Source organism: Streptococcus suis, assembly GCA_024583055.1.
Classification (GTDB): Bacteria; Bacillota; Bacilli; order Lactobacillales; family Streptococcaceae; genus Streptococcus; species Streptococcus suis_V.
Genome location: CP102145.1, coordinates 288358 through 345770 on the forward strand (window position 1 = coordinate 288358; position 57413 = coordinate 345770).

General features: G+C 41.5%; 64 protein-coding genes and 2 pseudogenes (1 of these 66 running past the window's edge). 25 read left to right on the forward strand and 41 right to left on the reverse strand.

Annotated elements, in window-relative coordinates:
* Positions 1–259 carry the start of a glycosyltransferase family 2 protein gene (locus tag NQZ91_01380; protein UUM58054.1) on the reverse strand. 641 nt of this gene lie to the left of the window's left edge, so only the first 259 of its 900 coding nucleotides appear in the window; the start codon lies at positions 257–259; its stop codon lies off the left edge, out of view.
* Positions 260–344: 85 nt separating this feature from the next.
* On the opposite strand from NQZ91_01380, the gene NQZ91_01385 reads away from it, so the two are divergent.
* The 5 genes from NQZ91_01385 (at position 345) to NQZ91_01405 (ending at position 5237) form a co-directional block, all read left to right on the forward strand.
* Positions 345–1115, forward strand: coding sequence for a glycosyltransferase family 2 protein (locus tag NQZ91_01385; protein UUM58055.1), 771 nt, complete (start codon positions 345–347; stop codon positions 1113–1115).
* A gap of 2 nt (positions 1116–1117) precedes the next feature.
* Entirely contained in the window at positions 1118–1912 is a 795-nt protein-coding gene (locus NQZ91_01390) for a hypothetical protein (GenBank protein ID UUM58056.1), read from the forward strand.
* 8 nt (positions 1913–1920) lie between these two features.
* Entirely contained in the window at positions 1921–2544 is a 624-nt protein-coding gene (nth, locus tag NQZ91_01395; GenBank protein ID UUM58057.1) for an endonuclease III, read from the forward strand.
* Between the two features lie 282 nt (positions 2545–2826).
* Entirely contained in the window at positions 2827–3810 is a 984-nt protein-coding gene (gene guaC / locus NQZ91_01400) for a GMP reductase (protein UUM58058.1), read from the forward strand.
* 83 nt (positions 3811–3893) lie between these two features.
* Positions 3894–5237 carry an MATE family efflux transporter gene (locus NQZ91_01405; GenBank protein UUM58797.1) on the forward strand — a complete coding sequence of 448 codons (1344 nt, stop codon included), beginning with the start codon at positions 3894–3896 and terminating at the stop codon, positions 5235–5237.
* Positions 5238–5277: 40 nt separating this feature from the next.
* On the opposite strand, the gene NQZ91_01410 is transcribed toward NQZ91_01405, so the two are convergent.
* Positions 5278–5460, reverse strand: coding sequence for a 4-oxalocrotonate tautomerase (locus NQZ91_01410; GenBank protein UUM58059.1), 183 nt, complete (start codon positions 5458–5460; stop codon positions 5278–5280).
* Positions 5461–5581: 121 nt separating this feature from the next.
* On the opposite strand from NQZ91_01410, the gene NQZ91_01415 reads away from it, so the two are divergent.
* The 10 genes from NQZ91_01415 (at position 5582) to NQZ91_01460 (ending at position 14725) form a co-directional block, all read left to right on the forward strand.
* Positions 5582–6910 carry an excalibur calcium-binding domain-containing protein gene (locus NQZ91_01415; protein UUM58060.1) on the forward strand — a complete coding sequence of 443 codons (1329 nt, stop codon included), beginning with the start codon at positions 5582–5584 and terminating at the stop codon, positions 6908–6910.
* 337 nt (positions 6911–7247) lie between these two features.
* The gene (locus tag NQZ91_01420; GenBank protein UUM58061.1) at positions 7248–7817 is read left to right on the forward strand and encodes a thymidine kinase; all 570 of its coding nucleotides are present in this window, start codon (positions 7248–7250) and stop codon (positions 7815–7817) included.
* 288 nt (positions 7818–8105) lie between these two features.
* Complete coding sequence (gene prfA, locus NQZ91_01425; protein ID UUM58062.1) at positions 8106–9185, forward strand: peptide chain release factor 1; 1080 nt, start codon at positions 8106–8108, stop codon at positions 9183–9185.
* Positions 9185–10018: a peptide chain release factor N(5)-glutamine methyltransferase gene (prmC, locus tag NQZ91_01430; protein UUM58063.1), complete on the forward strand. Its 834-nt coding sequence runs from the start codon at positions 9185–9187 to the stop codon at positions 10016–10018. The genes prfA and prmC overlap by 1 nt, the downstream gene beginning before the upstream one ends.
* Positions 10005–10607, forward strand: coding sequence for an L-threonylcarbamoyladenylate synthase (locus NQZ91_01435; protein ID UUM58064.1), 603 nt, complete (start codon positions 10005–10007; stop codon positions 10605–10607). The genes prmC and NQZ91_01435 overlap by 14 nt, the downstream gene beginning before the upstream one ends.
* Positions 10608–10640: 33 nt before the next feature.
* Positions 10641–11897, forward strand: a complete 1257-nt coding sequence (locus NQZ91_01440; GenBank protein UUM58065.1) for a serine hydroxymethyltransferase — start codon at positions 10641–10643, stop codon at positions 11895–11897.
* Positions 11898–11899: 2 nt separating this feature from the next.
* Positions 11900–12874 (forward strand): nucleoid-associated protein, encoded by a 975-nt coding sequence (locus NQZ91_01445; GenBank protein ID UUM58066.1) that lies wholly within the window; start codon positions 11900–11902, stop codon positions 12872–12874.
* Positions 12875–13474, forward strand: a complete 600-nt coding sequence (locus tag NQZ91_01450) for a lysozyme family protein (GenBank protein UUM58067.1) — start codon at positions 12875–12877, stop codon at positions 13472–13474.
* A gap of 52 nt (positions 13475–13526) precedes the next feature.
* Positions 13527–14285, forward strand: coding sequence for an SDR family NAD(P)-dependent oxidoreductase (locus NQZ91_01455; protein ID UUM58068.1), 759 nt, complete (start codon positions 13527–13529; stop codon positions 14283–14285).
* Positions 14286–14296: 11 nt separating this feature from the next.
* Positions 14297–14725, forward strand: a complete 429-nt coding sequence (locus tag NQZ91_01460; protein ID UUM58069.1) for a hypothetical protein — start codon at positions 14297–14299, stop codon at positions 14723–14725.
* A gap of 73 nt (positions 14726–14798) precedes the next feature.
* Here NQZ91_01460 and NQZ91_01465 read toward each other — a convergent pair whose 3' ends face one another.
* Complete coding sequence (locus tag NQZ91_01465) at positions 14799–15335, reverse strand: hypothetical protein (protein UUM58070.1); 537 nt, start codon at positions 15333–15335, stop codon at positions 14799–14801.
* Between the two features lie 42 nt (positions 15336–15377).
* On the opposite strand from NQZ91_01465, the gene NQZ91_01470 reads away from it, so the two are divergent.
* Complete coding sequence (locus NQZ91_01470; protein UUM58071.1) at positions 15378–15608, forward strand: hypothetical protein; 231 nt, start codon at positions 15378–15380, stop codon at positions 15606–15608.
* A 134-nt stretch (positions 15609–15742) separates the two neighbouring features.
* On the opposite strand, the gene NQZ91_01475 is transcribed toward NQZ91_01470, so the two are convergent.
* From NQZ91_01475 to NQZ91_01495, 5 genes are all read right to left on the reverse strand, one after another.
* On the reverse strand, positions 15743–16459 hold the full coding sequence (locus tag NQZ91_01475; protein ID UUM58798.1) for a hypothetical protein: 717 nt from the start codon (positions 16457–16459) through the stop codon (positions 15743–15745).
* 134 nt (positions 16460–16593) lie between these two features.
* Positions 16594–17076, reverse strand: a complete 483-nt coding sequence (locus tag NQZ91_01480; GenBank protein ID UUM58072.1) for an MFS transporter — start codon at positions 17074–17076, stop codon at positions 16594–16596.
* Complete coding sequence (locus tag NQZ91_01485; protein UUM58799.1) at positions 17052–17600, reverse strand: MFS transporter; 549 nt, start codon at positions 17598–17600, stop codon at positions 17052–17054. The genes NQZ91_01480 and NQZ91_01485 overlap by 25 nt, the downstream gene beginning before the upstream one ends.
* A gap of 194 nt (positions 17601–17794) precedes the next feature.
* Positions 17795–19069, reverse strand: coding sequence for a site-specific integrase (locus NQZ91_01490; protein UUM58073.1), 1275 nt, complete (start codon positions 19067–19069; stop codon positions 17795–17797).
* A 1-nt stretch (position 19070) separates the two neighbouring features.
* The gene (locus NQZ91_01495; protein ID UUM58074.1) at positions 19071–19277 is read right to left on the reverse strand and encodes a DUF3173 domain-containing protein; all 207 of its coding nucleotides are present in this window, start codon (positions 19275–19277) and stop codon (positions 19071–19073) included.
* A 162-nt stretch (positions 19278–19439) separates the two neighbouring features.
* On the opposite strand from NQZ91_01495, the gene NQZ91_01500 reads away from it, so the two are divergent.
* Entirely contained in the window at positions 19440–19640 is a 201-nt protein-coding gene (locus NQZ91_01500; protein ID UUM58075.1) for a hypothetical protein, read from the forward strand.
* A 56-nt stretch (positions 19641–19696) separates the two neighbouring features.
* On the opposite strand, the gene NQZ91_01505 is transcribed toward NQZ91_01500, so the two are convergent.
* From NQZ91_01505 to guaA, 5 genes are all read right to left on the reverse strand, one after another.
* On the reverse strand, positions 19697–19990 hold the full coding sequence (locus tag NQZ91_01505) for a DUF5960 family protein (GenBank protein ID UUM58076.1): 294 nt from the start codon (positions 19988–19990) through the stop codon (positions 19697–19699).
* Complete coding sequence (locus NQZ91_01510) at positions 19977–20327, reverse strand: hypothetical protein (GenBank protein ID UUM58077.1); 351 nt, start codon at positions 20325–20327, stop codon at positions 19977–19979. Before NQZ91_01510 ends, NQZ91_01505 begins: the two co-directional genes overlap by 14 nt.
* Positions 20324–21739, reverse strand: a complete 1416-nt coding sequence (locus NQZ91_01515; GenBank protein UUM58078.1) for a Y-family DNA polymerase — start codon at positions 21737–21739, stop codon at positions 20324–20326. The genes NQZ91_01510 and NQZ91_01515 overlap by 4 nt, the downstream gene beginning before the upstream one ends.
* Before the next feature lie 135 nt (positions 21740–21874).
* Positions 21875–22567 (reverse strand): helix-turn-helix domain-containing protein, encoded by a 693-nt coding sequence (locus NQZ91_01520; GenBank protein ID UUM58079.1) that lies wholly within the window; start codon positions 22565–22567, stop codon positions 21875–21877.
* Between the two features lie 241 nt (positions 22568–22808).
* The gene (gene guaA / locus NQZ91_01525; protein ID UUM58080.1) at positions 22809–24359 is read right to left on the reverse strand and encodes a glutamine-hydrolyzing GMP synthase; all 1551 of its coding nucleotides are present in this window, start codon (positions 24357–24359) and stop codon (positions 22809–22811) included.
* A 272-nt stretch (positions 24360–24631) separates the two neighbouring features.
* Here guaA and NQZ91_01530 point away from each other — a divergent pair, with 272 nt between their 5' ends.
* A complete protein-coding gene (locus tag NQZ91_01530; GenBank protein UUM58081.1) occupies positions 24632–25330 on the forward strand; it encodes a GntR family transcriptional regulator in 699 nt (232 codons plus the stop codon).
* Between the two features lie 32 nt (positions 25331–25362).
* Here the strand turns inward: NQZ91_01530 and NQZ91_01535 are convergent, their stop codons facing one another.
* Together NQZ91_01535 and NQZ91_01540 are read right to left on the reverse strand one after the other, a co-directional pair.
* On the reverse strand, positions 25363–25707 hold the full coding sequence (locus tag NQZ91_01535) for a type II toxin-antitoxin system PemK/MazF family toxin (protein UUM58082.1): 345 nt from the start codon (positions 25705–25707) through the stop codon (positions 25363–25365).
* Positions 25697–25911, reverse strand: a pseudogene (locus NQZ91_01540) (AbrB/MazE/SpoVT family DNA-binding domain-containing protein). The gene NQZ91_01535 and the pseudogene NQZ91_01540 overlap by 11 nt, the downstream one beginning before the upstream one ends.
* Positions 25912–26098: 187 nt before the next feature.
* Between NQZ91_01540 and NQZ91_01545 the strand changes: the two are divergent.
* The 5 genes and pseudogenes from NQZ91_01545 to NQZ91_01565 all read left to right on the forward strand — a co-directional run bounded on the left by NQZ91_01545 (position 26099) and on the right by NQZ91_01565 (position 31050).
* Entirely contained in the window at positions 26099–26431 is a 333-nt protein-coding gene (locus tag NQZ91_01545) for a putative DNA-binding protein (protein UUM58083.1), read from the forward strand.
* Positions 26432–26442: 11 nt separating this feature from the next.
* Positions 26443–28011: a signal recognition particle protein gene (gene ffh / locus NQZ91_01550; GenBank protein UUM58084.1), complete on the forward strand. Its 1569-nt coding sequence runs from the start codon at positions 26443–26445 to the stop codon at positions 28009–28011.
* A gap of 30 nt (positions 28012–28041) precedes the next feature.
* Positions 28042–29493 (forward strand): alpha-amylase, encoded by a 1452-nt coding sequence (locus NQZ91_01555; protein UUM58085.1) that lies wholly within the window; start codon positions 28042–28044, stop codon positions 29491–29493.
* 274 nt (positions 29494–29767) lie between these two features.
* Positions 29768–30160, forward strand: a pseudogene (locus NQZ91_01560) (glucosaminidase domain-containing protein).
* A gap of 242 nt (positions 30161–30402) precedes the next feature.
* Positions 30403–31050 (forward strand): SatD family protein, encoded by a 648-nt coding sequence (locus NQZ91_01565; GenBank protein ID UUM58086.1) that lies wholly within the window; start codon positions 30403–30405, stop codon positions 31048–31050.
* 40 nt (positions 31051–31090) lie between these two features.
* On the opposite strand, the gene NQZ91_01570 is transcribed toward NQZ91_01565, so the two are convergent.
* Positions 31091–31525, reverse strand: a complete 435-nt coding sequence (locus NQZ91_01570) for a GNAT family N-acetyltransferase (GenBank protein ID UUM58087.1) — start codon at positions 31523–31525, stop codon at positions 31091–31093.
* 396 nt (positions 31526–31921) lie between these two features.
* Here NQZ91_01570 and xerS point away from each other — a divergent pair, with 396 nt between their 5' ends.
* The gene (gene xerS, locus NQZ91_01575; protein ID UUM58088.1) at positions 31922–32992 is read left to right on the forward strand and encodes a tyrosine recombinase XerS; all 1071 of its coding nucleotides are present in this window, start codon (positions 31922–31924) and stop codon (positions 32990–32992) included.
* A gap of 94 nt (positions 32993–33086) precedes the next feature.
* A complete protein-coding gene (locus NQZ91_01580) occupies positions 33087–33710 on the forward strand; it encodes a DUF6198 family protein (protein UUM58089.1) in 624 nt (207 codons plus the stop codon).
* 98 nt (positions 33711–33808) lie between these two features.
* On the opposite strand, the gene NQZ91_01585 is transcribed toward NQZ91_01580, so the two are convergent.
* The 25 genes from NQZ91_01585 to NQZ91_01705 all read right to left on the reverse strand — a co-directional run bounded on the left by NQZ91_01585 (position 33809) and on the right by NQZ91_01705 (position 57247).
* Positions 33809–35101, reverse strand: a complete 1293-nt coding sequence (locus NQZ91_01585; protein ID UUM58090.1) for a hypothetical protein — start codon at positions 35099–35101, stop codon at positions 33809–33811.
* Between the two features lie 167 nt (positions 35102–35268).
* Positions 35269–36774, reverse strand: coding sequence for a phosphomannomutase/phosphoglucomutase (locus NQZ91_01590; protein UUM58091.1), 1506 nt, complete (start codon positions 36772–36774; stop codon positions 35269–35271).
* A gap of 60 nt (positions 36775–36834) precedes the next feature.
* The gene (locus NQZ91_01595; GenBank protein ID UUM58092.1) at positions 36835–37773 is read right to left on the reverse strand and encodes a sensor histidine kinase; all 939 of its coding nucleotides are present in this window, start codon (positions 37771–37773) and stop codon (positions 36835–36837) included.
* Positions 37770–38438: a response regulator transcription factor gene (locus NQZ91_01600; GenBank protein ID UUM58093.1), complete on the reverse strand. Its 669-nt coding sequence runs from the start codon at positions 38436–38438 to the stop codon at positions 37770–37772. The genes NQZ91_01595 and NQZ91_01600 overlap by 4 nt, the downstream gene beginning before the upstream one ends.
* Positions 38439–38476: 38 nt before the next feature.
* Complete coding sequence (locus tag NQZ91_01605) at positions 38477–38743, reverse strand: type II toxin-antitoxin system RelE/ParE family toxin (GenBank protein ID UUM58094.1); 267 nt, start codon at positions 38741–38743, stop codon at positions 38477–38479.
* Positions 38727–38978, reverse strand: a complete 252-nt coding sequence (locus tag NQZ91_01610) for a DUF6290 family protein (protein ID UUM58095.1) — start codon at positions 38976–38978, stop codon at positions 38727–38729. Before NQZ91_01610 ends, NQZ91_01605 begins: the two co-directional genes overlap by 17 nt.
* Before the next feature lie 92 nt (positions 38979–39070).
* On the reverse strand, positions 39071–41041 hold the full coding sequence (locus tag NQZ91_01615; protein ID UUM58096.1) for an FtsX-like permease family protein: 1971 nt from the start codon (positions 41039–41041) through the stop codon (positions 39071–39073).
* Positions 41042–41794 carry an ABC transporter ATP-binding protein gene (locus NQZ91_01620; protein UUM58097.1) on the reverse strand — a complete coding sequence of 251 codons (753 nt, stop codon included), beginning with the start codon at positions 41792–41794 and terminating at the stop codon, positions 41042–41044.
* A gap of 8 nt (positions 41795–41802) precedes the next feature.
* The gene (locus NQZ91_01625; protein ID UUM58098.1) at positions 41803–42192 is read right to left on the reverse strand and encodes a NisI/SpaI family lantibiotic immunity lipoprotein; all 390 of its coding nucleotides are present in this window, start codon (positions 42190–42192) and stop codon (positions 41803–41805) included.
* A 12-nt stretch (positions 42193–42204) separates the two neighbouring features.
* The gene (locus NQZ91_01630) at positions 42205–42345 is read right to left on the reverse strand and encodes a hypothetical protein (protein ID UUM58099.1); all 141 of its coding nucleotides are present in this window, start codon (positions 42343–42345) and stop codon (positions 42205–42207) included.
* 98 nt (positions 42346–42443) lie between these two features.
* The gene (locus NQZ91_01635) at positions 42444–43178 is read right to left on the reverse strand and encodes a conjugal transfer protein TraX (GenBank protein UUM58100.1); all 735 of its coding nucleotides are present in this window, start codon (positions 43176–43178) and stop codon (positions 42444–42446) included.
* 12 nt (positions 43179–43190) lie between these two features.
* Positions 43191–43328: a hypothetical protein gene (locus NQZ91_01640; protein UUM58101.1), complete on the reverse strand. Its 138-nt coding sequence runs from the start codon at positions 43326–43328 to the stop codon at positions 43191–43193.
* A gap of 138 nt (positions 43329–43466) precedes the next feature.
* Complete coding sequence (locus NQZ91_01645; GenBank protein ID UUM58102.1) at positions 43467–44633, reverse strand: carbamoyl phosphate synthase large subunit; 1167 nt, start codon at positions 44631–44633, stop codon at positions 43467–43469.
* A gap of 20 nt (positions 44634–44653) precedes the next feature.
* Complete coding sequence (locus tag NQZ91_01650; protein UUM58103.1) at positions 44654–45400, reverse strand: alpha/beta hydrolase-fold protein; 747 nt, start codon at positions 45398–45400, stop codon at positions 44654–44656.
* A gap of 27 nt (positions 45401–45427) precedes the next feature.
* The gene (locus tag NQZ91_01655) at positions 45428–46252 is read right to left on the reverse strand and encodes an alpha/beta hydrolase (GenBank protein ID UUM58104.1); all 825 of its coding nucleotides are present in this window, start codon (positions 46250–46252) and stop codon (positions 45428–45430) included.
* A gap of 90 nt (positions 46253–46342) precedes the next feature.
* Entirely contained in the window at positions 46343–47371 is a 1029-nt protein-coding gene (locus NQZ91_01660; GenBank protein ID UUM58105.1) for a winged helix DNA-binding domain-containing protein, read from the reverse strand.
* A 76-nt stretch (positions 47372–47447) separates the two neighbouring features.
* Positions 47448–48782 (reverse strand): methylenetetrahydrofolate--tRNA-(uracil(54)-C(5))-methyltransferase (FADH(2)-oxidizing) TrmFO, encoded by a 1335-nt coding sequence (trmFO, locus tag NQZ91_01665; GenBank protein ID UUM58106.1) that lies wholly within the window; start codon positions 48780–48782, stop codon positions 47448–47450.
* A 195-nt stretch (positions 48783–48977) separates the two neighbouring features.
* Positions 48978–49727, reverse strand: a complete 750-nt coding sequence (locus tag NQZ91_01670) for an HAD family hydrolase (protein ID UUM58107.1) — start codon at positions 49725–49727, stop codon at positions 48978–48980.
* A gap of 183 nt (positions 49728–49910) precedes the next feature.
* Positions 49911–51095 (reverse strand): site-specific integrase, encoded by a 1185-nt coding sequence (locus NQZ91_01675; GenBank protein ID UUM58108.1) that lies wholly within the window; start codon positions 51093–51095, stop codon positions 49911–49913.
* On the reverse strand, positions 51088–51348 hold the full coding sequence (locus tag NQZ91_01680; GenBank protein UUM58109.1) for a DUF3173 domain-containing protein: 261 nt from the start codon (positions 51346–51348) through the stop codon (positions 51088–51090). The genes NQZ91_01675 and NQZ91_01680 overlap by 8 nt, the downstream gene beginning before the upstream one ends.
* On the reverse strand, positions 51329–52195 hold the full coding sequence (locus tag NQZ91_01685; GenBank protein UUM58110.1) for a hypothetical protein: 867 nt from the start codon (positions 52193–52195) through the stop codon (positions 51329–51331). Before NQZ91_01685 ends, NQZ91_01680 begins: the two co-directional genes overlap by 20 nt.
* A gap of 27 nt (positions 52196–52222) precedes the next feature.
* Positions 52223–54142 (reverse strand): tetracycline resistance ribosomal protection protein Tet(O), encoded by a 1920-nt coding sequence (tet(O), locus tag NQZ91_01690; GenBank protein UUM58111.1) that lies wholly within the window; start codon positions 54140–54142, stop codon positions 52223–52225.
* Between the two features lie 366 nt (positions 54143–54508).
* Positions 54509–54883 (reverse strand): TnpV protein, encoded by a 375-nt coding sequence (locus NQZ91_01695; GenBank protein ID UUM58112.1) that lies wholly within the window; start codon positions 54881–54883, stop codon positions 54509–54511.
* Complete coding sequence (locus NQZ91_01700; protein ID UUM58113.1) at positions 54864–55331, reverse strand: hypothetical protein; 468 nt, start codon at positions 55329–55331, stop codon at positions 54864–54866. The genes NQZ91_01695 and NQZ91_01700 overlap by 20 nt, the downstream gene beginning before the upstream one ends.
* 137 nt (positions 55332–55468) lie before the next feature.
* On the reverse strand, positions 55469–57247 hold the full coding sequence (locus NQZ91_01705; GenBank protein UUM58114.1) for a reverse transcriptase domain-containing protein: 1779 nt from the start codon (positions 57245–57247) through the stop codon (positions 55469–55471).
* Positions 57248–57413: the final 166 nt, after the last annotated feature.

Here is a 57413-nt window from a genome sequence, read left to right on the forward strand (position 1 = left end):
ATTCACCTTTAGCTAGCTCAACGCCCTTATTGCGACAAACATTAGCGCCACTATTTTCAGCTAATTGGTGTACAATAAGCTGAGGGATTTGCTCCTGCAATTGCTTTAGGACAGCTAGTGAGTCATCTGTCGAAAAGTCATCCACAACAATAATTTCCCAATTGGAGTAGGTTTGACTAATGACACTTTTGAGGACTTCTTGCAGTAGATGACCTCTATTGTAGTTGGGAATAACTACTGAAATTAATGGTAAAGACATTTTGTTTTTTCCTTTTCGTCTATTATCGCTATTAATATTACTATAATAGATACTAATTTTCAAATATATTTGCTGAGGATATGCAATGAATAAAGACCTATCTCGTCCATTGGTTAGCGTAATTATACCCATGTATAATGCAGCTGACTATATTACTGAGACAATTAACTCTGTTTTACAACAAACCTATCAGAATTATGAAATTATCGTGGTAGACGATTGCTCGACAGACCAGTCTGTTGTCCTTGTTAAAGAGATGATGACTTGGGTACCCGATTTGACTCTCTTGGAGAATCCCACTAATTCAGGGGTGGCAATATCTAGGAATAAAGGAGTAGCAGCGGCGCATGGTCGCTATATTTGCTTCTTAGACGCAGATGACCTTTGGTTGCCAACAAAATTAGAAAAGCAACTTGCCTTCACAGAAGCAAACGGTCATGCTTTTACATTTACAGCCTACCAATTTGCTGACGAAAACGGTACAAGTTTAAACAAAATAGTCAAAGTTCCTGCTAAAATCTCTTACCAGGAATCGCTACGCAATCACACGATTTTCACTTCAACCGTTATGCTGGATTTACACCAGTTGACAAAAGAGCAGATTGCGATGCCTGATGTCCGTAGAGGACAGGATACTGCTACTTGGTGGAAGATACTGAAAGTTACAGGTTACGCTTATAGCTTACCTGAAGCTCTGTCTATCTACCGCCGCGTCAACTCTTCCTTATCTGCAAACAAACTAAAGGCCATCAAACGGACATGGTATCTATTTAGAAAAGTTGAAGGTCTATCCTTAATTCAAACGATTATTCCCTTCATTGGGTATGCCTATAACGCTGTGAAGAGGAGGATATAGGAATGGTTGTATTAGTAGCGACAGTGGATAATCACAATGTAGACAAATTACTTGAGACGATGAATTTAACATCTGTTGTCACGATTATTGTTAATCAGTATCGGTCAGGTCGTGAGCAGTCTGAATTGGTAACAAAAGAGCGTTCGACCATACTGCATTCCAATCGTTTGGGCTTGAGTGCCAGTAGAAACGATGCTCTTGCCCTAGCACCTGAGCATGCGATTTGTCAAATTGCAGATGATGACATGGTTTTTGTCGATAACTACCAGGAGATTGTGGCTGAGGCCTATCAGGAATTTCCAGATGCGGATGTGATTGTCTTTTATGTAGACAATGAGGTGGCAACCATGGCCAAGAAACCATTGAAAAAAGGAAGAATTCATCATATTGGGGCAATGAGAACCTCTTCTGTGCAGATTAGCTTTAAAAAATCTAGTATATTACAAAAAGGAATTGTGTTTGATGAACGGTTCGGAATTGGTGCTAAATATGGTTCGGGTGAAGAAAATATTTTATTATTCGATGCTCTTCGCAAGGGATTGAAAATTTATAGTTATCCTGTCAAAATTGCAACTTTGATAGATGCTAGAGCTTCTTATTGGGATCGGTCTAATTCACCAGAATTTTGTCGAAAAAAAGGTGCAATCTTCAAGCGGATGACAGCCAACTGGTATTGGTTATTGATTTTGCAATTTGCCATACGAAAACGAAAAATGATGCTACCAGAAATAAAAATAACGGACAATATTCGCTATATGTTCCAAGGAGCAAGGGAATTTTCAAGAAATAAGGACTAGAGGTTTACATGGTATTATCAAAAAAACGTGCACGAAAAGTAATTGAAGAAATTATTGCCCTCTATCCAGACGCCAAGCCAAGTTTGGATTTTAGAAATCATTTCGAACTGCTGGTAGCGGTCATGTTGTCTGCTCAGACGACAGATGCGGCGGTCAATAAGGCAACACCTGCCTTGTTTGAGGCCTATCCGACACCAGAGGCTATGGCAGCAGCCGAGGTCAAAGACATTGAGCCCTATATCTCACGCTTGGGTCTTTACCGTAACAAGGCTAAATTCCTCAAAGAATGCGCCCAGCAGTTGTTGGATCAATTTGACGGTGTAGTTCCACAGACACGCGAGGAATTGGAAAGTTTGGCTGGAGTAGGCCGCAAGACCGCCAACGTCGTCATGAGTGTCGGCTTTGGCATCCCAGCTTTTGCGGTGGATACGCATGTCGGTCGCATCTGCAAACACCATGATATTGTTAAAAAATCCGCTACGCCACTGGAAACAGAAAAACGGGTCATGGAAGTTTTGCCACCAGAACTCTGGCTCCCAGCCCATCAGGCCATGATTTATTTTGGACGGGAAGTATGCCATCCGAAAAATCCAGAATGCGCAAAATTTCCTCAATTATATGAATTTGATTAAAAAATCTTCAGTTTTTGGAGATTTTTTTGATTGTTAGGACAATTTCATTCAGAAAACAAGAATGATTTTTTGAATTTGTTCTAAAATATTCTCAAAAATCGAATAATACGAATGAAGTGACGTTTTAAATGTTGGATAATTGAGAATAAGCGAACGTTAATCATCTGCATGGCCTTGTATTTGACAAAAACCAAACGATAGTATATAATTTATTCTGTAAGTTGATTAAAAAACGAAAAAAATGTATTTTTCGGAAGATTGTTCAGAAAATGAGGTAAAGCTATGTACAACGAAATGCCGGTATTTGACTATGAGGATATTCAGTTAATTCCCAACAAATGTATCATCAACAGCCGTTCTGAGGCGGATACGACGGTGACTTTGGGCAAGTACAGTTTCAAACTTCCTGTAGTTCCGGCCAATATGCAGACCATTATTGATGAGGATGTGGCGGAGATGCTGGCTAAGGACCGTTATTTCTACATTATGCACCGTTTTGACGAAGAAGGACGCATTCCCTTTATCAAACGGATGCATGACCAAGGTTTGATTGCTTCTATTTCCGTCGGTGTCAAAGACTATGAATATGATTTTGTGACTAGCTTGAAAAACGATGTGCCCGAATTTATCACCATTGACATTGCGCATGGTCATGCGGACAGTGTCATCAAGATGATCAAGCATATTAAGAAAGAGTTGCCAGAGACATTTGTTATCGCGGGAAATGTTGGGACGCCTGAAGCGGTTCGTGAGTTGGAGAATGCGGGTGCTGACGCAACCAAGGTCGGCATTGGTCCGGGTAAAGTATGTATTACTAAGGTTAAGACAGGCTTTGGTACAGGTGGTTGGCAGCTGGCAGCCCTTCGTTGGTGTGCTAAAGCGGCTCGTAAACCCATTATTGCGGATGGTGGTATCCGTACGCATGGTGACATTGCCAAATCCATCCGTTTCGGTGCCAGCATGGTCATGATTGGTTCCCTCTTTGCAGGGCATATTGAAAGTCCGGGTAAAACCATTGAAGTGGACGGCGAGAAATTCAAAGAATACTATGGATCGGCCTCTGAATATCAAAAAGGTGCTTATAAAAATGTAGAAGGCAAGAAGATTCTCCTGCCAGCTAAGGGGCATCTCAAGGATACTTTGGTGGAAATGGAACAGGACCTGCAGTCATCCATTTCTTACGCAGGTGGTCGTGATTTGAACAGCCTGCGCCATGTGGACTATGTCGTCGTGAAAAATTCCATCTGGAACGGCGATTCGATTTAATTTATGTTTGTAATGAAATAGAAGACTTGCAGTGCAGGTCCTTTTCTTGATACAATAGGTTGACTAAGATTAAAGGACCGATTATGTATCCAACTAAAACAATAAAAGAAAAGTTTCTTCTCTTTCTAAAAATTTTTCTGCCGATTTTGATTTATCAATTTGCTAACTTTTCGGCTTCTTTCGTCGATACCATGATGACGGGACAGTTTAGTACCCTTGATTTGGCGGGTGTTTCTATGGCGACCAGTTTGTGGAACCCATTTTTCTCCTTTTTGACAGGGATTGTGTCGGCTTTGGTTCCCATTATCGGCCATCATCTGGGCAAGGGCGATAAGAACAAGATTCGCGAAGAATTTCACCAGTTTGTCTATTTGTCTGGCTTTTTGGCCTTAATTTTGTATATCTTGGTCTTTGTTTTTGCTAGGCCTATTTTGAGCTGGCTGGGCTTAGAGGTTGAAGTTGCAGGAGTTGCTCTGTCCTATCTCTACTATATTTCCATTGGCATCCCGCCTTTTCTCATCTTCAGCGTCTGCCGGTCCTTTTTCGATGCCCTCGGTCTGACCCGACTGTCCATGTACCTCATGTTGCTCCTGGTTCCCTTTAACACCCTCTTTAACTATTTCTTGATTTATGGGAAATTGGGACTGCCGGCCCTGGGCGGATCAGGTGCTGGACTTGGGACTGCTTTGGCTTATTGGGCAGTCTTAGCAGTGGTTGTCCTGGTCATGAGGAAAAATAAGCAGATTGCATCCTACCAAGTGTGGGACTGGACATCCTTTAATCCTGCCATACTCAAAGAAGGAGTAAAAATCGGTCTTCCCATCGGTCTACAGGTTTTCGCAGAAGTAGCCATTTTTGCAGTGGTCGGGCTCTACATGTCCAAATATTCTGCGCAGACCATTGCGGCCCACCAGGCAGCTATGAATTTTGCGACTCTCATGTATGCCTTCCCGCTCAGCATTTCCATGGCCCTGCCTATTCTGGTTTCCTACGAACACGGGGCAAAACGCCTGAAAGATGTCCAGCAGTACAGTCTGATTGGCCGCTTGACAGCCGTTCTCTTTGCCAGTCTGACCTTGACTTTCCTTTATTTTAATCGGGAAATGGTAGCAGGTCTTTATGGTATAGAACCTGAATTTATCGCCTTAACATCTGACTTCCTGGTCTTTGCCCTCTTTTTCCAACTGGCAGATGCCTTTACAGCACCGATTCAGGGGATTTTACGGGGCTACAAGGACACCACCTTTCCCTTTGTGCTAGGCCTAGTGTCCTACTGGTCCATGACCTTCCCTATTGCCTGGTTGCTGGATAGTCTGACGGACTTGGGACCAAAAGCTTACTGGATTGGCTTGATTGTCGGGATATTCACCTGCGGGATTTCCTTGAATCTACGCTTACGATATATTGTAAAAAAAGATAAGCAATAAGCAAAAAGCTGACTGGAAAGAAGACAAGTCAGCTTTTTGCTTATTTGCATTTCATTTCACCATGCGGGAAATAAGTTCCCTCTTTCATGTCGTTAATAAAGACATGGATAGCTTCCTTCGGGGCGTTGGTATTACGCGAAACAACCTCTGTCACCTCACGAGCTAGGGCAATTTTTTGCTCCTCAGTGCGACCTTCAAATAAATCAATACGTACAAATGGCATATAAATTCTCCTTTTTGTTGAATATTTTATCACAGTAAAAAAATTATTCAAGTATTTTATAAATAATTGCAATTTTATCCTTTGTTCTATATAATAATATTGTGAAAGAAAGGAGATAGATATGCTAGGTAAGATTAAAAATCAAGGTAAAATCAGAAAGATTTTCAACAGAAAAACAGCTACTGTAGCAGGTGGTTTGCTGGTAGCAAGTGTTGCAGGAATTCAATTGACGACTGCTGAGTTGCCGGCGAAAGAACAAGTTTACGGCCAACCTATTGAAAAAGTTCTACAAATCTATAAAGAGGCTGGATTTGAAAATATCAAGGAAAGTTTAAAAATTGCAGATTTAGAGTACGGAAAAATTGATGAAAGTAGTAAGGTAGAAGTTGTTCTTGTTGATGGCGAAGAATGGAAAGAAGGGACTGCCTCAAAAAATGTACCGATTTCCATATCTTATCATGCCCCGAAAGATGATGCGGTTGAATTAAGCAATCTTTCCTATCCTGGAAATGTCACTGAGCTTGAAAAAGAGTTGACAGAGGCAGGGTTTGACAATATTGAGCTATCTTCTGTTATGTTGTTGGCAGATGGAAATAATGACAAGCACGATCAAGTAGAGAATTTGGAAATTGGTCTCTATTCCTATCAGAAAGGCTACTTTTATTCGACAAGTCTTCCTGTCAAAGTAACTTATTTTGATGCTAGCAAGGACAATTTGAAATTTCCACAGGATGCTTTGGAGACTAAAAATAAGGCAGATTTAGAAAAATCCCTGACTGAAGTCGGATTTACACAGGTAAAGTGGGATAAAATTGAAGAAAAGGACAAATCAAAACACGGGACCATCCGCGATATTACAGTAGATGGTGAGAAACTAAGACTAGATACCAAGCAAGATATTATCTTAAAAAAAGCAACGCCAATCGTCATCAGTTACTATGATTTTTCAAACTTTGCTGAAGTACCTAAGAATATTTCAAATGCAACAGTAGAAAAAAATAAGGAGTTATTTACTGCTGCGGGCTTCACTCAGATTTCCGAAGTTGCTACCGAAACAGATGATATCAGTAAAAATGGTCAGGTGAGCGTTATTGAAATAGATGGGAAGGCTTGGGATTCCCAGAAGGATACTGTTTATAAGAAAAATAGCAAGGTTGTCATCAAATACTGGAATGCTGAGAAGGCTATCGCAGAAAAGGCTCGTAAAGAGGAGGAAGAGCGCCAGGCGGCTGAGGCCAAACGAATTGCTGAGGAGCGAGCTGCAGCCCAGGCTCAAGCGGCGGCTCAATCACAAGGTCAAATCCATGGTTTTGCGCAAGCACCTGCGAGCAATGTTTACTATCCGAACTGTAAGGCAGCGAGAGCAGCAGGAGCAGCTCCGGTCTATCAAGGTCAACCTGGTTATGGAAGTCACCTAGACAGAGATGGCGACGGAATTGGTTGCGAGTAGATAAAACAGGAGGGACTGTTTTGAAACCTGCATACCGCATCATCTTAGCTTTGTTACTAGGTATATTTACCCTTGATCTTGCAATGGCAGTGTTTCCAATCAGCACCATCATCGGACCCATCCTGGTAACCATAACATTGTTTTCTGCTATTTACACCATCCTGGTTCTCTATAAATGGAAGCCCAAATGGGGTGAGATGCTATTAGAGTTGGTTTTAAATTTATTCATGTGGCCATGATTTCCAAACAAGCTCAACTGGGCTTGTTTTTCTCTTTCCCATAATAGTGATTTTATGGTAGAATGGAGGGAGTGAAATTTTAGAACGGAAGAGGAAAAATGGCTCAATTATACTATAAATACGGTACCATGAACTCTGGTAAGACCATTGAAATTCTCAAGGTAGCCCACAACTACGAGGAGCAGGGAAAACCCGTTGTCATTATGACTTCGGCACTGGATACCCGTGATGCTTTCGGAATCGTTTCTAGCCGAATTGGCATGAGAAGAGATGCGGTGGCCATTGACGACCAGATGGATGTATTTGGTTATATTGAGAAAATGGACCCGCTTCCTTATTGTGTCCTCATCGACGAGGCTCAGTTTCTCCGACGTCATCACGTCTATGACCTGGCCCGTGTGGTAGACGAACTCGGTGTGCCAGTTATGGCCTTCGGTCTTAAAAATGATTTTAGAAATGAATTGTTTGAAGGCTCGAAACATTTGTTACTCTTGTCGGACAAGATTGAAGAAATCAAAACCATTTGCCAATATTGTTCTAAAAAAGCGACAATGGTTTTGAGAACGCAGGATGGCAAACCGACCTACGAGGGAGAGCAAATACAAATCGGAGGCAACGAAACCTATATCCCAGTTTGCCGCAAACATTATTTTTCGCCAGAAATTTAGCCATTTTGAATCATAAAAAGAAATATGGAATTACAAATCTGTCCATATTTAGAGATCGGAATGGAACACGCATATAAGATAACTAGAAGTGTGTTCCTTCCAAATTTTAAGAAAGGAACTGAATTCGGGCTACGAACTGTGCCTGTTTCTTGACCTACATATTACAGAAAGGAATCGAACACGCCCTACAAGCTGTGTCAAAAAGATAATTTCTCCAAGTGTTTGTAACACTTGGCCGAAATTCCTATTTTGACTGTGCTTGTTTAACGGGCTTTGTATCTTAATTTTATGAACATCTACGATCAATTACAGGCGGTGGAAGATCGCTACGAGGAACTTGGTGAATTGTTGTCTGACCCTGATGTGGTCAGCGATACCAAGCGTTTTATGGAGTTGTCTAAGGAAGAAGCGGCAACTCGTGATACAGTAACAGCCTACCGCGAATACAAGACTGTACTTCAAAACATTATCGATGCAGAAGAAATGATTAAAGAATCTTCTGGCGATAGCGACTTGGAAGAAATGGCCAAGGAAGAACTCAAACAAGCCAAGGCTGACAAAGAAACCTATGAAGAGAAATTAAAAATCCTTCTCTTACCAAAAGACCCCAACGATGACAAGAACATTATCTTGGAAATTCGTGGTGCAGCTGGTGGTGATGAGGCCGCACTTTTTGCTGGCGATTTGTTGACCATGTACCAAAAATACGCAGAAAGCCAAGGCTGGCGCTTTGAAGTAATGGAGGCCACTTACAACGGCGTCGGTGGTATCAAAGAAGTCGTGGCTATGGTTTCTGGTCAATCCGTTTATTCAAAACTCAAGTACGAGTCAGGTGCTCATCGGGTTCAACGGGTTCCTGTAACGGAAAGCCAAGGCCGTGTCCACACTTCGACAGCAACTGTCCTAATTATGCCAGAAGTAGAAGAAGTGGAATATGACATCGATCCAAAAGACCTTCGTGTCGACATTTACCATGCCTCTGGTGCTGGTGGTCAGAACGTCAACAAGGTGGCGACTGCCGTTCGTATCGTTCACTTGCCGACCAACATTAAGGTCGAAATGCAGGAAGAGCGTACCCAGCAAAAGAACCGTGACAAGGCTATGAAAATCATCCGAGCGCGTGTGGCTGACCATTTTGCCCAAATTGCCCAAGACGAGCAAGATGCTGAGCGCAAGTCAACCATCGGCACTGGTGACCGTTCGGAGCGGATTCGTACTTACAACTTCCCACAAAACCGTGTGACCGACCACCGTATCGGTCTTACCCTGCAAAAACTGGACACCATTTTGTCTGGTAAGATGGATGAGGTTGTCGATGCCTTGGTACTCTATGATCAAACGCAAAAACTGGAAGAGCTGAATAAGTAATGACATACGCCCAACTTTTTTCTGTCTATGAGGCAGAGCTTTTGGCAGTGGGAGAGGAGCCTGAGAGCCTCTCTTTTGTCTATCGAGGTCTGAAAAATCTTGATCTGACCGCCTTTGTCTTGCTACTTCGTCAAGAAGTGTCGGCTGAGGAGCGGGACGTAATCGAGCAGATTTTTCAGCAGCTCAAAGCGCATCAGCCAGCTCAGTACATCCTTGGTTACGAGGACTTTCACGGATTGCGTTTCAAGGTGGACGAGCGGGTGCTCATTCCGAGACCGGAGACAGAGGAGTTGGTTGATTTGGTTTTGTCGGAAAATAGCAGAGCTAATTTACGAGTTTTGGACATTGGAGCTGGCAGCGGTGCTATTGCGGTTTCTCTTGCTCATGCTAGAGCAGATTGGGATGTAGTTGCAGTAGATATTTCACCCGACGCACTGACTTTAGCCCAGGAAAATGCTGAGCGCAACAAGGTTGACGTCCAGTTTATCCTGTCCGATTTGTTTGAAAATATTTCTGGAACCTTTGACATCATCGTCTCCAATCCGCCCTATATTTCACCAGATGATAAGGCTGAGGTCGGGCTAAATGTCCTTGCATCAGAGCCACATGTAGCGCTCTTTGCAGAAGAAGATGGCTTGGCTATCTATCGAAATATCATTGAGCAAGCTGGTCAATTTTTGACTAATAATGGAAAAATCTATTTTGAAATTGGCTACAAACAAGGGCAGCAGGTGTCTGATTTACTGCGTCAGCATTTCCCAGAAAAAAATGTCCGAGTACTGAAGGACCAATTTGGTCAGGATAGGAAGGTGGTTGCTGATGACAATAGATAAAATCCTAACAATCATTGAAAACGACGGTGCGGTCATTATGCCGACGGAGACCGTCTACGGACTTTTTGCCAAGGCCCTGTCGGAAACCGCTGTTAATCATGTTTACGAGCTCAAGCAACGCCCGCGCGATAAGGCTATGAACCTAAATGTGTCAAACCTGAACGATATTCATTATTTTAGTCAAAATCCTCCCTTTTTTCTTGAAAAAGTGTATAATAGTTTTATGCCCGGCCCCCTAACAATTATCCTAAAAGCGAACAATAATGTTCCTGTTTGGATAAATTCAGGTCTGGCAACTGTAGGTTTTCGGGTACCAAAGCACGAAAAAACCTTACAATTGATAAACATGATTGGCCCTCTCATTGGTCCATCTGCTAATTTATCAGGAAAAGAAAGCGGAAGATATTTCCAGGATATTCAGACCCAGTTTTCTCAAGATCTGGTTGGCTTTGAGGATGATCAAGCCCTGACTGGTGTAGATTCGACCATTTTGGACCTTTCTGGTCAGCAAGCACGAATTTTGCGTCAAGGTGCCATCACCAAGGAAGAAATTTTGGCTGCTATACCTGAAATTGAATTTGCAGATTGACCCACGTCTAACCATAAAATAGGAGTATCATAGATGATTTTCGATTTAGTTGATTATAAAGAATTTGACAAAGAACTTTGGGATGCGATTAAGGACGAGGAAGATCGTCAGCAACACAATATTGAATTGATTGCCTCTGAAAATGTCGTTTCTAAGGCTGTTATGGCAGCTCAGGGATCTATTCTTACTAATAAATACGCGGAAGGCTACCCTGGTAAACGTTATTATGGTGGTACAGAAGTAGTTGACGTGATTGAAAATCTTGCTATCGAGCGCGCTAAGGAAATTTTCGGCGCTAACTTTGCCAATGTACAACCGCATTCTGGTAGCCAGGCTAATGCTGCAGCCTATATGGCGCTCATCCAGCCAGGTGATACTGTTTTGGGTATGGATTTGTCAGCCGGTGGTCACCTGACCCACGGTTCTCCTGTCAACTTCTCAGGTAAGACTTACAATTTCGTAGCTTATGGTGTTGATAAGGAGACAGAAGTCTTGGACTACGATGCAATTTTGGCTCGTGCAAAAGAAGTCTCACCCAAATTGATTGTTGCAGGTGCATCTGCCTATTCTCGTACCATTGACTTTGAAAAATTCCGTGCAATTGCTGATGAAGTTGGTGCTTACTTGATGGTAGATATGGCTCATATCGCAGGTCTTGTTGCAGCTGGTCTTCATCCAAATCCAGTTCCACATGCACATATTGTTACCACAACCACTCATAAGACCCTTCGTGGCCCTCGTGGTGGCTTGATTTTGACCAACGACGAAGAATTGGCTAAGAAAATCAATTCTGCAGTTTTCCCAGGTATGCAGGGGGGTCCATTGGAGCACGTTATTGCTGCTAAGGCTGTTGCCTTCAAGGAAAACTTGGACCCAGCCTTCAAAGACTACGCAAGCCAGATTATCAAAAACTGTCAGGCTATGGCAGATGTCTTCAAAGCTGACGAGAATTTCCGTGTTATTTCTGGTGGAACTGACAACCATGTCTTCTTGGTTGATGTGACCAAAGTCGTTGAAAACGGAAAAGTTGCCCAAAACTTGCTGGATGAAGTAAGTATCACCCTTAACAAGAACTCTATTCCTTTTGAAACCCTGTCTCCATTTAAGACCTCTGGTATTCGTATCGGGACAGCGGCTGTGACAGCTCGTGGTTTCAAGGAAGAAGAGTGCCGCCAGGTAGCTAACTTCATCATTACAGCCTTGAAAAATGCTGAAAATGAAACTGTGTTGGAACAAGTCCGCCAAGATGTTCGCAGCTTGACAGACCGCTTTCCACTCTATGAAAATTAAAAATGGATATATTTGTAAAACAAGCAATCATACATCAATTTAGTCCTGACGATACAGAGCTGGTCCTTGCCGACCAGCTTTTGACTGTCAGTCCTAAAATAGAAGAATATTTACGCAAAAAAATTGAACGTGTATTTTCAGACGAGGCCAAAACTGGCCAATTTGATTCGGAAAATCCCTTCCTAGAAAATCTGTCAGGTAATCTGATGGAAAATTCGGTCAAAATTGCCAATCTCTGGAAGGAAGAGTTTTCAATTTCTGAAAACCTTAAGACCAATGACTTGATTTTTGTGGCTTTTGAGAAAAATGGAATTGAACATTTTGGATTTTTGCGGATTTCCCTGCGTGAAAACCTGGCCCACGTTGGCTCGGAAAGCGACAGCCCGTTGAAGATTACCCAGAACAATCTGCCTGGTCCAGGCTCCGCACCTGACGAAGCCCTCATCATCAACTTGCAGACCTACAAATACCACCTGATTGAGAAAAGAATCAAGCACAACGGAGCCTTTCTCAACTATTTTTCAGATAATCTTTTGCAAGTTACGCCAGCTCATTCTGCCAAAAAATCCATTAAGGCCCTTGAGCAGACCGCACAAAAAATTGCGGATAGTTTTCATCAGGGGGATTTCCAATTCCAGTCCAGGGTCAAGTCGGCTATCTATAATCATTTGGAAGAGGACAATGAGTTGTCGCCTGAGAAATTGGCCGACCAGCTTTTTGACAACAATCTCACAGCCCGCTTGAATTTTGTCGACCAGCTGAAGGAAGTCATCCCAGACAAGGTTTCCTTTGATGAGATTGATGCCAGCCGTCAGCTCAAAAAATTTGAAAATCAGAAATTGTCCCTATCAAATGGCATCGAGCTGATTGTACCGAATTCAGTATATGAGGATGCAGAGTCGGTGGAGTTCATCCAAAATCCTAACGGAACCTACTCCATTTTGATTAAAAACATCGAAGATATTAAGAGTAAATAAATGAAAAAAATTACAAGAACGATTTTTCTTGTCGTCCTTGTTTTTCTTTGTTATCAATTGTACCAGACCTATCATGCGGTTGAGCAGGTCATGACTTTTCAGCCCTTGGTCCAAGAAGTCCTGGCTGAAAATGATACCGCAGCAAATGAAGAATTGGTACTGGCTATGATTTATACAGAGACAAAGGGAAAACAGGTCGACGTTATGCAGTCCAGTGAATCTGCGACAGGCTACATTAATGCCATTACAGATAGCAAGGAGAGCATCCGCCAAGGTGTTATCTATCTCAGTCAGAATTTGCAGCTGGCAGGAGAACGTGGGGTGGATGTTTGGACGGCAGTTCAGGCCTACAATTTTGGGCAGACCTATATTGATTATGTGGCTGCAAATGGAGGTGAGAACTCCCTGGATTTGGCTGAGGAGTATTCCAAAACAGTAGTCGCACCAAGTTTGGGTAATACTAGTCTAGAAACTTATACCTACTGGCATCCACTTGCTCTTGTCAATGGCGGCAAGCTCTATGTCAACGGGGGCAATATGTACTATTCACGCCAGGTCCAATTTAACATGTATCTGATGCGCTTTATCAATCTTTTTTAACCCTCCCTCTTAAAAAGTGTTATAATAGAAATATGAACGGAGGTGTGCCAAGATGACAAGAACCTGTATGATTACTGGTGCAAGTAGCGGAATTGGGAAGGCCATTGCATATGCCTTTGCCAAAAACGGTGATAATGTAGTTATTACTGGGCGCCGGAAGGAACAGCTAGAAACGATTAAAAAGGACTTGGAAACAAGTTATAGCATAAATGTGACTCTGGCTGTGTTTGATGTAACAAATGTAGAAGAAGTTATAGAGCAGTGCCAGCAGATTATGAAAGAAGTTGGACAGGTGGACGTCTTGGTCAACAATGCTGGTCTGGCTTTGGGACTGGATAAGTTCCAAGAATATGATTTGGCTGATATGTTGACTATGATTGATACCAATGTTCGTGGTCTGCTGACTGTGACCCGTCAGATTTTGCCACAAATGGTAGAAAACAATAATGGTCACATCATCAATATCGGCTCAACTGCTGGGATTTATGCCTATGCAGGTGCGGCTGTTTATGCTGCAACCAAGTCCGCTGTCAAGGTCTTGAGCGACGGTATCCGCATTGATACCATTGATAAAAACATCAAGGTAACGACATTGCAACCAGGAATTGTGGAGACGGACTTCAGCCAGGTGCGTTTCCATGGAGACAAGGAGCGAGCAGCAACAGTTTACCAAGGGATTGATGCACTTCAGGCAGAAGATATTGCTAACTGCACCATTTTTATAGCCAATCAACCAGCCCATGTGCAGATTTCAGATATGACGATCATGGCCACCAAACAAGCAACAGGATTTACAATTCACCGTGAGTAGGAGGTCTTGCTATGAGAAAGTTTGGAAGCAGTTTATCCATCTTACTTCTATCTGCCGTGTTCTTAGGTGCCTGCACCAATAAAACAAGAATAGGGCAGATAAGCACCAGCAGTTCCCCATCTAGCAGCAAGCAGACTAGTAGCTCTTCATCGACAAGGGCAAGTAGTTCAACTAGCACCACTAGCTCTGAGACCACAGAAGTTTCAGGAAAAGATCTTTCAGAATTAAACAGAGGGGTCCAACTAGAGAGCGGGCAGGATACCATTGACTATGCCAAAATGATCTTAGGCGACAAGGATTGGATTGTCATTGAAGGAAATTATACTCGGACAGAGTCTATTCCCTACAATCTGCTACAAGGGAATGACGGTTCGCTCTACTGGGTCTACCAAGATGGCGAAATCTATGATAAAGACAACAAACTGGTCCACCAGCCATAAGAAACAGGTGAAGATTTGAATGTCCTTTAGCTCTACAGGTAAATATTCTAAAACTGGGTTTCATGCCCAGTTTTTACTTTTTCCGTACACCGGTTCCAATTTTCTGCTGGTTTACTGTGTCCAAGAAGTGGTCATAGGTCTGTTTAACGGCGGGGAATTTTTGAGAGGTTCCAGTGGAAAGGGCTAGATTTTCTAAGAAAATTGGGAAGATTCCCTTTTTATAGAGTTCTCCTTGAAAGAAGAATTTATCAGTAACCTTGTCAATAAAGATGATCGAGGAGCGCCAGCGGGACTTTCGTGAATGGGACGGTTTCCAGGAGATTTTGATTTGCTGGTCATAAAAATACCAGCCCATGATATAAATCTTGGTTTCTTGCTGGCGTTTGATATCCTGATACGTACAGGGAAGGGCATAGACCGTGCCACGATTGGTTTGCAAGAAAGGCTTGAAATCACGGAAGTTTTTGTAATCCTTCTGGTCAACGATTGTAAATCCTCTGTCCTTGGCAATTTTTTTCTCATCTACCGTGTAAGAATAGCGGTAGGGGTCAAAGATGATCGACCGTTCATGAACTCGGTAACGCTCTGCCATTTTCTTAAAATGAGGCAAGCTACCATAGTTTTCCAGCAAATAAGATGTCGTAGCACCTCTATGGCTGATATTTGGCTGGATGTCAAGGATACGGCAGGTATCCAAGCTATCGTGAGGGACTGCGCCAAGGCCAATCAGGAGTTGCTCCCTTGTAAAATGACTGGCAAAGCGGGCTTGGGAAGTCTGACCGTTCTCACTCTGGCTGTCTACAAAAAGCGTTTCGCCCTAGCTAAAAACGATTATATAATTCTCATGCTGTTCGGCTTTTCTTTCGATAGGAATGCTGTATAATTGGTGAAAAGTGGGTAAATCCAGGAGTTGTCCAAGTTTCATTTTTTTCATAAAACCAGTATAGCAGAAAATTTTCTGCAAATCCAGTTAAAAGTAAAACTTGTTAAACTTATTTTTAAAAAGAAATGCTCTGACTACATTTCCTTGGAATCAAAGCCTTCAAAGATTTGTATGTCAAAGCGTTTTTTATTGCTAATGTATGCTTGAGGGGTCTTTACTGTATAGACCACCAGAGGGATGCGAAAGAGCAGGCGAATTAGATTGAGCGATGGATTTTTCTGAAATTCATGCTCGTAGGTGATAAAGTCTGGTCGTGTGAGACAATTAGTCAGCAGGTGCTTGATAGCAAAGTAAATCAGCCCCTTTTGCCCACTTAAATCACCAGACAATTGTCCACGAATATAGTTAGGGCGATGTTTTTTAAAATAGGCGACAACCAGGGGATTGAAGGATTCCACCATAAAAGCTCCTGTGTAGCTATCCAGATAGCTGGTCACGCGCTGACAGACTTCCAGAACGTCCCTGCTCTCCGACTTGATTTCTACGATGAGAGGCACCTTGCCTGCTACCAGATCCAAGATATCAGCCAGGCGAGGAATGCCTTCTTGGCTATTGAAAAGCTTGTATTTTTGCAGTTCTTGATAGTGGCAATCTTCGATATTTTGGTCAATGCCAGAGGTTCTAAGCAAGCTGGGGTCATGGATGAGGACTAGTTCCTTGTCCTTGGTCATCCGGATGTCAAACTCGATACCGTAGCCTTTCTGCACAGCTAGAGCATAGGCTGCCAGACTATTTTCCGGTGCAGCTCCGCTATTATCATAAAAACCCCTGTGAGCATAATCCCAGCCCAGAAAGGACCAAAGTCAACCCGCCCCATGCGAGGTTTGAGCAAAAAAATCAATAAACCAATGAGAATGAGGAATCCGAGTAAATAAAGCATAGCAACCTTTCTAGGAATAATCCCCGTGCCGGACTAAAATCATGGTCAGGAAGGACAGGATGGAGAAGAGGAGGGCATAGGGAAATAGGGCATCAAATCCCAGCAACTCCATGAGAAGGGAGTCACAATCTGCGCCGCCATAGAGGCAGTGTAGTACATGCCAGTGTACTTGCCCACATCCGCAACATGACTCATCTCTACAATCATAGGCAGGGAATTAACATTGATGAAGGCCCAACCCACCCCCATAATAGCAAAAGATAGATAGACCAGGGCTGAAAAAGCGGCCAGGATGATACCGAGAAGATAGGTCGTGGAAAACAGGCAAATTCCTAATAAAATCGCCTTTCTGCGACCGATTTTTGTCCCTAAAAATCCAGAGGGAATATAGGTAATGATTGCTGCAATAGCAGCCAGCATGAGCGAGCGTGCCACCTGGCCAGCATCCATGTCCCAGACAGCGATAGCATAGCGTGAAAAAGCAGTCGTAATGCCGTTGTAGGCTATGAACCACAGGAAGATGGACACCAGCAGGAAAAAAAGGGAAATCTTGACTTCCTTGTCGAGCTCGCCCGTTCCTCTAGTCTTTTACTCTTCGTTTTGGACTGGGATGGCCATTTTTTCTCATCAATTTTCCAGCGGAGAATGGCAAAGCTGACTAGCAAAATGAGTCCAACTGTCAGGAAGAGGTCAGTATAGTCAGGCTGGTCTGACTTATCGACCAGCAGGGCTAGGGCAATGAGCGTTAGAATTGCACCGACAGCACCCATAAGATTGATGATGGCATTAGCCTTGCTACGCAAAGGCTTGGATGTCAAATCGGGCATGAGGGCAATAGCAGGAGCCCGAGAAATGGACATGGCAAATAAGACAAGTCCCAAGCCAAGATTGAAGAGCCAGAAAAGTTTGTGGCTGGTCGCATAGGGGAGAAGGACCAGTCCAAAGCAGGTTAGCAGACTGCCTAGAAAGACGAAGGGAATCCGCTTGCCGTTCCGGCTGTTGAACCTGTCAGACAAGGCACCAAAATAGGGTAGGAGAAAGAGAGAAAGAATATATTTGCTTTTAAGTAGGATGAGCTACCATTAATTTTGGTAGTTTTTATATTTTGGTGCTAAACTGGTGCTAACGATAAAAGAAAACCGATGAAACACTTTATTTCATGCGGTTTTTTGAGTAACTTATTCTATTCCCACTCTATCGTATATGCCCTATCTAGAATCCAGTTGTATCAAGACTTTTTGCAAGCTTACTCTTGTTTTGGTGGGGTTTTTGGTGGGGAATTAAGTTTATTCCTTGAAAAGTTTTGATTACCATTAAAATTGATTTGTGAATTTTCAGCATATACAATGTTGATATTACCTTTCATGTTTTTAACAATGGCTTCATCAGCACCTCCCCACATGTGCGAGTAGTGCCGAAGTGTAATTTCTGGACTTGAATGTCCCATGCGCTTTGACAAAATTAGAACAGAAACGTTGAACTCATTTATGAGATATGAAGCGTGTGAATGTCGTAGACCTTTAGGTTGAATTCTCTTGACATTTGCCAACTTAGCGTATCTCGTTATAATTCTTCCTATTGTCGACTTTACCATAGGATGTCCATCATAAGAGAATATGAAATCACTTTCTCCCCCTAAACCTAACATTAATTGTACATCTCGCCAATTTTTGAGAATGGTCAAGGTATCGTCGTCAAGCATGATAATCCTATTTCCTGAATCAGATTTTGTGTATGTTTGAATGTACCAATCTTTCTTGCTACGGAAGATTAACATATTGTGGACTCGCATTTTACCTGTGTTGAAATCAATGTCGCTCCACTTTAACGCACATCCTTCATTTACCCGAATTCCGGTCATGAAGTAAAGCCAAAGCATAACGAAGGATAAATGCTCATACACATCTTCAATAAAAATATGAGAAATAATAGCTTCAAACTCTGTCTTGGTCCAGTACTCGACAATTGCCTTTCCTTTTGCGATTGCTTTTACCTGTTTTGAGATGTTTTTTTCTACATAGTTCATTTCAACTGCAAAGTCAAGAGCTTTACGAAACATTCCAAATACAAGTGAAGCGTAACTTTGTGAATAACCGGCCCCACTATCTGATTGACTCGTTAATAGCCAAGTTCGAAAATCATGTACGTCTTCGATAGATAGTTTTCGAAGTGGAATTCCTGCAAAGCGATCCGCTATCTCTTCTAGTTTTTTGTGACGAACTTCGTAGGTTTCTGCCTTGACTGTTGTCTTATAATAGGGAATATATTTCTGTCTCATAAAGACATCAAAATGCAAATTGTAATTTGAATAACCATTGGCTTCGTGATATTCTTTTTTTATCCTTGTTAACTCCCGATTGGCATCAGCAGCAGTTGTAAAGCGCCTCCCGTGCTGATCTTTTCGACTTTTGACTCGAATTCGTTCTCCTGTCACCTTATCAATCCCGAGCTCCGTCTGATAAAAAAATTTCTTATCTCCTTCCTTATACACACCAGGAAATTTTGTTCTTTTTTGAGTCATCTTATTTATTCTCCATCTCTTCAGAAATTGAAACACCAAGAATTGACTCAACTGCGCTTGCTGGTACTTGACCAAGTTTACGATTATTATAAAACGTATATCCTTTTTGTACCATAATCAACTTTGCTTTGCAAATAATTGAAATAGCAGTGCCTTCCTTAAAACCTAATTTTTTTAAATCTTCTTTATTAACCATTAATTGCGTCATTTCAGTAAATTCCTTTCAAAATATCTTGTATAGTTGTAGAAGCCTATGCAGATTTTTAACTTCTTATAAATATTATGCCTCATTCTTTATCAGTTCATCGAAAAATGACGCAACAATTTTTGGGAGTATATTCCAACGATAACTTTCAATAAAGACAAATCTATGGAAATGGTGAATACCAAAGGTGATACTCGAACTGGAACTTGGACATTGACAGGTGAAGAACTGCTTATTGAAATTACAAGTGGTGCGGATGCTTCGGCTGAGCTACCTAAAGGTGAAATTAAATCTCTCTATGTTCAATTCATCGGTGTAAATGAAGCTGGTTTCCCAACATTCAGTGGCACCTTTAATAAAAAATAGCTAATCTGCTTGATGATATAAAAAAGTTCCAGTTCAACCAAATCTGGAACTTTTTGTTAATTTAGATGTGTCGTCGTTTTCTTGTAGACGAACTTCCTGATTCGTTTACTTTCTTCAAACTGGACCACGTCAAAGATGAAATAGTGATCTCGATTATCAAGCGCATTTTCCTTATTCAGCTTAAAGTAGGCTGATTGGGAGCGCGCCATCGAGGTCAAGATATCAGCAGTCAAGAATGTTAGAGGAATGTGCATCGCAGAGTAGCGGTAGAAGTCCCTCTCAAAATTTTGGTAGCTTTCGCTGAAATAGTCGATCTGTAGCTCATTTCGTTCAAATTCAAGCCGATTCATATTCCACCTCCAAGTCAATTGATAGAATATCCTTTATAGGGATGCTGACGAAGCTAGTTCTCGTTTTGAAAGAAACATTCTGGAATGTTAGATTGTCCACTTTTCCAGTGTAGTATTGTCCAGGAATAGCGATAATACCGCTTAGCTGATTGCTATAGAGTTGGTTTAACAGAAGTAGCTTATCAGCCAGCGTCAACTCTGATGAGTAGTCAACCTTGTTTAGTTCGTTGTCTAGTCCTGCGGTGTGCTCGGACAGAAAAAATCCCATCCATTTTGCCATCTTTCGGTCTTGGTATTCCCTAGCAACTTGAAATGGCAGGTAACTTCTGTCAATCATTTTAATCCCTCCAATCCGCCGGCAGAGTGACCGCCGACAAGTTTACTTCGAGCAATGGCCCGTGAGTTATCTAGTAAAGCTGACGCCTTCTGTACGGAAATATATCCGTATTTATCTCTTAGCTGGTCAATAGTCGTTTCTAACTTCTCCTCAAGTTCGATAACTTCGTTATCATCAAACAGTGAGAGGACCGCAAAGTTTTCATCTACCAGCCCATCGTATCGCACAGCGATACTCCTAACAGCGCCTCCCGTGTACTTTGCACGGAAAAGGGAGATGACATGGTCTTGGAAGATAATTGTCCGACTATTTGGGTTGATTTTACGCTGTACATTGATAGGTTTCTTATTTTCAAATCTTGAGTAGCCAACTGTGATGTGGACCACAGTTGCTTTTTTATGCTTTCTACGCAGGCGAATAGCTACCTGCTCAGCCATTTCACGTAGCACAAGCTCAATATCGCTCTGCCTTAGATAGTCCTTATGTAGTACCTGGGAATTACCAATTCCCGTTTTCTTAGGTTTGTAGGGTTCGTGAACATTAGACTCGTCAATGCCATTAGCGTGAAACCAATGCTGGACTCCTATGACACCAAACTCTTTTTTGAGTATCGTAGGATCAAAATTAGCTAAGTCTTTGATAGTGTAGATGCCTAGCTTATTCATCCGTTCTTCGGTCTGGTGCCCAATTCCCCAGAAATCCGTCATCTTTGGAATGTTCCACACTTTGGTTTCAACATCTTCGTAGGACCAGTTAGCCCGCATAGTGATTGACTTTTTAGCTTCGTTATCGAGAGCTAGTTTTGCCAATAGTGGATTCGAATTACTCATGCCAACTGTTGAGTAAACACCTGTCTTTAGCCAAATATCCTGCTGAAGTTTAGCTGAGATAATATCTAGCTTATCTTTCTTAGACAAGGTTTTGTTTGGCACGAAGTAATTGAGTGACTGGGTCAAATCAATAAACGCCTCATCAATGGAGTAAGGGTGTATATCATTGACAGCAGCATAGTCCTGAAAAACTCTTTGAATCTCGAGATTTTTCTGAATGTATAGGGACATACGTGGCGGAACTATGAAAGTGCGCATAGCCCAATTTTCAATGTAGGAGACAAATTTAGGATGTGTTGGCAATCCAGCCTCCTTAGCACGGAAGTAGTTGAACTTGCGTGTATTGACATCAAACGGTAATTCATAGGCACGTCCCACGTTACCTTTTCCGAAAACCTTTTTAAACATAGGGGATGATGCCAAAATCAGACCTGATGAATTATCCGCCCTACTCATCACACATAGAGAAGTATTGAGCGGGTGTAAACCCCTTTCTACACACTCAATCGAGGCGTAAAAAGATTTCATATCAACAAAAGCGATATCTGACTGTGGTTCCTTTGAATAGTCAATATAACCCATAGCATTACCTCGCTTTGAGCTTTCCTAGTTCTTCGACAAGTTCGCTGACGTAATCTGTTATGTCATATTCTTTCTTGTCAGGAACAAATATAATGTGTTCGTCTTTGATGTAAATCATGTTCTCTACATTCACATTTATACCTCCTCGACTGGTGTAAAATGCCCGACAACCTTACCAACGATATAAAGTTCATCCTCAAATGGGATAAATCGTTCAGGAACAGATGGATTGATGGAAACCATACGAAAACCGTCTTCGACACGGAATAGTTTTTTGATATATATCGAACCGTTCCAATTCAGTGCATAAACAGCACCGTCATAATCATATCCTGTCGCTTTGATTAAGGCCACATCTCGGTGTTTATAGACCGGTTCCATGGAAGAACCATCAATCCAAGCAGCAATATCAAAGCCACTGTACTCATCCTCAGAATAGACTGTTTCAGTTTCATACTCATCAAAATACCCTGCACCAGGTCCAGCAGATAGCTGTACCTCAGATAAGACTTTATAAGAGTAGAGTGGTAGGACTTTTTCTGTAATTTCTTGTTGAGTAAGTAAATCCTCAACGTAATTTTCTGCAGCCAATTTATTTTCATCGTTGAGACGTAAGTAGTTTTCGACAATCTTGTATTCTGATTCGAAATATGTCTCAGCCACTTGGAAAATTTTTGCCAAAGCTGACAAATTTTTTTGATTTGGTTTTGTAATTCCAGCTTCCCACTTACTGATTGTTATTCGACTAACACCCAATTTTAGTGCAACTTCCGTCTGTGAAATGCCTAGTTGCTCACGTTTTACTTTTAATTTTTGAGGCGCGAACATAGTTTCTCCTTTTTGTTACTTTATAAAGTTACAAAAAGTATAAAATAAATTTTGAATTTTGGCAAGTGGGAATGTCAATTTGTAAAACTTAAATTTACAAATGATTCATGAAAAAAATCCCGCCAAATTATTTTGGTGGGATTTTGGTGGGGTACCAAATGATTTTATACCCCTTTTTACGTTTTATAATAGCTCAAAATGCAGTTAAATCAACAATCTTGGTTCAAATTAGTTTATTAAATTATTCCCACTCAACTGTTGCTGGTGGTTTGCTTGTAATGTCGTAGACGATGCGGTTGACGTGGTCGACTTCGTTGACGATGCGGACAGAGATTTTCTGAAGGACTTCCCATGGGAGTTTTGCGAAATCAGCAGTCATTCCATCAACAGAAGTGATAGCACGGATAGCAATGGTATAGTCATAAGTACGACCGTCTCCCATGACACCTACCGAACGAACTCCAGTATTGACCGTGAAATACTGCCACACATCACGGTCCAGGCCAGCCTTGGCAATTTCCTCACGGAGGATAGCGTCTGACTCACGGACAGTGTAGAGTTTTTCCTCGGTGATTTCGCCCATGATACGGATAGCCAGTCCAGGACCTGGGAATGGCTGACGCCACACAACCTCATCAGGCATACCGAGTGCCGTACCTAGCGCACGTACTTCATCCTTGAAGAGGGTATTGAGCGGTTCAATCAACTCAAATTGCATATCCTCTGGAAGTCCGCCCACATTGTGGTGAGACTTGATTGTCTCAGCCGTATCCGTCCCAGACTCGATAATATCGGTGTAAAGCGTGCCTTGAGCCAGGAATTTTACATCTGTCAACTTGCTTGCCTCGTCATCAAATACGTAAACAAATTCATTACCGATGATTTTACGTTTCTTCTCAGGGTCAGATACGCCAGCAAGTAAATCAAGGAAACGTTTAGAAGCGTCTACGCGAATGATATTGAGACCGAATTTGCCACCCAACATCTCCATTACCTGGTCACCTTCATTTTTACGGAGCAAGCCGTGGTCAACGAAGATACAAGTCAACTGGTCACCGATCGCACGTTGCAGAAGGACACCGACAACAGAAGAGTCCACACCGCCAGACAGACCCAGAAGAACCTTCTTGTCTCCAACAGTTGCACGGATTTTCTCGATTTCAGTCTCGATGAAGTTTTCCATGGTCCAGTCGCCACGCGCACCACAGATACCAAAGGCAAAATTCTTCAAGATGTCGTTACCGTATACGGAATGACGAACTTCTGGGTGGAACTGGATACCGTAGATGCGGCGTTCGGTATTTTCAATGGCAGCATAAGGGCAATCCGCAGACAGACCGACCAAGTGGAAGTCAGCTGGAATTTCCGTCACAGCGTCACCGTGGCTCATAAGAACCAATTGCTCAGAAGGAGTGTCAGCAAAAAGAGCAGACTCAGCCTTGAGTTCAAGTGTTGACTGACCATATTCACGGTTACCAGCCTCGCCAGCAGGCACCACCTTACCGCCCAATTTATGGGTAATTAGCTGCATACCGTAGCAAATCCCCAAAATTGGAATCCCCAGTTCAAAAATTTCTGAGTCAATGTCAAAGGCATTTTCCGCGTAAACTGAGTTTGGCCCACCAGAAAGAACGATACCAATCGGATTGATTTGGCGGACCTCCTCAGCAGTAATTTTGTGGTTTTTCAGTTCTGAAAAGACACCGAATTCACGGATGCGACGTGAAATCAGCTGGTTGTACTGGCTACCATAATCCAGAACGATAATTTTTTGGACATCTTGTTTTGTCATGTTTTTCCCTTTCCATTTGAAAATCATTCAAATACTGATAGCTATTTTACCATAAATACGAACATTTTCCAAACTATATTTGTCAATTATCAGTTTTCCAAACTATGGCTATTTTTTTGAAATCCCCTGTTCGTTTTTTTCTTGAATTTACTGATTTTATTTGAGCAGATTACCAGTCATTGTTTGCCTGTCTTATTTTTACTCATAAAAAACAGCTGACCTTTGTAAAATTGGTCTAATTTTGGTAGACTAGACGAAGAGAGGTTTGACAAATGAAAGCAGCATATATTTCCATTCACGATAAGATTAAGGAGCAGATTGACCAGGGCGTTTGGAAGATTGGCCAGCGCCTGCCCAGCGAGCGTGACCTGTCCGATGAGTTCGGCGTTTCCCGCATGACCCTGCGCCAAGGCATCACCCTCCTGGTCGAAGAAGGAGTGCTCCAGCGTAAGGTCGGTTCCGGCACCTATGTGGCCAGCACTCGAGTTCAAGAAAAGATGCGCGGCACGACCTCCTTTACAGAGTTGGTTCTCTTGCAGGGAAAAAAGCCGAGCAGTAAGCTCTTGTCTTACACTCGGACCAAACCAAATGAAAAAGAAGTTGAGCAGCTAGCCTTGTCCAAAGGGGAATATGTCGTCCGGATGGAACGGGTTCGCTATGCTGATAATGTCCCTGTCGTTTATGAAGTTGCCAGCATTCCGGAGCGTCTGATTAAAAGTGTTCCCAAGGAGGAAGTGACCAACCATTTCTTCAAGACCTTGACGGACAATGGCTATAAAATCGGCACCAGCAAGCAGACCATTTTTGCACGGCTGGCCAATGAGAAGGTGGCTAACTACCTAGACATCAGCAAAAATCAGCCAATTTTGGCTCTGAGACAGGTTTCCTACCTGGATGACGGCCAGGCCTTTGAATTTGTTAACAGCCAGTACGTTGGCGAACGGTTTGAGTTTTATTTGGAGAATAATTAGGAAAAGAGCAAGCAAAATAGAGCCTTTCGACTCTATTCAAAAATATAATTGTAAAGCTGAATGACTTTCTGGAAAGTCCAAGTATCTAACTGTGTGATTTTGCTGGCATTCCTAGCTATGAAATCAAAAGTATAGAGTTGCGTAGGATTGACGAATCCGGCGACTTTTTCTGAGTCAATCGGCACAGATAGCCCGCGGCTCTCTAAAGTTTTTGCACCGTGTGTAATAGGACAGACAGCGACGAAACCTGTTGCTCGGCTGTATTTTTGACTGGAGATAACTAAAGCAGGACGGCGATTCTGAATTTCCTTGCCAGCAGAAGGGTCAAAATCAATCCAGATAATATCCTGCTTTTGAGGAATATATTCAACCTTCATTATCGAGTAACACCTCCCCTTCAAAGTCATTTTCCATGATGAAGGGTTCCATATTGTCAAAGGGATTAGGGATTTTGGACGCAAGAATAATCACATCATCAACTCCTTTGTAGACAAGGAATTCTTTGCCCTCACTAATACCTAGTTCTTTAGGAATGGTTACTGCCAGTGAATTACTACCTTACGCGTTTTCACAGTATTCATAAAAGTATACCTCCGTACATCGTATACACGATTTTGACAAAAAAGTCAAAGGTTTTTGAGTATTTTCGCTCGTCTTAAAACTCTCTAAATAGACGTAAATAAAATTATGCAAACAAATGATCCGTTTTCCCACTAGAAACGGATTTTCTTATTTATTAACGCTAGAATTTTTGATATAATAAAGTTTATGGAAATTGAAAAAACCAACCGAATGAATGCCTTATTTGAATTCTACGCTGCCTTATTGACGGACAAGCAAATGAACTATATCGAGCTATATTATGCGGATGATTATAGTTTAGCAGAGATAGCTGAGGAATTTCAGGTGAGCCGTCAGGCGGTTTATGATAATATCAAACGAACCGAAAAATTGCTAGAGGACTACGAAATGAAGTTGCACATGTACTCGGACTATGTTGTGCGCAGCCAAATTTTCGATGAGATTTTGGAAAAATATCCAGAAGATGCTTTTTTGCATGAAAAAATCTCTGTCCTGACCAGCATTGATAATCGAGATTAAAAGGAGAACACATGGCTTTTGAGAATTTAACCCAGCGTTTGCAGAACGTATTTAAAAATCTGCGTGGAAAAGGAAAAATCAGCGAGAGCGACATTCAAGAAGCGACCAAGGAAATCCGTTTGGCCTTGCTTGAGGCGGACGTTGCCTTGCCAGTCGTCAAAGATTTTATCAAGAAGGTGCGTGAGCGTGCCATTGGCCACGATGTCATCGATACCCTCAATCCAGCTCAACAAATCATCAAGATTGTCGACGAAGAATTGACGGCGGTTCTGGGTTCGGAAACGGCTGAAATTATCAAATCACCGAAAATTCCAACCGTTATCATGATGGCTGGTCTCCAAGGTGCTGGTAAGACGACCTTTACCGGTAAATTGGCCAACAAACTCAAGCAAGAGGAGAATGCGCGTCCTCTCTTGATTGCGGCGGATATTTACCGTCCAGCGGCCATTGACCAGTTAAAAACGCTAGGGCAACAGATTGATGTTCCTGTCTTTGAATTGGGCAACCAAGTTCCTGCCCTTGAAATTGTGCGCCAAGGTTTGGAACAAGCCAAAGCCAACCACAATGACTATGTCCTCATCGATACGGCCGGTCGTTTGCAGATTGACCAAGCCCTGATGGCGGAATTGCGTGATATTAAAGACTTTGTCCAACCAAATGAAATCCTCTTGGTAGTCGATGCCATGATTGGTCAAGAGGCCGCTAATGTTGCCAAGGAATTTAATGACCAGTTGGCGATCACTGGTGTGATTTTGACCAAGATTGACGGTGATACGCGTGGTGGTGCGGCGCTTTCTGTTCGTCACATTACTGGCCAACCTATCAAATTCACTGGTACTGGTGAGAAAATCACGGACATCGAAACCTTCCATCCAGACCGTATGTCATCTCGTATTCTCGGTATGGGGGATATGTTGACGCTGATTGAAAAGGCCAGCAAGGAGTACGACGAGAAGAAATCATTGGAACTGGCGGAAAAAATGCGCGAGAACACCTTTGATTTCAACGATTTCATTGACCAGCTCGACCAAGTACAAAGCATGGGACCGATGGAAGACTTGCTCAAAATGCTTCCTGGTATGTCAACCAATCCAGCTCTGGCAAATCTAAAGGTTGACCAAAAACAGATTGCTCGTAAGCGTGCCATTGTGTCCTCAATGACGCCTGAAGAACGAGAAAATCCGGATTTATTAACTCCGAGCCGTCGCCGTCGGATTGCGGAAGGTTCAGGGAATAGCTTTGTCGAAGTCAATAAATTTATCAAGGATTTCAACCAAGCAAAATCCCTCATGCAAGGCATGATGTCTGGTGACATGAGCAAAATGATGAAACAGATGGGCATTAACCCTAATAATCTTCCGAAAAATATGCCAAACAATATGGATATGTCTGCCTTAGAAGATATGATGGGTGGTAGCGGAATGCCCGATATGAGCCAACTGATGGGCGGGGCTGGTATGCCTGACATGTCATCCATGTTTGGTGGTGGGCTCAAAGGCAAGATTGGAAAATTTGCCATGGAGCAGGCCATGAAACGTCAAGTCAACAAGATGAAAAAAGCTAAGAAAAAGCGTAAATAATCCGTTCTCCACAAATAGAAAGAAGATTTGATGACACGTTCTACATTAATGCAATACTTTGAATGGTATCTGCCTGCTGATCACGACCATTGGAATCGGCTAAAAAATGACGCTCCGCATCTGAAAGAATTAGGAATTAGCCATGTTTGGACGCCACCTGCCTTTAAAGCGACAGGACCAGATGACGTCGGCTATGGGATTTATGACCTGTTTGATTTGGGAGAATTCGACCAAAAAGGTACCATTTCAACCAAATACGGAACAAAAGATGAGTATCTGGCTGCTATTCATGCTCTCAACGAACAAGGGATAGCAGTGATTGCGGATATTGTCCTCAACCACAAAGCTGGTGGAGACTACCAAGAAAGCTTCCAAGTTCGTCGGATGAACCCTGATAATCGGCAAGAAAGTCTTTCTGAACCCTATGAAATCAAGGGTTATACTGGTTATGATTTCCAAGGTCGTAACGATGCCTACAATGATTTTAAGTGGCATTGGTATCATTTCACAGGGCTTGATTTTGATGCTGCCCACAATGAAACGGGCATTTATCAAATCGTAGGAGAGAACAAGGGCTGGGCCAATCAAGATCAGGTCGACGGAGAGCACGGGAACTACGATTACCTGATGTTCAATGACATTGATTTCAAACACCCAGAAGTAGTAGAGCATCTCAAAGATTGGGTAAAATGGTTTATCGAAACAACTCAGGTTGATGGCTTTCGGATTGACGCTGCCAAGCATATTGGGGAAGATTTTATCGCTTCCTTTATGGAATTTGTCCGACAAGAAATTAAGCCTGACCTGTACGCTTTCGCAGAATATTGGAAAGACAGTGAAGCAGATAGTCAAAGTTATATCGACGGTACAGATTACCAACTTGACTTGGTGGACGTTCCGCTCCACATGAATTTCTTTCAGGCGGGTAATGAAGGGCAATCTTTCGATTTACGGACCATTTTTGATGGTAGCTTGGTGAAAACAAAGCCTGATTTTGCCGTTACATTTGTCGAAAACCATGATACACAACGTGGACAGGCGCTAGAATCAACAGTTGCAGATTGGTTTAAACCAGCTGCTTACGCCTTAATTTTGCTACGTCAACAAGGATTGCCAACCTTATTCTACGGTGATTATTACGGTATTTCAGGTGAATTTGGACAAGCTGCCTTCAATGAAATCTTGGATAAATTACTTGCTATCCGTCAACATCATACCTACGGTCCACAGATTGATTATCTGGATCATCCAAATTGTATTGGTTGGGTTTGCCAAGGGGATAATGAGCATCCTAAAGGTCTAGCCTGCGTTATCAGCAATGCAGATGAAGGATACAAAGACATGGATATGGGAATTTTAAATGCTGGAAAAGTATTTGTAGATGCAACCGGTCATCGACAAGACACCGTTCAATTAGATGAAAATGGATGGGGGCGTTTCTATGTCAATCCAGGCTCGGTTTCCGTATGGGTAGAAGAATAACTAACAATTAAGTTTGCATAACGAATGTTATGTAGACTTTTTTTGTAATATAAGTTATAAAGTAAACTATCTTGAGTATTAATGTCTGAAAATTGTATAATGATTACCATTAAACTATGAAAAAGGATTTAGGTATTATGCAGTATTCAAGAAGTCAATATTTTCAATCAATGAAAAAACATCCTCTCTCAATATTACTGACAGTGGTATTGTCTATTTTAACGATTTGTTTATTTGTATTTGGGAATAAGACGATTCGACAGGCTGAAGCTACAGATATGATTTGTATCCATCTGTCATGATTGCACAGGCTATACATGAATCTAATTATGGACAATCTGGGTTATCAATTTCCCCGTACAATAACTTATTTGGTATCAAGGGAGCATACAATGGACAATCTGTATCCCTTCAAACATGGGAAGATGATGGATATGGAAATACCTATGATATCGTTGATTATTTTCGTACTTATCCAAGTTATTATGAGTCTTTAGCTGATTACGTAAACATTGTTTGCCAACCTCACTTTAACAGTGTTTGGCGTTCCAACACCAGTAACTACTTGGATGCTACTAAAGTAGCTAATTTAATTTGGAATCCATATCGCGCACAATATACAACTCAAGAGACTCTAAATCTTGATATCGCTTGGGCAAATCGCTAGAATCTTCTATTCATCTATATTTATACATACAACAATGAACTAACTAAACCCAGCTAGACTGATTATTCAATTTAGCTGGGTTTTAATATGTAAAATGTAAAAAAGTCAGGGAAGTGCTAGTATAGTTTCTTTCAGTCTTGATAGAAGTTTAGTAATGACCTAGTTGTATAACAAATATTTTAAATAATTCCATTATAATGGACATTTTTATATTTTTCCATTAAAATAGAATGATGGATAAAATGATGATGATTACTGGCCAGATTACACCTTTATCAAGCCAATCACAAACAGAAATAAACATTCTCACGATTATTAGTCGTCTAAATCAGGTTTATGCTAGTCAATTATTGACTGATTTTACTCTCCATAGAGGTGGACTGCTAGAGGCTCAAGTCAAACCCAACGCGGATTTATTGCAAATTCTTGATTATTTACATCTGTCTCTGGCCGAAGGTTATCAGTTGCAAATAGGAATTGGTTTGGGTGAGCTGGATGATGCAGTGCAGAAAACCAGCATTTTCTCAAGCAATTCTCAAGCTCAGCATGAGGCTGAGAAAGCCCTAACTTTAGTCCAGACACAAGACGATTACGGAAGTAGAGCCAACGGATTTTCTTCCGACTATCCCCATATTGACAAGGTCATTAACAGTCTTTTAGCGACCAGCGATTTTATGCGAGATCGGTGGAGTCATTCGCAAAAGCAATTCATCCTAAGATTGGTAGAGACTGGCATTTATTCTGAACATTTTAAGCAAAAATCACTAGCTCAGAAACTGAAACTCAGTCAAAGTGCCTTTACAAAACGGGTCAAATCAACAGGCATCAAGGTCTATCTCCGTAATCAAGAAACGGCTATGGAGTTAATGATGCAGTTATCAAATAAATAAAAAATAGTTTACATAATATTTAATATGCAAATTTTGGATTTTATAAATTCAAACGAAATACGATTTCATCTCCGTCAGCATCACCTGTTTCCACAAATCCAAGGAATCCATATCGTTTTCTTGCTAAATAATTGTTTTCAAGGATACATAATTCAACGGCTGAAAAACGTTTTTCTCTACGAATATTGCCTAAAAATTGATTCATAGCTTGTCGACCATAGCCCTGACCCTGATAATGTTTATCAATCAAAAATTCTGATAGGTGATAGGCTTGGACTTGAGGTAAATCGTGATACATGATTAAACCGACAGGCAATTGATGGTCATAAATCAAATAAGCCTGGCTATTAAATTCACGGTAGGCAAAAGCTTGAGCCAGCGTGATCATCTTATCAGCAACAAAGCCTGTCTGTGAAGGAAAAATGGAAAGCGGAATTCGCCAGTTGTCAGGATTGATAGGTATGAAATTTAGCATAAATTTAACCACCTCAGAATTTATACATATCTATTATCAAACTAGAAAAATGTACTTTTGAAAAAATTTCCAGTTTTCTAGTTAATAAAGTACATTTTTATGGAAAAATAAGGGTATCTAGAAATTCCAGTTTAGCCTTGAATTAAGTACATTTTTAGCTGATTTTTCCTAAAAAAAATTTTTTTGGTTATAAAATTGACAATTTATATAACATCTTTCCGAAAAACTATAATTTTCTTGAAACTTATATAAAACTATGGTATACTACTGGTATGATAACTAGAAAAAATTTTTGCCGAAAATATGTACTTTATAATTTCGAAATAAATGCGAAGGACGAAAATTCTTCCAAAATACAATCCTTAATTTTAAATAAAATATCTCGGAGAAATCATCATGCGTCGTGAATTATTATTGGAAAAAATTGAGGAATTGAAAGAAATCATGCCTTGGTATGTCTTGGATTATTACCAATCCAAGTTGGCGGTTCCCTATAGTTTTACAACCCTTTATGAATACCTCAAAGAATATCGTCGTTTTTTTGAGTGGTTACAGGATTCAGATTTGGTATCTGTGGAACGGATTGCTGATATTCCGTTGGATATTCTAGAACATTTGACCAAAAAAGATATGGAAGCCTTCATTCTTTATCTGCGGGAGCGTCCCTTACTGAACGCCAATACCACGCAGAATGGTGTGTCGCAGACCACCATAAACCGCACTCTGTCGGCACTTTCTAGCCTCTTCAAGTATTTAACCGAAGAAGTGGAAAATGATCAGGGTGAGCCCTACTTCTACCGTAATGTCATGAAAAAGGTGTCGACCAAGAAGAAAAAAGAAACCTTGGCTGCCCGGGCGGAAAATATCAAGCAGAAACTCTTTTTGGGCGACGAAACCATGGAATTTCTGGAATACGTGAAAACAGAATACGAAAATAAACTCTCCAACCGTGCAAAATCTTCTTTCCGAAAAAATAAGGAGCGTGATTTAGCCATTCTTGCCCTGCTCTTGGCCTCTGGCGTCCGTCTGTCTGAGGCCGTCAATTTGGACCTCAAGGATGTTAATCTGAAATTGATGATTATCGAAGTCACTCGAAAAGGTGGTAAACGGGATTCTGTTAATATTGCTGGCTTTGCCAAGCCCTATCTGGAAGCCTATATGACCATCCGGCAGCAACGCTACAAGGCTGAAAAGACTGACGTCGCATTCTTTCTGTCCGAATATCGTGGGATGCCCAATCGCATGGATGCCTCTTCTATTGAAAAAATGGTTGCCAAGTATTCGGCTGATTTCAAAATTCGTGTAACGCCCCACAAACTCCGCCACACACTTGCGACCAGACTCTACGATGCAACCAAGTCGCAGGTCTTGGTCAGCCATCAACTGGGGCATGCCAATACGCAAGTTACGGATTTGTATACCCATATTGTCAATGATGAGCAAAAAAATGCATTGGACAAACTTTAATTTGCATAATTTATTTTATGTAAACATCAATAACAAAACTACTAATTAGTGAGTTAATATTTGATTTTTATCGATATTGTATTAAAATAGAATTATGAAAATCGTAAAATTTGTTATTGGAATCACAATCATGGCCATTGCTGTTGCCATGTCAAAAATATCCCTGCTCGGCACGTCGCCAATTGCTGCTGTGCCCAACGTCGTCTCAGAATCTATGGGTTCATCCATCGGTCTGAACACGGCGCTCTTCTTAGCCTTGCTAGTTGTTATTCAGCTCGTCTTGGCTAGTCCAAAGAAGATGAGCGAGGCAATTCCTTACCTCATTCAGTTAATACCCGGAACCTTGTTTGGCTTGTTTATTAACTTTTTCTACGGTCTGTTCGCTCCAATCTTGTCCAGTAAATCTTATCCAGTCCAGTTGATTGTCTTGATTATCTCTGTCTTTATCTTGGCAATCGGTGTCATTGTTGAGGTCAATGCGGATACGATTGTCATGCCGGGCGAAGGGTTGCCCAAAACAATTGCCCAAGTGACCAATAAACCATTTTCTAGCGTCAAATTGGCCTGTGATATTGGAATGGTTGTAACAGCGCTTCTTCTCTCTTTCCTCTTTGGTAATCCATTTCTAGGAATTCGCGAAGGAACAATTATTGCCATGCTCTTCACTGGACCAATTATCTCGCTCTTGCAACAACTTGCTTTCAGAAGAAAAAAATGAGGTTGTACTTCCAATCTCATTTTTCTATGCCAATTTTCTAATCGGAATTTACTACTAAAAACGAGACCAAGAAATCCTAGTCTCGTTTAGCTTCATTCTTAAAATCGTTTTTCAACAGTTTCATCGCTGAAGGCTTTGCTATTGTTGCCCAGTGCAGCGACTTTACCATCCACTGCGACTTGGTCTAAACGACCGCCTTCTTCCATAGTGACAGTTGTAACATTATCACCGTGGCTAAGGATAGAGCCTTTGACATGAAGTTTATGAAGGTAACCGCCATCTTTGATAGAAAAGGCATGGGCTGGAAGATCCACGTTGACACCTTTTACAAGAGATTGGCCAACACCACCGTGGGTTGTAATATCGCCTTCAATATGCAGTTCACCGACTTCTTTGGAAATTTGAATACCAACAGCACCGTCATTGTAGGTATTGATTTCAGCAAAATGACCGACTTTCAAGGTACCATCGTATTGATTGTAGGCGCGAGCTCCGACACCGTAGGTAGAAATGGCTTTTTTCGCTTGGAAATCATTGACAGTACCGAAGTTTACGAAACCAACACCAGATTGACCGTAGGAAATCACTTCATCTTCTACGACCCATTTATCAACAGTTCCCCAAGCATCCAAGACCATGTCATTGACGCCGTAAGTAACGGTTTTACCGAGCTGATACAATTCGTGAACATGGGCACCATAGACAACAAAGACACCACCGGTGATGAAATCTGCCGCACCTTGAGGAACGAGACCAGTAGAATAAACTGAACCCAAGACCATTTTATCCATCGCAACTTGACCACCAGCATCATTGAAACCTGAAACAAAGACACCAGATCCGATGACAGGTTGACCGTCTTGACCGATGTTCAATTCACTGATAGCTGCTGTAATCTTACTGTTAGCATCGGGGTTAAAATTGTAAAGGGTATAAGCACCTTGCAGGACGTTTACGCCATATTTTTGTGGTTGCTCAAGGTAGGTGCGCGTATCTGCTTTGCGAACCAAGACGTTATGTGTGTCGACATGTGCAGTCATGGTTGGTGCACGGAAAATCATTGAAATTTGACCGTCCACGATCAAGTTTATAAGTGAAATCTGACCAAAGTTGTCACGAACTTGTTGTGGCACAAGTGAAATAGCTTTCTTATCTTGAAGAGCTGAGATTGTTAAATCAGAAATCTTAGCATCGCCTTTCAAGATAAAACCATCAGAATGTGAAAAGAATACAGTTGGCAGAACGCCATTTTCTTGTGCTTGACCTTTGATGTCGATACCAGCTGGAAGATAGATGGAACTTGCAAAAGTCATGGTACGTGTGATAACAATTTCTTTTTCATTATTGTCCAAAGCGTTAATTAATTGAGTAGGATTTGAAACGAGTGTCATGTTAAGTACCTCACTTTCTTTCTGTAAGTCTATTTTATCACTAATTATTGATAAGTCAAGCATTTTGTGTGAAAATTTAAGAAAAAATCTTGTAAATGTTTTCAAAACTGCTTAAAACTAGCCAGAAAAACACCAAAAAGCCAACCAAGTGGCTGACTTTCATCTAATTATGCTAATTCTTTTAATTTGGTCTGATTAACAGCTGGATAGCCGTCCAAGAATTCAGACAAACGTTTCAAAATGCTCGGCATATAACCTGATTGGTCGTTTTCAATTTGAAGGACCAGGAGCGGTTCGTGGAGACTCATGCGGAGAAGGAACCAGCCGTCTCCATAAGGGTCTGTTACATCAAAGCGCACTCCTTCTTCATTCTCTGGATTGAAAATAAAACCGGTAATGGATGTCGCTTGCAAGTCGGCAATGACTTGCTCACCTAGAGCGCGATAATCCTCAACTTCCAACTTAAAGCGCACTTCCTGCGTTTCTAAAGGTTGTTTCAGCTGTGCAATCAAATCATCCAGGGACTTGCCATCCTTTTGCAACTGAGGCAGAAGCATGAGAATTTTGGCAGCCACATAGGTACCGTCATCCAAGAAATAATTTTCCTTAAAGGCTGCATGACCTGACGTCTCGATAGCCAATTGACAATCCACACCAGCTTGGTTGGCAGCAATGGCGCGATTGATCACATTACGATAACCTGAAATATAGCGAATTTGCTTGCCACCCAGACTTTCGATAAAATCTTTTAGGTGTTCTGAGGTTGGGGAATTGGTGACAATGCTCGTACCCGGATGCTCGGACAAGGTAATTTGAGCCAAGACAGCAATTAGATTGTTACGATTGAGAATTTGTCCTGACTTGGTAACCAAGGCAGCGCGGTCCACATCTGTATCAAATATAATGCCTAAGTCGGCACCTTGTTTAAGTACTGCTTGACGAATACTTTCCATGGCCTCTTTGTTGTCAGGATTTGGGACATGATTAGGGAAGGTACCGTTCGGTTCTAAAAACTGTGAACCCGTTGTATCAGCTCCCAGCTCGGCCAAAACTTTTTCCGCAAAGAAACCGCCTGCACCATTTCCAGCATCGACGATGATATTGAGTCCGGTCAATGGCTTGTCTTGACCATCGCAGGCTGTACGAATTTTATCAACCAAATCTTGGGCATAAGGCGTAATCAGATCCGCATGGGTCAGACTTCCCAGACTTAAGGCTGGGAATGCCTCTGTATGCGACAAGATATAGTCAATATCCTCGTGTTCCGCTCCGCCATTTTGCGAAAAAATCTTGAGACCATTAAAATAATAAGGCAGATGGCTGGCAGTAATCATCACCCCTGCGTGGCAGGCAAACTGCGGATACTGGGTGCTCATGAAGAGAGCTGGCGTTGTGGCCATACCAAAGTCAATCACCTGAACACCCAGACCAACAGCTTCTTCGATAAAAGCATCTGCCAAATCTGGACCGCTCAGACGGCTATCACGACCGATACCAATGGTCAATTTTCCTTCTTTATAGAGAGTGGACAATTCCTGATTTTGGGTCAGCCAATGAATCAACCCTCTAACAATCTCCTTGGTTGCTTGGGGCGTCAATTTAACAGCATATTCGTCAGTAGCAATGGCAATCCCGCGAATGTCAGATCCATTTTGCAAAACATGATGAGACATAAAAAACCTCCAATGAAATACTATCCTTAGTATAGCACTTTTGGAGGCGGTTGCAAACTCTTAATCTGATTTAAATATCCGCACATTTGTCCCAACTTCAACCTGACTGTCCACATCAATATCTAATTCTAGCTGGTGCAAGACGCGCTTGGTGAGATAGAGGCCAAAACCAGTGGCTTTCTGGTGTTCACGTCCATTATAGCCCGTAAAACCTTCGTCAAAAAGACGCGGAATATCCTCGGGCAAAATGCCTAATCCTGTATCAGAAATCGTAATTCCCTTGTCCAAAACAATGATTACTGAACCACCCATTTTGTTGTATTTCAGGGCGTTGTCCAAGACTTGCGATAGGGCAAAACTCAGCCACTTACGGTCTGTTTTCAGCTGCCAATCCCCGTCGATAGCGACACTTATCTCGCGTTGCAGAAATTGTTGCCGGTATTTCTTGACCAAATCCACCACTACTTCTCTCACTTGGACCATTTCAAAGCGAAAATCCGAAGCTTGATTGGACAACTTGAGATAATTGAGCAAATTAGCCATGTAATTGTCCAAGCGCAGCAATTGTTGGTCAACATCTGCCTGTTGCAAATTGTCCGTCTGGCTCATGAGGGACAGGGCAGCCAAAGGAACCTTCATCTGGTGGGACCACATTTTTACCAGAGCCTGCAAATCCTCTTCACGCGTTTTATAGGCCAATAACTGCTCCTGCCACTGCTCCTTTTCCGTTGAAAGGACCTGTAAATAGGCCAGATCAGACGGTTTATCCAGCAAGGCAAGGTCCTTATCTGTTAGATTTTCCAAGGCTTGCATTCGCTGGCGGAATTTCCAATAGAGACCAAGACTGAAAAGAATCAAGATGCTCAAGGAAAATAGCAGAGCTTGGTACAAGAATGTAAGGGGAAGCCGATAGAGATAGAAAAGCAGGATAAAACCGCAAACTAGCAAGAGGTAGGCTAGCAATAAACTCCTGTATTCTCTTAAAAATTTGGCTATCATTTGACAAGATACCCCACTCCCCGCACCGTATGAATGCGGTCAAAACCCAGTTCACCTGTTTTCTTGCGTAGTCGGGTCATATTGACATTGAGTGTATTTTGGTCGATAAATTCTTCATTTTCCCACAAGCTTTCCAACAAAACTTCCTTGCTCACAATCTGCCCAACCTGTTGCATAAGTGGCGTTAAGATTTTCGTCTCTGTCGGAGATAGCTGGATACTGGATTTGCCATCAGAAAAGCGCCCGTCAGGACTGAGTTTAAACTGATCCACTTGCAAATCCGCTGTCTTACTAAATTGATTAACCCGACGTAGGAAGGCACCGATTTTGGCATCCAAAATCCCAAGTGAAAATGGCTTGGACACAAAATCATCACCACCCATGTTCATAGCCATGACTGCATTCATCTCATCATCGCTAGAGGAGATAAAGATAATGGGCATGGTCATGGTTTTACGGATTTCCGTCGTCCAGTAAAACCCATTGTAATAAGGCAGGCTAATATCCATCAAGACCAGGTCTGGTTGGAACTCAACCACTTCCTGACTGACAGCTCGGAAATTCTGCACACTTTCTACCTGATAAGATTTTCCCAAATGCTGCTTCAAGAGTTGGACAATTATCTCATCGTCTTCAACAATATAAATCTTCTCTTTTTTCATCATCTTCATTCTGCAAAAGCCAGGACACAGGTCTTGGCTTTTTATTTATATACTTCTTTTCGATGCCCGACTTCAAGGGCTGTTACGATCAATTTATCATCCTCAATGCTGACGATGACCCTGTAATTGCCGATACGGTACCGCCATTGGCCCGAACGATTGGCCGTCAAGGCTTTTCCGTATTGTCTGGGGTTGTCGGTCACATGACTGGACAGGTAGTTGGTAATCTGTTTTTGGGTAAACTTATCCAACTTTTTCAATTGTTTAATAAAACGACTGGTCGGTACGAGTTTATAACAGGTCTTCATCCGTCAACCCCAACTCTTCCAACATCTCCTCCCAGCTAATCGGCTCAATTCCATTCGCCAAGTCTGCTTGGTATTCTGCCCAAGCAATGTCTGCCACACGGGCATCGTATTCATCTTCAAGGGCTTCAAGGGTTTTAGTCCGAATGAGTTCTGACAAGCTGACACCTTCAAACTTTGCCATAGCCTGCATAAAGAGCTTGTCCTGCTCAGAAACTTTCAATGTAATAGCTGCCATTTTTCTTACCTCTTATAGTATTCCTTTGGTATTACCATTGTAACACTATTTCCCTAGAAATGCAAGAAATCTCGCACAAGGCGAGACTTCTGCTACCGTTCAATAATACGATAATAGGTTCGGCTGGTCCACTTGTAAATGACAAAGTAGATCAAGACAACTGCAAGCAATGTAATACCACTGACCGTATAAATCATTAGTGATGAAGTAACACCAAAACTCAGTAGCATTTGCTTCAGCATGACCAAGGCTACCACAAAATGCACAGTTGCCATGACCAAAGGCATAAAGAAGACCGTAAGTGTTTGGGAGTTAATGGTCTTTTTGACCGCTGCTGCACTCATGCCCACTTCTTGTAGGATCTTGTAGGATTTCTTGTCTTCATGCCCTTCTGAATACTGCTTATAGTATATAATCAGGGCTGCACCCAGTAGGAAACTAATTCCCAGCAAGAAACCAGTAAAGAGGAAACCGCCTGTAAAGCCCATCTGTAAATTGTTGAAATCGGATTTTTGCATAGCATATCCTAGGAATTCTCCGTTTGCATCGTTGATATTATAAGAGTCCCCAGCTTGCTCACCAATCGAAGCAACCTCTTCATCAGTCAAGTCGGTAAAGACACGGTAGTCCAGACTGACTGTATACCCTTGCGGATTATTGGACTCGTAATACTCACGAACAGCATCCAACACAGTGTCATCACTGACTACCATAACGGCGGCATTTAGCGTATTGTAGTTGTCTGGGAAAATAGCCTGGTCAAGATTGGCTACATTCTCAAAGGTTTGATCGCCTAAAACAAGCTCTTTCAACGATGGTTTTTCGCTCGGACGCATAAAGACCACTTGATTGGCAGCAAGCTCTGGCAGGTCATTCCCCAATTTTCTGAAATCATCTTGCGTGATGAAGTAGGTAAAGGCTATTTTGCTAAAGTCTGGATTGGAAATGGTTTCCGGGCTAATGATAATCTCTTCACCACCATCATAGACCAACCCAGCTTGATAGGTCAGGTAGGATAGATTGTCATTAGCTTTTTCTGGAAAATGGCTGAGCACCGATTGCTGATAGGCAGCTTCACCTTGACTTCTATCCGAAACTTTATAGGTAATAGATGTTTCCTTGGGATATAGTGCACCTGTCATACTGCTCATACCTGTATAAAGAGACGTTGTGGTCGCAATGGTCACAAAGGCCATGACCGCAAGTAGCGTAATATTGGCCAAACCCGTTGCGTGCTGTTTCATCCGGAAAATCATCTGCGAAGTCGTAATGAAATGCTCTGGCGTATAGAAATACCGCTTGTTTTTCCGACGAGCCTTCAAATACCAAGTCATAAAGCTGATATAGAACAGATAGGTCCCCGCAATGACAAAGAGCACTGCGATGAAGAAACGATAGATGACAACTAACCCTGCTGCTTTCGATGAAAGTGATAGGTAGTATCCAACACCCAGTCCCACTACACCAAGGGCAGCCAGAAGGACATTGCCTTTTGGCTCCTTCTCCCCCTTCTCGCTGGCACGGAACAAAATCAGTGGACTGGTCTTACCAATGGTCCGAATGGCCAGCAATTCCAAGAGAAAGAAGATACCAGCAAAGAGAAAGGCGGTCATGACAAAGGCCAGAGGATCTATTCCAAAATGTAAATCACTATAATGTGTTATATTGACAAAAATCAAGTAGAGAACATTTGCAAACACACCAGCTAAGACAGAACCAAGAACCACAACCAGTAAGAATATCATCATCAATTCTAGACTGGCTATCAATGCTACCTTTTTCTTGTTCATCCCCAGAATGTTATAGAGACCAAATTCTCTCGCCCGTTGTTTCATCAAGAAATTAAAACTGTAAATCTCCATAATGACCGAGAAAATGGTCAGAACAACAACACCAAGACCGATAGAAACGGCACCAGAGCCCATGGTCTTCATAACTGGACTCAGCATGAGCAAGAACATGGAACAAATCAGAGTAAATAGCACAAGACTGGCTAAAACGAAGGGAGCAAACTCACCCATGGATTTTCGGATATTTTGCCCAGCAAGTTTGAGGTAAAACATCTACTCACCCCCTAAAAGTGCAGACATATTGAGCGAAATTTCCTTGGCAAAGTCCTGATTACTCTTGCCTGCCTTGTACAATTGATGGAAAATCCGACCATCCTTGATGAAGAGGACTCGTTTGGCATGGCTGGCTGCATTGGCTGAGTGGGTCACCATGAGAATAGTTTGCCCGTCACGGTTAATCTCTTCAAACAAATTCAGCAAGTCTTCCGAATTGCGGTAATCTAGGGCAGCTGTCGGTTCGTCCGCTAGGATAATCTGTGGCTGGGTAATCAAACTACGAGCAATGGCCACGCGCTGCTTTTGTCCACCAGAAAGTTCAAAAGGACGTTTTTTCAGCAAATCTTGAATCCGCAGTTTTGGCGCCAAAACTTTCAAACGTTTTTCCATTTCCTCATAGCCAGTACGTGCCAATACCAGAGGTAAAAAGATATTGTCTTGGATGGACAGGGTATCCAAGAGATTAAAATCTTGGAAAACAAAACCTAGATTACGCAAACGGAAATCGGCCAGCTCGCTCTCCTTGATTTTGGTAATATCTTGATTGTTCAAGAGAACAGAGCCACGAGTTGGCTTGTCCAGGGTTGCAAGAATGTTGAGTAAGGTCGTTTTACCAGAACCACTTTCGCCCATAATTGCAATGAATTCACCCTTATCGACTTTGAAGTCCACATCTTGAAGGGCACGCGTTTCCTCTTTTGAAAAACGTGTGCGGTAAACTTTTTCTAAATGATTGATTTCTAATAACATACAAACTCCTAATTGTTTTCTTTGGATAAATCAACTGTATCAAGTAATGCTTGATAGTCGATTCGGTCTGATTCAGCAATATTATCTTCTAAATCCACCTTATAATAACCATCCTGGACACCGATGGCCCATTCTTTGTTAGTGGTTATATAGAGATTATTCAAGGATACTGTCTTTTTCACTGCCCCTTCTTCTTTGACAACAGGCCAATCCATAAACGGAACTTCTGTTCCTTGAATACTATCTTCGGCAACTTCCTGTTTGCTAACGGCATAGTCTTTTCCTTTGTAATGGAAAGTTTGATAGCCCTCATCAAAGCTAAGGCCTGCTGAAGAGGAAGAACAAGCAGCTAACATTATACTGCCCAAAGCCAGCAAGCTAAATACTTTCTTTTTCATCGTTTCCTCCCTCTAGTATGCCATAAATCGCATACTTTGCAAATCATGGGCGAGCTCTTCTAAGAATAAGGTTTGTTCCATGAGTTCAGCTTTCTCTTTTTCTGAGAATACCTTTTCTTCTATTCTCTTTGCTTGTAGAAATTTGAATGACATATGATTTCCTTCTTTCTGTTTCTTATGAGTTTATTATAGATGATTTAGTCAACCTATTCACTTACAGTTCTGACGCAAAAACTTACAAGATTGTAAGTTTAGAGAAAATAACCAATCGTGGCCAGTAGCCACAAATGAAGCGGATAGAAGATGTAAAAGAAATAACGTGAAAACGCTGTGCGGGGCCCTGCTTGTCCATTATAATGACTTAGAATTGGCAAGACTAAGATAAATAACCAGTCAGCATTGTAGAGCATCATCTGGACAGTCATTTCAATACTTTCATAAGGCTGATAGGACAAAAATAGCAAGAATAGGGCAAATAACCCGTAGAACAAGTTGCGTTTGAATAGTGACTTACGACCTAAATAGGTGATGAGGATGAAGGGCAAGACCACATAGCCACCTTCTGTTAAAAAGGCACCTAAGATGGTCAACAGTCCAACCGATAGGACTTGAAGGATTTGTTGCTTTCTAGTGTGTTCAGCAAAATTTCTAAGACAAACCAGTAAAGTTAATCCAACAGCTAATGTCAAAAAGATATTGTTACCGATGTAAATATCTTTTGATTGGTAAAGACTGTTTATCAAAACATTTCCAGTGGCCATCAGCCCTGCTGCACCATATAGTCGCAAAAGATAGTTTTTGACATTTCTCGTATGAAGATAGCCTTCAACCAACATGTAGGCAAAGAAGACTGCGACGCATCGAGTGACCATGTGAAAGACCATACTAAGTTGGTCTGGGATAAAATCTGGTATGATTTTCAGATGATCCAAAACCATTATGCCAGCCATAGCGAGTTTCAGTTGATATGCATTGTACGATTTCACCACTTAAACCTCCTAGTACATCCAGTTACGTTGAAAGAGTTCGTGTTCTAATTCGAATAGTAATTCAGCTTGTTTTTCCTGTTTTTCTTGTCGTTTACTTTCTTGTGTTTTACCAAAAATGTGTTTTGCTTGTAAAAATTTGAATGACATAAACTTTCCTTCTCTCTGTTTCTTATGAGTCTATTATAGAAAATAGTTCTGCCTTGTTCCCTTACAGTTCTGACGCAAAAACTTACAAGATTGTAAGAAAAGAAAAAAGACACCATTTCTGGCATCTTTCAATTCATTCTATTTTGTTAAACCAATGTAGGCAATCATTTCATCCAACTCTTCCTTGCTCTCTGTCACAAGGAGGTAGGCATCATTTCCTTGCAATTCTGCAAAGGCATCTGGCATGCGTTTGACGGTTTTAATCTTACCAGCGAATTTCTGATGAATGTCATCTGCAGAGTGAACATAGTCAGTTGTATCACGACGAGTTGCTACCAAGCAGTATTGTGGTTCAAATCTACGTTCCTCAACTGTACCACCTGTTGCAACATTGGCATAATCACGGAAAAGATCAATGGAATGGGCATAGTTGTAGGCTTCAACTGTGAAACCACCTGCCATACGGTTGTTGTATTCAATGGCAATGTAATCATCACCTTCCTTGAAAAATTCAATATGGAAGAAACGCTCCCTCATACCAAAAGCCTTGATAATAGCTCTGCCATATTCCACCAACTTAGGATCCAGCTCTTTCTCGATAAAGTAGGCATTGTCCTTCTTGGTTTGCATCAACTCAAACGGTGTGTGAGTATAGGTCAAGCCTGTTTCAAAAATAACATTGCCGTCATGGTCTAACAAACCATCATAAGTAGTGATAATACTTGAATTGACGAATTTTTCAAAGAAATAGACAGTGGTTCTATCCCAGTTTTCAATAAATCGATCAAAATCTTCTTTATTCTCGATTTTGAAGGTACCAGATGCACCAACACCATTATCTGGCTTAGCAATCATTGGGAATCCAACATTCTTCAAAGCTCTGCCAAAGTCACGATCTGTTTTAACAACAACACCTGGAACGACTGGAACTCCTGCTTTTTTGAAATATTTTTTCATTTCAGACTTAAATTTAGTCTTTTTCAGGTGTTTTGGTTTGGCTCCAAAGATATTAAATTGCTCACGGAGGGCTGCGTCGTTTTCAAGCCAGTGCTCATTGTGGGATTCTACACGATCAATTGGTCCATGTTTGTAAATCAAGAAAGCAGCTGCACGCTTAACTTCGTCAATATTTTCCAAATCTTCCACACGGAAATATTCTGTTAAGGCATTGCGGAGCTCTTCTGGTAATTGATCGTAAGGCTCTTGTCCAATACCTAGAACGGTAACACCTTCTTTTTTAGCCAATTCAATGGTAAATGGTTGAAAATTTTCTGGATAAAAGGGAGAAATAACGAGATAATTCATAGGCAGTCCTTTCTAATTTTTTAAAGTCCGATGGAGTGAAGGAAGAAAGGCATTTGTTTCCTCCACCAAACCCAATCATGCGCCACATCCGTACCCCAGGTATCGAACCAAGCTGGGATATTTTTCTCTTCAAATGCGCGTTTTAGATTATAAAATGAGTCTAAGCCATCTTGCTCCCAATCGCCCAAGCCTGTGCAGACAATGATATCAGCCTGACGGTATTTATCAATAAACCAGCCGTCGTTTTGGTTCCAAATGTAATCTGATGGTGAGTTCTGATAAACGACATCATCATGTCCATAATCATGGTTGTTGTTAAAGAATCGAGCATCATAGACACCTGAAAGTGCAATAACTTTTGTGAAAACATCTGGATGTTGCAGGAAGAAGTTGAGCGCGTGGTATGCACCCATTGAGCAACCAGTTGTCATCATCCCATCAAACCAACCAGTCTTATGTTTAATAAATGGAATCGCTTCTTCAATCACATAACGTTCATAGGCACGGTGAGCTTCAGCCTTATCATGAATAGACTTCCAGTCCGCCAACCAACTTTCCTTATCGTGACTGGTTAGGGTGAAAAATTGAACATGACCAGCCTCGATAGAGCCACGACAAGCTTCAATCATTCCAAAATCTGCGTATTCATTGTACGAACCGCCTGATGAGGCAAAAACAACTACTGGAATACCCGCGTGACCATATCTGTTCACATTCATTTCTCGACCAAGATGGCCAGACCAGTGACTTAAAAATTCTACATGCATATTCATTCTCCTAACTAATTCTTTACATTACCATTTTTCGCTTAAAAAGCGCAAGCAATCTGGCAAATAAGCTGCCCAAGCTTCCTCATTATGAATGGCACCGGAAACAACTTCCAAGGCAATATTGTCCAAATCAACCCCACCTGCTATCAATTGACGATAGTAAGTCAGAGAGGAATTGATATAGGATTGCTTGATATTACCTGCCATCAGGGTTTTATCTGTATCATCTGCTTCTTCTGTTCCAACGTAGATATAAACACGTTGGTCCTTATCCAAGGCTTGTCGTTCAATATAACGGTCGAAAGCTTCTTGATGTAGCCAGTTTGCAGAAGAAAATACTCCCAAACAGCCGATTTGGTCCTGATAGGCCAATCCCATAAACTGAGTGATATTACCGCCAAGTGATGAGCCGATCATGGCGGTGTGAGCCTTGTCAGGCTTGGTGCGATAGGTTTGGTCAATGAAGGGCTTGACCACATCCATGACAAATTCAGCATACAGGGTCCCTTTCCCACCAAACTGAATACCAGGAATGCCCATCTCACTATACTTCCAAGCAGCATATTCATGCATGCGCTCCAAACCATCATTGTCAATGGCCACAATAATCATTTTTTCAATATCAGGATTTCGTTTGATAGTTGGAATCACCTTCCAGGAATGTCCTGAAAAGGCTTCTTTACTATACAAGACATTTTGTCCGTCATGAAAATAGACAACTGGGTAGGTTTTATCCACATCTTCCTCATATCCTTTTGGCAATAAGACACGGACTCGGCGTTTTCTAGTTGTAAATGGCACTTCCAATTCATGCGTTTTCATATCCAAATAAAAGTAGGACTTATTCATTGCTATCTCTTTCTAACAGTGTTTTTAGTATTATACCACAGATTTTCTGAAATATTCAGAAAATTTAGTTATATTACGTCATTTTTCGGATTATCCGAACAATTTTTGCTCAGTTTTCAAGCGTTCCTCGTAGACTCGACGGTAACGTTCCAGTTCTTTCAGTTCACGACTGGTCAGATTTTCAAATATAGCCAATTCAATCCTGTCCTTATCACGTCGCCAGGTCGCAACCAGTCGTCCCTTGTAGAAAACAACGGGTTTGATAATGCCTGTCAGCGTATAAATCTGCCGAATATGCTTGGGCTCAAAGAAGGGATTGGCTTTCTTTTCGTAACCTAGCAAAAGTTGGTCAAAACCTGCAATGAAGAGGCAGTCTGGTACTTCTGCTTCTTCTAATTTTCCTAGATAAAAGCGTTCTTCCCCTGCTACTTCAACGATTTTTAGGTCTAATTGTTTCATCCAATTTAGGACCGTAGATTTATTTTCCTTGAAGTAGTAACGGGCATCCGCTAAGCTGACAGGACCAAAACCTGAAAAATACCGCCGTGCGATTTCCAACTCTGCTTTTTCCCGTGAAAGTGGCTGAAAGTCTGTCAGGCGATGAAAACGTTTGGCACCGTACTCCTGATAGATTTCCCCACGCTCGACCATGTAGCGAAAAAGGCCTCCCCAAGCGTTGAAGATCTGCTTCTCCTCTTCCTGCGTCATCTTTTCCGCACGACAGAGGATTTTCAGCTCCTCGCGGGTCATAGGGGCTTGTTCCAAGGTTTCTAGGATGAGCCGATGATACTTCTGCTTGGTTTGAGGTGAAAAATCATCGCGACCGACGGTTTGAAGATAGCCGGTACTAGCCATCCGTCCCTCGTGTATATAGAGAGGAATTTCCGACTTGAGATAGGCATGAACCGTTCGCCGAATGGACCACTGACGTGTCAGTTCTTGCTGCCAGCTCCCCTCATGAAAATCCTCTGCTGTCATACGGTTGCGAAATCCAATATGAACATATGGTTGAAACTGAGCCTGCAAACCATTGAGATTTTGGCAGATTTGCTGGGCAGACTGGGGTGTCAATAAGCCCTGCTTCTGCAAGATAATCCTCTTCCAAGTATCGTGATTCATCGTATTTCTCCTTCGGTTTTCTAACCCCAGTATAACACAAAAGACACCCGGAGGTGTCTGGAGATAGCTGATTATCTTAGTAGTCCAAAAACTCTTCCAAGTCCTTAAGGGAACGCTCTGCTATTGCCTCATAACGCTCCTTCTTATCGCGGATACGCGGACCGTCCAGCTCCTTGATGATGCCAAAGTTGACATTCATAGGCTGGAAGTGCTTGCTTTCGGTATGCGTGATGTAGAATGGCAGAGCACCGATGGCTGTAGTCTGTGGGAAGATAACTGGTTCTTCGCCACGGAAGCGACGAACAGCATTGATACCAGCCACTAAGCCAGAGGCGGCAGACTCGACATAGCCTTCCACTCCTGTCATTTGACCTGCAAAGAACAGATTTGGATTTTTCTTGGTGGCAAAGGTCTGTTCCAATAAGTTTGGCGAATCCATGTAGGAATTGCGGTGCATAACACCATAGCGGACAAATTCTGCATTTTCAAGTCCTGGAATCATCTGGAAGACCCGCTTCTGCTCACCCCACTTGAGATGGGTTTGGAAGCCTACGATATTGTAGAGGCTGCCAGCTGCGTTGTCCTGACGGAGTTGGACAACAGCATAGGGTGTCTTGTATTCACCGTCACGAGGCCCCTTGTAGTCTTCTGGATATTCCAGACCAACTGGCTTCATTGGTCCATAGAGCATGGTTTTGATTCCACGTTTGGCCATGACTTCAATTGGCATACAGCCTTCAAAGTATTTTTCTTTTTCAAAGGAATTGAGCGGCGCCTCTTCGGCTGAAATCAAGGCTTCATAGAAAGCGGTAAACTGCTCCTTGTTCATGGGAGCATTGAGATAGGCAGCCTCTCCCTTGTCATAACGGGACTTGAGATAGACCAAATCCATGTTAATGGTCGAGCTATCCACAATCGGTGCTGCCGCATCGTAGAAGTAAAAACCATCGCCACCATTCAGTGCATGAATCTTCTCTGCCAAGGCGTCTGATGTCAAAGGCCCCGTCGCGATAACTGTGATGGCATCTTCTGGAATGTCCGTAATCTCGCCACGAATGACCTCAATCAGAGGGTGCTTGTGAATCTCATCTGTGACCGCTTGGGAGAAATTCTCACGGTCCATGGCCATAGCACCACCAGCAGGAACACGGTGAGCTTCACCAGCCCGCATGATAATGGAATCCAAACGACGCATTTCCTCCTTGAGCAGACCGACAGCATTGGTCAAACTATCGCCACGGAAAGAGTTGGAACAAACCAACTCGGCAAACTTGTCTGTCTTGTGCTGGGGCGTCGGCTTGACACCACGCATCTCGTAGAGTTTGACAGGAATGCCACGCTTGACAATCTGATAAGCAGCTTCAGAACCAGCCAAGCCGGCTCCGATAACGTTAATGTGGGTTTGAGACATGAAACTAATACCTCTAGCCAGAATATCTGACTACTGTTTGGGAATACCCCAAAACAGAACCTTTCTAAATTTTATACCTATCTAGTATATCAGAAAATGGCTAGAAAAGACAAAACTACCTTCATTGAAATGAAAGTAGTTCCACCGTTTTGCATAATATATTTTATGTATATTCTTTACTGTTCTATCGCTTATTTACAATAGTTCCGCTATATCTCCAATAACCTCAAAATTCCAACCAAGTCTCCTGTAAGAGTCGATTTCTTCCTGACTATACGGGAAAGTATTCAGCAAAATGGAATCCATTCCCAATTCATGAGCAATAGCTATATCGGATGTCAAATCATTACCAACCATAACCGTTTCCCCAACATCAAGATTATTTTCCTCTAAAACCAGTTGAAGAAATGCCGGTTCAGGCTTCTTCATCTTAAAGTCAGAAGAGATATAAATTTTTTCCATCAAATCAGCACAACCTGTCTGTTCAATTTCTGCCTGAGTAAAAATCCGTTGAGCATTGGAGAGAATAAATAATCGCGCTTCTCTATCTTTTAATGTCTGTAGACTAGTTAGGGTATTTTCATAAGCCTCTAACTTTTCACGTGAAAGCACGCGGAAAATCGTGGCTACTACTTGTCCAAAAGTCTCTAAATCAGTCGGCTTATTGGTACTTTGGTTTTCATTTGGTGCATCCGTTAATAGACGAATGAAGATTGTTTCTAAATCAATTTCGACATACTGATAACTCACTGTTTCCGCGAGAGAGCTCTCTGCCTCTTCTACAAAACGATGATAGGCATTTTTCAACTGGCGCGGTCGATAGGAACAACCAAAAGCATTGTAAATCTGTGTTAGCTGATTCCAGACCTCTAGTTTATTCTCATCTGTACGAATATCAACCAATGTACCATAAAAATCGAAGATATAGTTTTTGTAACTTTTCATGTCTTTCTCCTAATCTTTAGACATCATTTTTTATATTATACCCCACAACGAAAACGTTTGCAACAATAGAACGAAAAAAACTACCACATTAAGTGATAGGTTTTTATTTTGATTGGAAACTCTATTATTTAAGAGTAACTGTTGCATTTCTCTCTAAACCCTTACAAATCAAGGGTTTTATGTTTAAATTGTATAGTTGGTGGGGTCTTGGTGGGGTCTCAAACCTGATTTAACCAAGTAATTTGTAATATCATTTCCACCTGTTGCTTTCTTACTCGCATAGATATGCGAGTAGGTATTCAATGTTGTTGCTTTGTCGACTCGACCCGAGCGAGCTGCGACAAATAGAACATCTTTCCCAAGCTCATTTATCATAAATGAATCGTGAGAGTGTCTCAAACCTTTTCCAGTGATTGCAGGAACTCCCACAATTTTTGCTTGCCGTTGTAAAATTCTTGTCAGAGTTGTCTTGTGTAATGGTACTTCCATTCTAGCAAGAACAAAATCAGAATCCTGATTGTTAACTTGAATTTCTCTCCATGCCTCCAATATTTTAGTAGTCATGTCATCAAGTTCAATAAACCTCATTCCAGATTCCGTCTTGGTGCGTTCTTTACGAACATAGCTTCCATTGCCCAAATCTTCCAAGGTTGATTGAACATGTAGCAGTTTCTTAGACAAATCAATATCCGACCAAATCAGACTTAATCCTTCTGATACTCGAAGACCTGTCATAAAGTAAAGCCACACTATCATGTGTTTGTACCGTCCGTCATAGGTCGTTACATCAAATGAAGAGACAATTTTTTGAAAATCTTCAAATGTCCAAAATTCTGTTTGGCTACGCTCTCCTTTAATATTATCTAATTTCCCACACGGGAAATCATCTATATATTCCAATCGTTCTGCATAGCCCAAAACTTTCTTGAATCGGCTCCATACACCTCTAGCATAGTTCGGAGAAAAATTTTCCTGAAGATAGATTCGGAAACTTTCACAATCCCTGACTGTAATATCAACTAACTTCTTTTTCGGAAACCGTTTCTTGCATAAGTCAAAAGCTGGTTGAGCAGTCCTGTAGGTAGAGCCTTGAACAATTTTGGAATAATAAGGAAGAAAGACATCGTCCATAAATTCCACAAAAGTCAAATCGCATTCTTTTGCTTCAGCAAGTTTATTATACTCAACACGGATTCGACATAGCTCATCAAAAGCCTGTTTTTCAGACTTAAACGGATTTCCGTTCTTATCCTTATAACTTTTAACACGTCTCCGTTTGCCTGTGATTGGGTCTTTTGAAAATTCTGTTTGGTAATAGATATTACCGTTTTTGTCTTTAGAAACACCTTTATATTTATTATTAGCCATTAGCTTCAAGCTCCTTTCCGTTGAAAGGCAACTCAAAGCCCAGCATTTCTTCTACTATATAAGCAGGTGCAAGGTTCAATCTCACATTGTCAAAGGGCGATTGGGTTAATTTTACCATATTATCCGAAGTTGCGCTAGTTTCAATGAATAATTGAACAGCAATTGCCTTTGCTTCTCTAATAATGTCTCTAGCTGTATGTTCTGGAAATCCTAAATTCATTAAATCTTTATGATTAACTGTCTGCTTCTTCATTCTCAAAATCTTCTTTTATATTTTTACTTCTGATTTTACTCTTTATCACTGTCTCTGGACTTGTTTCTTGAAGGAGTTCATTCTGGTCGTTTTCCTTTAGATTATAGATTGAGACTGTAGGGGAAAATTTTTGTGTTTCAATGTCTATCTCCCCTGAAATGAATGCGGGAGTAAAGTCCGCTAAATCTTGGTCTGAGAGATTTAAAAAGTCTACCTCAGGTTGTTTCAATCCACGACTAACAAAATAGCGCGGCTGTTTGTAACCTGTTGGGATTGCCATCAGGTCTTTGGTTATGTACTTGGAAATATAGTTCGCTGTCTTGGCTCGGTCTTGTATGTGAGATACGGTACTAAATCCATTTTTCCAAGTTGGTGCATTGTAAATTTGAAGGCCACCTTTTTTAATGAGCCGATTCGTTTTCGGATTTCTAGCCTCAGCTAGTGGTGGATTAAATCTTTTCGTGATACCGTGGAAATGGATCCGTCCACTCTTATGTAGCTCTGCCACAAAGATGTAGTCGAATTTTCCATACGTTTCACGTTGATACTTGAGCCATGCTCTCAGCCTCTGCTTGGCATAAGGATAATCTCTAGAATCAACTTTTTCATCGTTAAATGTTAGTGTCCAAAAGAGGTCAAAATCATTAGATTGGCAATAGTAACGAATTTTCCGTCTAATTTTCTGTGCTTGCTGGTACTGATAGATTTCTTCCTCGTCTGGGTCTCGGACTTTTGGCTCAATATTTTTTACTGTAGGTGGTCTTGGCTTTTTCTTGATTTTTTGATACTTGATAATCTCCACATGGTCTGGGAATCTTATCCTTTTCGCGTTGTACTCTTCTGACAAGTCATAATGACCCGCCTTTGCAAGCTGTTAAGCTAACTTGTGGAACATATGCCGAACCTTATCTATACGGCTATTCGGGCGGCGGGGTTGGCAAATAAATTTACCAATAGCTGGCTGGTATCCTTTTAACTCTGTCAAGCAGACTCCCTGCCCATTTGTGAAATAAGTTAAATCGTTCCTGTATTCTTGAATACATCTAGCAGGGATTTCTCCTTTCAGAATGACCTCGTCATTCTTTATCTGAGTACTTACAATATCTGCACAATACCTTGGAGCATCATGATACGCCCGTGAGAGATATTCCTGCGGTGCATAAATTTCAAAGTGGAGATATGGCTCTAATAGTTCTGTCCCTGCTTTTTTTAAAGCCTGCTCCAATACGATAGGGGAAAGCAGCCGAAAGTCTGCGGGGGTACTTACAGGACTATAATACAATCCATATTCAAAACAGATTTTACAGTCTGTCACTTTCCATCCATACAGCCCCTGCTCGCAGCCATAAAGAACCCCCTCCATAACCGCATTTTGGAACGATTGATTTAAATATCCAAGTGAAACTCTGCTTTCATACTGCACTCCGCTTCCAATAGGGAGCGGCTCTATGGACAACCCGACAGAAGCCCAGAAAGGATTTGGCGGGACTTCTATGTGGATGGTATATTCTGCTTTTCTAAGCGGTCTTTCCATATATATAACAGTAGGCTCTTTTATTTCTGCCTCCACATGATATTTTTCCTCAAGGATGGCACAAATGACTTCCATCTGCACATTCCCCAAAAAAGAAAGTATAATCTCATGCGTTGTAGTATCCACATAATATTTTAAAAGAGGGTCGCCATCTGAAATTTCTGTAAGTGCCCCAAGCAATATTTCCCGCTGTTCAGGTTTCTTTACTGCAATCGTTGTTTGGAGCATAGGGAGAGGATTTTCAATAAATTTTCTCTGCGGCAACAGCATTTCGTTCCCCAAAATACTGTTTAGCTGCAAAACATCATTTGGTAAAATTACAATATCACCAGAGCAGGCTGTATCGGATGAATATAATTCACCGTTTGTCGGAACACACATCTCTGTGATTTTTATTTTCTCTTTTTCAGATATTCTAATAACATCCCTCAAATGCAATGTTCCGCTATATATACGCACATAAACAAAACGCCGCCTTTTCTCTGAATATTCAATCTTAAAAACCTGCCCGCATAGTTCAGATTGACCTTCAGGCGTTGATGAATAAAATTTACTGGCAATTACTTCTATAAGCTGCCGAATCCCCAGATTGTTTTTAGCGCTTCCGTGATAAACGGGAAATAACGTTCCGTTTTGGAATCTCCTGTTTTCTTCCTGTTCCAGTTCTGACATTTTAAACGGTTTCCCTGACATATATTTCTCTAATAGTTCATCGTTTCCCATAATTACCGCATCCCACTGTTCCATATCGTCATTGTCCGTTACATTTATATGGGGATGCTGCCCAACCTTTTGCTTCACTATAATTTCCGAAGAAAGCTTTGCTTTCATTTCTTGATATACCATTGGCAAATCAATCCCCTCTTGGTCAATTTTATTGATGAAAAAAATTGTCGGAATCTTCATTGTCTGTAGTGCATGAAACAGTATACGGGTCTGTGCCTGTATGCCATCCTTTGCAGAAACTAATAATACTGCTCCGTCTAATACGGATAAAGAACGGTATACTTCCGCCAAAAAATCCATATGGCCTGGCGTATCTATAATGTTGACTTTTACATCCTCCCACTGAAAAGATGTCACTGCTGTCTGGATAGTGATTCCCCTTTGACGCTCCAAATTCATTGTATCTGTCCTTGTTGTGCCTTTATCTACGCTCCCTGGTTCTGCAATTGCACCACTGGTATACAATAAACTCTCCGTTAATGTTGTCTTTCCTGCGTCAACGTGAGCCAGAATGCCTAAGTTAATTATTTTCATGTGATTTTCCTCCTATCAACACCCAAAAAAGGGCATAAAAATACCCAGTGATAAATACTCCTATCACTGGGTAAATAACTCCAATAGCCCCAAAACACTTATATGTTTTCGGGCATATAAAATTACATGATAAAAGTATTCTTAAACTGGGTACAAAAAACTAAGCCCCATATTAAAAGTGAAACGGGACTGCTACTTTTTGTTCCCACTATCAAATTGACAGTTTATTTAAGAATACCTTGCCGCATATTTATTAACTCCTTGTATAATACTGAATCTAATTATATTCCTTAACCCTTTATTTGTCAAGCTGACAAACTAAAGCAGAAAAAGCGGCAGGATTTCCCCCTGCCACTAATCATCTGTTTATGCAAAAATAATTTCCTTTTCCACAATCTCCCTCGCACAAGCCCTTATGTTATTGAGGCATCCTGTCCATTCTAAGGCGTTTTCTGCCTTTAGCTGTTCCGTTATGCCCTGTGCCTGTTTCATACCCTCTATGAGCCTTTCAAAGCGTTCCTGTGCCTGTCTGTCAATGTCGGCAAGGTAAGCGTTAAGTCTGCCGCTTGTAAGAAGATTGGTGTATGTAACTTTGCAGTGATGCTTCAGATAATCCAAATGCCGCTGTCCCCAGATGCCTATCGGCTGTTCTTCTTCGGCGGGTACAGTTAAGCACGGTATTAAATAATCGCCTTGCCTTTCGTATTTGCCGCCCATTTCCTCAAAAATTGTCTTTGCCATTGTCTGTTACCTCCACATTCTTTTTTATTTTGAATGTCCGCAAAATCCGTCCTACATCAGACGGCCTCCAGGGAACGTCTAAATGGTGGACTGCTTTCATACGTGATTGGACGTTTAATCCTGTTCCCCCTTTTTCCGTAGAAGCCATGAGAATCCGTACTTCTCCACTATTGACCTTGCGTGACAGAGAGTTTTTCTTTTCATCAGTATTGGCATCATGGACAAAGGCAATTTCTTCTTTTGGAATCCCTCGATCAACCAGCAAAGCTTTCAGTTCATTGTAAACATCAAAGCCATCTTCCTTACTCTTAGGCGTTCCAATATCTGAGAAAATCATCTGGGTAGCTTTCTCATTTTCTCCCTCACGGTAAATCCGCTCGACATTATCGACTACTTGAAGGATTTTCTGATTATCCGATAAGGAGTAAGCAGGGTCAATCAACCGCATATCAATAGCTAGTTTTCTGGCTTCTCCTGTGTAGGGTAGGATACTAGCGAGGTAGTCATTGCGACCCCTTTTCCATCATCCCCCCACCGAACCGGACATGATACTTTCGCATCATCCGGCTCTCCAGTAATTTCATTTCATAAACGTGTATTTATTGAACCATTATGTATTGCATGGTGACAATCCCGACAAGTCACTAGCGTTTTTCGACATCTTGCTGACATGATTTCTTTCCACTTTGGAACTAATTTCCCATTGTGTTTGTTCAAGTCTGCTAATTTTCTGATATGATGTACCTCTATGTTCTCTTCACTTCCACATAGCTCACACTTATTTGCGAGTAATCGCTTGATAAGCTCTGTTCGACCACCATAAACTTGATACGGAGCATCTTCTATTACAGCTTTCTTTTTATAAGAAAGTGAAATGCCACCCCACGTTGCAACTAGAGGAGGTTTATCTTCTCGAGGCACAACTACCTGTAAACACGGCACAGTTCGGCCATTCGTGCTAGTTGTGGTAGTCTTATATTTAGCTAACATTTTATTAATGGATGACTTATGTTTAAATGCTAATGTTTTAAGGAGTGATGTTTCCATATACCAATAGACTTTTGAGAACCATGACAAATTTTGTGCCAATATATAATATTGAACCAGCCCTCTATATTCTTGTTGGTAAGTTTGAACGATACTAAAGTCATCATCATGCAATAAGTTATTACGATGAATAGCTTTACCATTTTTCATGTATTGGCGGCATTTGCTTTCAATAACCGATGCAGGTACAAATAATGCGATAACACCATTGGCACTCCGTCTCCCTTTGTTATCAATATAATCATTGACACGTTGTGCTTTTATCTCATATCCCAGAAATTTAGCTGATTCTCCAGTCGCATGGGTAATCAAAGTCTTTTCTTGAGAAAGTTCCAAAGATAACTTAGTATTTAAAAAGTCTCCAATTTGCTTCTTTATAGCCTTTGCCTCAGCTTTTGAACCTGTAAAGCCTAGAATAAAGTCATCCGCATACCGAACATATCTTAATCTCCGATAGCTGGTATCATAAGTATCAACTGAAGGGAGATTTCTTCTCTCAACAATTAACTGATGAGCTTTTTTATAATCTCCTTTATCCTGATAGCATTTAATTCTTCTACTCAAACGATTATAGGCTGAGTTTGCTTTCTGCTTGTTACCTCTTGTATATTGAGGTATCAGTTCTTCACCGACCCACTTATCAAATTGATGTAAATAGATATTAGCTAATAAAGGACTAATAACTCCACCTTGCGGTGTTCCACTAATAGTCTTGTGAAACTTCCAATCATCAAGATATCCTGCCTCAAGCATATTTTTGATAAGCCTAATAAACCGACCATCCTGAATTTGTCTAGACAACATAGTGATTAATACATCATGGTCAATCGTGTCAAAATAACTAGAGATATCTCCTTCTATGAACCAACGTGTCCCTTTCCAGGTCTGAATTTCTTGTAAAGCTGTATGACACCCTCTTTTTGGTCTAAAACCATGAGAATGTTCACTAAATTGTGGCTCATAATAGGCTTCTAATATCATGCGAATCACTTCCTGAAGAAGTTTATCACTCCATACTGGTATTCCCAAAGGACGGTGTTTTCCATTCTTTTTAGGAATGTACTCTCTCCTAGCTGGTCTCCAGTAATAGGTTTCTTGTCTTAATTGTTCAATAATCATATCTATTTTTTGAATAGACATTCCATCAATCGTTTCCTCTGTAACACCCTTTGTCATTGCTCCATTATTCGGGTATAACTTTGCATAGGCTATCAGATAGAGTTCACGATTAAATAGTAACTTATAAACCCTTTCGAGTGGTTTATCTTGTTTTCCACGTTCATGAATGACCGTTAAAATAGTTTTGGCTGTACGCATCCCACGCACCTAATCCTTTCTAACTAATCGAAATTACCTGTCACCCTTCGCCATGTACAAGGATTTCCCTTGCTCGGACTACTACGGTGACTCCGTTACCATAAGGGTCTCCCCTCTTAGGCAATCCTGCTATTCGTTAAAAATGTACGTTCTAGTAACCCTTAGG

Coding starts and splice junctions, on each gene's coding strand:
- NQZ91_01385 (UUM58055.1), top strand. CDS start 345: ATGAATAAAGACCTATCTCGTCCATTGGTTAGCGTAATTATACCCATG.
- NQZ91_01390 (UUM58056.1), top strand. CDS start 1,118: ATGGTTGTATTAGTAGCGACAGTGGATAATCACAATGTAGACAAATTA.
- nth (UUM58057.1), top strand. CDS start 1,921: ATGGTATTATCAAAAAAACGTGCACGAAAAGTAATTGAAGAAATTATT.
- guaC (UUM58058.1), top strand. CDS start 2,827: ATGTACAACGAAATGCCGGTATTTGACTATGAGGATATTCAGTTAATT.
- NQZ91_01405 (UUM58797.1), top strand. CDS start 3,894: ATGTATCCAACTAAAACAATAAAAGAAAAGTTTCTTCTCTTTCTAAAA.
- NQZ91_01410 (UUM58059.1), bottom strand. CDS start 5,460: ATGCCATTTGTACGTATTGATTTATTTGAAGGTCGCACTGAGGAGCAA.
- NQZ91_01415 (UUM58060.1), top strand. CDS start 5,582: ATGCTAGGTAAGATTAAAAATCAAGGTAAAATCAGAAAGATTTTCAAC.
- NQZ91_01420 (UUM58061.1), top strand. CDS start 7,248: ATGGCTCAATTATACTATAAATACGGTACCATGAACTCTGGTAAGACC.
- prfA (UUM58062.1), top strand. CDS start 8,106: ATGAACATCTACGATCAATTACAGGCGGTGGAAGATCGCTACGAGGAA.
- prmC (UUM58063.1), top strand. CDS start 9,185: ATGACATACGCCCAACTTTTTTCTGTCTATGAGGCAGAGCTTTTGGCA.
- NQZ91_01435 (UUM58064.1), top strand. CDS start 10,005: ATGACAATAGATAAAATCCTAACAATCATTGAAAACGACGGTGCGGTC.
- NQZ91_01440 (UUM58065.1), top strand. CDS start 10,641: ATGATTTTCGATTTAGTTGATTATAAAGAATTTGACAAAGAACTTTGG.
- NQZ91_01445 (UUM58066.1), top strand. CDS start 11,900: ATGGATATATTTGTAAAACAAGCAATCATACATCAATTTAGTCCTGAC.
- NQZ91_01450 (UUM58067.1), top strand. CDS start 12,875: ATGAAAAAAATTACAAGAACGATTTTTCTTGTCGTCCTTGTTTTTCTT.
- NQZ91_01455 (UUM58068.1), top strand. CDS start 13,527: ATGACAAGAACCTGTATGATTACTGGTGCAAGTAGCGGAATTGGGAAG.
- NQZ91_01460 (UUM58069.1), top strand. CDS start 14,297: ATGAGAAAGTTTGGAAGCAGTTTATCCATCTTACTTCTATCTGCCGTG.
- NQZ91_01470 (UUM58071.1), top strand. CDS start 15,378: ATGGCTGATATTTGGCTGGATGTCAAGGATACGGCAGGTATCCAAGCT.
- NQZ91_01490 (UUM58073.1), bottom strand. CDS start 19,069: ATGACTCAAAAAAGAACAAAATTTCCTGGTGTGTATAAGGAAGGAGAT.
- NQZ91_01495 (UUM58074.1), bottom strand. CDS start 19,277: ATGACGCAATTAATGGTTAATAAAGAAGATTTAAAAAAATTAGGTTTT.
- NQZ91_01500 (UUM58075.1), top strand. CDS start 19,440: ATGGAAATGGTGAATACCAAAGGTGATACTCGAACTGGAACTTGGACA.
- NQZ91_01505 (UUM58076.1), bottom strand. CDS start 19,990: ATGAATCGGCTTGAATTTGAACGAAATGAGCTACAGATCGACTATTTC.
- NQZ91_01510 (UUM58077.1), bottom strand. CDS start 20,327: ATGATTGACAGAAGTTACCTGCCATTTCAAGTTGCTAGGGAATACCAA.
- NQZ91_01515 (UUM58078.1), bottom strand. CDS start 21,739: ATGGGTTATATTGACTATTCAAAGGAACCACAGTCAGATATCGCTTTT.
- NQZ91_01520 (UUM58079.1), bottom strand. CDS start 22,567: ATGTTCGCGCCTCAAAAATTAAAAGTAAAACGTGAGCAACTAGGCATT.
- guaA (UUM58080.1), bottom strand. CDS start 24,359: ATGACAAAACAAGATGTCCAAAAAATTATCGTTCTGGATTATGGTAGC.
- NQZ91_01530 (UUM58081.1), top strand. CDS start 24,632: ATGAAAGCAGCATATATTTCCATTCACGATAAGATTAAGGAGCAGATT.
- NQZ91_01535 (UUM58082.1), bottom strand. CDS start 25,707: ATGAAGGTTGAATATATTCCTCAAAAGCAGGATATTATCTGGATTGAT.
- NQZ91_01545 (UUM58083.1), top strand. CDS start 26,099: ATGGAAATTGAAAAAACCAACCGAATGAATGCCTTATTTGAATTCTAC.
- ffh (UUM58084.1), top strand. CDS start 26,443: ATGGCTTTTGAGAATTTAACCCAGCGTTTGCAGAACGTATTTAAAAAT.
- NQZ91_01555 (UUM58085.1), top strand. CDS start 28,042: ATGACACGTTCTACATTAATGCAATACTTTGAATGGTATCTGCCTGCT.
- NQZ91_01565 (UUM58086.1), top strand. CDS start 30,403: ATGATGATGATTACTGGCCAGATTACACCTTTATCAAGCCAATCACAA.
- NQZ91_01570 (UUM58087.1), bottom strand. CDS start 31,525: ATGCTAAATTTCATACCTATCAATCCTGACAACTGGCGAATTCCGCTT.
- xerS (UUM58088.1), top strand. CDS start 31,922: ATGCGTCGTGAATTATTATTGGAAAAAATTGAGGAATTGAAAGAAATC.
- NQZ91_01580 (UUM58089.1), top strand. CDS start 33,087: ATGAAAATCGTAAAATTTGTTATTGGAATCACAATCATGGCCATTGCT.
- NQZ91_01585 (UUM58090.1), bottom strand. CDS start 35,101: ATGACACTCGTTTCAAATCCTACTCAATTAATTAACGCTTTGGACAAT.
- NQZ91_01590 (UUM58091.1), bottom strand. CDS start 36,774: ATGTCTCATCATGTTTTGCAAAATGGATCTGACATTCGCGGGATTGCC.
- NQZ91_01595 (UUM58092.1), bottom strand. CDS start 37,773: ATGATAGCCAAATTTTTAAGAGAATACAGGAGTTTATTGCTAGCCTAC.
- NQZ91_01600 (UUM58093.1), bottom strand. CDS start 38,438: ATGATGAAAAAAGAGAAGATTTATATTGTTGAAGACGATGAGATAATT.
- NQZ91_01605 (UUM58094.1), bottom strand. CDS start 38,743: ATGAAGACCTGTTATAAACTCGTACCGACCAGTCGTTTTATTAAACAA.
- NQZ91_01610 (UUM58095.1), bottom strand. CDS start 38,978: ATGGCAGCTATTACATTGAAAGTTTCTGAGCAGGACAAGCTCTTTATG.
- NQZ91_01615 (UUM58096.1), bottom strand. CDS start 41,041: ATGTTTTACCTCAAACTTGCTGGGCAAAATATCCGAAAATCCATGGGT.
- NQZ91_01620 (UUM58097.1), bottom strand. CDS start 41,794: ATGTTATTAGAAATCAATCATTTAGAAAAAGTTTACCGCACACGTTTT.
- NQZ91_01625 (UUM58098.1), bottom strand. CDS start 42,192: ATGAAAAAGAAAGTATTTAGCTTGCTGGCTTTGGGCAGTATAATGTTA.
- NQZ91_01630 (UUM58099.1), bottom strand. CDS start 42,345: ATGTCATTCAAATTTCTACAAGCAAAGAGAATAGAAGAAAAGGTATTC.
- NQZ91_01640 (UUM58101.1), bottom strand. CDS start 43,328: ATGTCATTCAAATTTTTACAAGCAAAACACATTTTTGGTAAAACACAA.
- NQZ91_01645 (UUM58102.1), bottom strand. CDS start 44,633: ATGAATTATCTCGTTATTTCTCCCTTTTATCCAGAAAATTTTCAACCA.
- NQZ91_01650 (UUM58103.1), bottom strand. CDS start 45,400: ATGCATGTAGAATTTTTAAGTCACTGGTCTGGCCATCTTGGTCGAGAA.
- NQZ91_01655 (UUM58104.1), bottom strand. CDS start 46,252: ATGAATAAGTCCTACTTTTATTTGGATATGAAAACGCATGAATTGGAA.
- NQZ91_01660 (UUM58105.1), bottom strand. CDS start 47,371: ATGAATCACGATACTTGGAAGAGGATTATCTTGCAGAAGCAGGGCTTA.
- trmFO (UUM58106.1), bottom strand. CDS start 48,782: ATGTCTCAAACCCACATTAACGTTATCGGAGCCGGCTTGGCTGGTTCT.
- NQZ91_01670 (UUM58107.1), bottom strand. CDS start 49,727: ATGAAAAGTTACAAAAACTATATCTTCGATTTTTATGGTACATTGGTT.
- NQZ91_01675 (UUM58108.1), bottom strand. CDS start 51,095: ATGGCTAATAATAAATATAAAGGTGTTTCTAAAGACAAAAACGGTAAT.
- NQZ91_01680 (UUM58109.1), bottom strand. CDS start 51,348: ATGAAGAAGCAGACAGTTAATCATAAAGATTTAATGAATTTAGGATTT.
- NQZ91_01695 (UUM58112.1), bottom strand. CDS start 54,883: ATGGCAAAGACAATTTTTGAGGAAATGGGCGGCAAATACGAAAGGCAA.
- NQZ91_01700 (UUM58113.1), bottom strand. CDS start 55,331: ATGCGGTTGATTGACCCTGCTTACTCCTTATCGGATAATCAGAAAATC.
- NQZ91_01705 (UUM58114.1), bottom strand. CDS start 57,247: ATGCGTACAGCCAAAACTATTTTAACGGTCATTCATGAACGTGGAAAA.